The following is a 54,931-nucleotide window of genomic DNA, read 5'->3' as shown; positions in this document are numbered from 1 at the left end:
TGGAAGCGGCATTAACCTTCTTCTCACAGTTTGGCATTCACGGCACCAGCCTCGATAAGGTAGCCGAGCTGGCCGATGTCTCTAAAACTAATCTGCTCTACTATTTTCCCTCTAAAGAAGTGCTCTATGTGGCGGTGCTTAAGCAGATTCTGGATGTCTGGCTGGCACCGTTGCGCGCGCTGGCGCACGATCAGGATCCATTGGTCGCGATTCGGCGCTACATCCGGCTCAAGCTGGAAGTGTCGCGCGATCATCCTCAGGCTTCCCGGCTCTTCTGTCTGGAGATGCTGCAGGGTGCTCCGCTTCTGAAAGGGGAGCTGGCAGGCGATCTTAAGCAACTGGTGGATGACAAAGCGGCAATTATTGAACGCTGGATTGATGAAGGACGTCTGGCGGGCGTACAGCCGCAGCATCTGATCTTTATGCTGTGGGCCACCACGCAGCATTACGCCGATTTTGCCACTCAGGTTGAGGCCGTTACCGGCCAGACGCTCAGCGATCCGGCGTTTTTCGATCAGGCTGTTGATAATGTGCAGCGCATGATCATCGAAGGGATTCGCGTACGCTAATTCAGGATACATCCACGGTTCAGGTACGGAGTTAATCAATGGATTCTGTTTCGCAACTGGTGCTGGGTGCCTCAGTCAGTGTCGCAGTGATGGGACGTCGGGTGCCGGTCTGGCAGGCCGCGCTGGTGGGCGGCGTCTGCGGTACCTTACCCGATCTCGATGTCTTTCTTGATCATGGCGATGCGATACGCAACATGACCCTGCATCGCACGGAAACGCATGCGTTGCTCTGGCTCACGCTGCTCTCGCCACTGATTGCATGGCTGGTGGCGGGGCTGTTTCGCCAGCGGGTGAAGTGGGCAGCATGGTGGCCTGCCATCTGGCTGGCGCTGATCACCCATCCGCTGCTCGATTTGATGACGGTGTATGGCACCCAGCTTGGCCTGCCGATCACCGATTATCCTTACGTCATCGGCAGTATCTACATCGTCGATCCACTCTATACGCTGCCGCTGCTGGCAGGCCTGGGCGTCGCGCTCTGGCGGCGCAGTGATAAAGGGCTGCGCGGAAACCGGCTCGGGCTGATGCTGAGTACCCTTTATCTGGTCTGGAGTGTGATGATTCAGGGCGTTGCAGGCTGGCAGATCAGAGCGTCGCTGGCGGAGCAGGGTATTCCGGACAATAAAGTGCTGGTGACGCCGACGGCCTTTAATACGCTGGTATGGCGCAGCGTGATTATGACGCCGGATCGCTATGGTGAAGTTTATTGGTCGCTATTGTCGCCCTCACGGCCACTGCAGGTGGCGTGGTACCCGCGTCATCCTGAGCTGTTCGACGCCTTTCGGGGCAGCTGGTATGCAGAACGTGTTGCCTGGTTCAGCCACGGCTTTTACGCCCTGCGTGAGCAGGACGGGCAGACGACGATTGCCGACCTGCGCATGGGCGAAGGCGATAAGTATACCTTCACCTTTGGTCTGGGCACGCCTCAGCAGCCCGATCCCCGGCCGCAGCGCTTACCTTATGAACGCCCCTCTTTATCCGCCATTTTCTCTGCGCTGGGCGATCGCCTGTAAAAAAAAGCCCGGTCATCTGACCGGGCTTTGTTCATGATATTACCGATTAGCGGCTACGACGATTACGCAGCATCCAGCCTACACCCAGCAGGGCAAACCAGAGTGGCGTAACCAACAGCGCCTGGCGCGTATCTTCCTGCAGCGTCAGCAGCACCAGAACAAATGCGAAAAATGCCATGCAGACCCAGCACATGAATTTGCCCAGCGGCATCTTAAATGCCGACTCCGCATGGCGCTGCGGATGCTTTTTACGGTAGGCCAGATAGCTGCACAGAATGATGGTCCAGACGAACATAAACAGAATGGCCGAGACGGTGGTCACCAGCGTGAAGACCTTCATCACATCCGGGATCAGGTAGATCAACGCCACACCAATCAGCAGGCACAGGCAGGAGAAAAACAGGCCGGTAGTCGGCACCGCACGGGCAGAGAGTCGGCCAAAGGCGCGGCTGGCCACACCCTGCTGCGACAGGCCATAGAGCATACGGCTGGTGGAGAAGATGCCGCTGTTGGCTGAGGAGGCGGCAGAAGTCAGCACCACAAAGTTAACGATACTCGCAGCAGCAGGCAGACCAATCAGAACGAACATCTCAACAAACGGACTGCGATCGGCCATCACCTGGGTCCAGGGCGTTACCGCCATAATCACCATCAGCGCCAGCACGTAAAACATAATGACCCGCAACGGAATCGCATTAATCGCGCGCGGTAACACTTTATGCGGATTGTGGGTTTCAGCCGCTGCCGTGCCCACCAGTTCAATGCCGACAAAGGCAAACACCGCAATCTGGAAGCCGGCAAAGAAGCCGCTGAGGCCTTTCGGGAACATGCCGCCGTGATCCCAGATGTTGCTGAGTGACGCTGTGCCGCCGCCCGGTGAGGGGTAGTGAATCGATACCAGCACAATCCCGGTTACGATCAGCGCCACAATGGCGACAATTTTAATGATCGCGAACCAGAACTCCATCTCGCCAAACAGCTTGACGGTGGCAATGTTGAGCGCCAGAAAAACCACCACGCAGAGCAGGGCGCTCATCCAGATCGAGAAGCCCGGAAACCAGAGCTGGAAATAGGCGCTGATTGCCACCACGTCGGCAATGCCGGTTACCACCCAACAGAACCAGTAGGTCCAGCCGGTAAAGTAGCCGGCCCACGGGCCAAGCAGATCAGCGGCAAAATCGCTAAAGGATTTGTACTCAAGGTTGGAGAGCAGCAGCTCCCCCATGGCGCGCATCACAAAGAACAGCATAAAACCGATGATCATATAGACGAAAATGATCGAGGGGCCAGCCAGGCTGATGGTTTTACCGGAACCCATAAACAGGCCGGTACCGATAGCGCCACCAATGGCGATCAGCTGGATGTGACGATTGTGCAGATTGCGCTGGAGCTTATCGGGCGTTTCGTGGGTGCTTGCGGTTTCTTTAGATTGATCAACCATAAAATTGTCTTTCCTGTCGTGATGTTGTGTTCAGCTCTGCTGGCTGTTAGTCAAGGCGTCTGCCTGAGGGCAAGTCGGCATAAGATAGAGGAAGAGAGCCGGAATCGGGTAACGCTTTTTTACCAATTGTGATGCCTGCCGTCCCGGAAGCAGCAATAAAGCGCGATTTTGTTCAAACCTTCGTCAGTCTGGGTAATTATTCATCACGTTATGTCAGTCAGGCGGCGTAAAGGGCGATGGGCTTCTACACTTTTTGTTTGCTAATCATCAACCTGCGAGAGGGACTATGCGCACGCTTATCCTGTTTTTGCTGTTGCTTGCGCTGGGATGGGTCAGCTTACCCTGGCTTAAGCAGCATCTGCCGCCGCAGTTTAATCCCTTTACGCCACTCTCTGTTACCGATCCGCCGGGCTGGATGACGCAGATTAAGATGAAAAGGCTGGCCAGCGATCCTGACGCATGTCTGGCGGTGATGCGCCGCGCTCAACAGGCGGGCTGGGTCAGCTTCAGCGAGCGTCCGGACGTCACGGGTCACTGTCCGCTCAGTCATCCGCTGCGGGTTCAGAAATTTGGCCCGGTCAGCCTCAGCAGCAGCTTTCTGGCCAGCTGTCCTATGGCCGTCGCCAGCACCATGTATGCTCTGCGCAGTCGTGAGCAGACCGCCAGAGAGTTGCACAGTCCACTGGTACGAATTACCCATGTCGGCAGTTACGCCTGCCGTAATATTTATCATCGTGCCCAGGGGCGGCTCAGTGAACATGCCACGGCCGATGCCTGGGATGTGACAGGCTTTCAGCTGGCTGATGGCCAGCGGCTTGAGGTCAGTCGTCACTGGCAACAGCCGGAAGAAAAAGCGGCAATGCTTCATACGCTGTGGCGTGGCGGCTGTGAGGTATTCGGCAATGCGCTGGGGCCGGACTATAACGCCGCTCACGCCTCACATTTTCATCTGGGTATGCGTGGTGCAGGCTACTGCCGATAAATCATCAGACAGGATTAATACCGTGTTTGATTAAGAAATGTTCTTATGGTGCCAGTAAAACCCATCCAGTTATCATTGCTGAACCTGATCCCTTACTGAAATAGTCTGACAACAGGTAAGGATGCTCCTAAAAAAACCGATTTCAGGGCCATTTGTAAGAATAAAACGATGCCTGCGGGATAAAACCCTTGCGCAAATTCTCAGCGTCATTTGCTCAGCGCCTGCTGGCGGCATGATGAAATTATTTCATGATTGCGCTGGCAGAAATAAGGGAAAGGTATCGCATAAATAAAAAAGTGCGTGATTAAGAAAAGAACGGATTTTACCTGCAAATTTATTTTCAGATGATTTAGTTGCGTGACTATCGGTAAAGTGATTTAACTGATTAAAATAGAGTCAGTGCTGAGCATTACGCCGTAAATAGTGATCTCCGCCACGTATTGCGGCCAGGTAGCAGATTAAGTAAAGGTGACTATTACGGACGTGCTGTCCTGGGTCAGGTACCCGCAGTCAGATAAGTGGATAAACCACAGCAGGATATGAATCGACTGGCACAGAGCACGGTCGGGCAGGGGAGAGCAGAAAAGGTTTATTAAACATCACATCGTTACGCTTACAGGGCTGCCACTGAAAACCGGGACAGGCCTGTAACCTGCAAGCGCGTGGCGCGGGCAGCAAGCCGGTTAGCTGCCTCAGCAGACGCCACAGGGGCTGCGGGGACGTCTGACGAAGCCTGTCCTGATGGCTGCAATGACAGAGCCGGTCTTATTTCCTGATAAAAAATATGTCAGAAATTTGCCACTGCCGCTTCGCTTATAATGGAGTAATTAACGCCTTGTTTACTCGTTATTTACCCAACAATCAGCATCGCGATTCAATATTTTCAGCAGACTTTTCAAGTCTGAGAAAAAATTGCACTGGAGGTCAGGGATTGAAATCCTATCAGAAAAATCTTATTCTTCTGGGGTGATTGAAATTGCTGTGATCGGCCTCACCTTGTAAAGGCAGGAACACTTTTTCACTCCGCTCCAACGGTGAAAGGTTAAATGCGCTGTAGATCGGGACAGGTTCGTCCTGCACGATAAATTAGTTTTCTTCTGCAAATTTATTTTATCCGATGAATCTGAATGAATATTACCGGAAGGGCGAGTGAAATTAACGCTGAGGCAATATGAGTACTGAAAATTATTTCGCCTGGCGAGCTGAGGCGAAAGAAAAATTTCAGGCATTAACGGTTTCTTCTGAATTGAAGCCGTTATTGCAACAATTTATTGAATCATTAGGCTTCGATTATTTTGCCTTTTTGATTCAGCACCCGGTGCCTTTTACCCGACCGCGTATTCATTTACATAGCACCTATCCCAAACTATGGGTTAAACGCTATGAGAAGCAGAATTATTACGCTGTCGATCCGGTGCTCAGGTTGTGTCAGCGACCGGGCAGAGGCATGGCGTGGACGGAGGAACTGTTCGCTGACGCCGGCAATTTGTGGCGTGAGGCGAGAGAATATGGGCTGCAGAGCGGATTTTCTTGCTCTGCAATGGCACCAAATCGCGTCATTGGTATATTATCTATATCGTCGCAACAGCCCATTTCTGTCCAGCTCTGCCATGCTGAACTGGAGGTGAAACTACACCTTTTAGCGGAACTAAGTCTGGATACGCTGGAACGCTTTAGCGATGATGCAATGATGGTACTAAAAAAAGAGTTTAGTCAGCGCGAGCTGGAAATTTTGAAATGGACAGCCGAAGGAAAAACGGCGGTCGAAATTTCACTTATTTTATCCATCTCTGAACATACCGTTAACTTTCACCAAAAAAATATGCAAAAGCGTTTCAATGTTTCCAATAAAACGCAGATTGCCTGCTATGCAGCGGCAATCGGACTGATCTGAACATTAAGCAACGGCTACATTTAGCTGTTCCTTTGCACAGGTCTGTTGTCTATTCTGCGCCGGGACTTTGCCAGGCTGGCGCAAAGAAATCATTGCAAACATGGGGATGTCAGAGGCGCATGATGAAAATAGTGCAAACGCAATTAAAGGATATGCCATCCTCTTTGCTTGCCGAACTCGGCAGCTACCGATACAGCGTCTTTGCGCGCGGCGAAGGGTGGTCAATTCCGCCACGTCTGAGCACGCCAGGACAGGAATATGATCGCTACGATCGTTCAGATGTCACCTGGCTGATCGCATGGAATGCGCGGGAGGGCATCAGCGGCTGTGCGCGTCTGATGCCCTGGTTCGAACCTGAACTGAGTGAAGGCATCGTACTGCCTTTCAGCCATGAGAAAGTGTGGGAAATGTCGCGCTTCTCGGCACGGCTGGATGTGGACGCTGAGCTGCCACTGAATATTCTCTGGCACGCCGTGCAGCTGGCAGAATTGAACGGTATGGAATACATCATCAGTTCGGCAACGCCGATGCTGGAGAAGATGTTTGAAGAGCATCAGGTGGTGTATGAGCCGCTGACGCCGGGACTTATTCTGTCAGAAGATAATCTGTTTGCGATCCGTATTCCGGTGGTTCAGCCAGCGCTGGCTGAAAAGTATCGGGGAACGCGGCGCTTTAGTCCGGAAGAGGTGCTGCCTACGCTGGGCGTTTCGGTTAACTGGCAGGCGCATAGTTAATTAATTTGCCCCCGCGGCTGGGGGCAAGCAAGCTTACTGACGGTAGGCTGTTTTAATCTGCTTAATGGTATTGCTGAATACTTCGGCCTGGGGCTTGTCGCCCAGCGTCTGTACATAGCGTTCCATATTGATAATCACTTTGCCGGCATCAGCCTGGCCCATACCTTTCAGGATCAGGGTGATCATCATCTTCAGACCCGCGATTTCATCCGCTAATTTCCGGGCTTCCTGCGAAGTTGCAAAATCTTCATCGCTCATGCGTTTCTCCTTGGTGAATGACAATGTGTCGGCAATCTGTCCGAGCAGCAGTGCGTGAGTATACCACAGGGGCAGTAAGTTGCTGGAGCAGCCGGTTCGCTTCGCTATAAACAGCTGGTTTGTCCAGTACAACTAATCAATCGCTGAAAGTAATTACAGGCGTTGCCGGGCCAGATATCACAAGGGCCTGCAGCGACAAGGGACAGCCAGTGCTGGTGTTAATCCCATGAAATAGGAAGAGTTTAAGGATTATTCAGTACGCCTGTCGGTGGTAAGAAATCTCTGTTATTGCTGGCTGCACGGGGCTGGAAATCGTTATGCAAAGCGTCGACTGTTTTGGTTTGTTGATGTGCTTTTGAGGTAAAAACGGGTATGATTATCGCCTGTATTCATTAATTGCTTCCTCTTTTTTTAGCCTCTGGAGTTTCCCCGTTGATCAGTGTGCTTCTTGTTGATGACCATGAACTTGTCCGTGCCGGAATCCGTCGCATCCTGGAGGATGTCAAAGGTCTGGCCGTGGTCGGAGAGGTCAACTGTGGCGAGGATGCCGCTAAGTGGTGTCGTGCCAATCAGGTTGATGTGATCCTCATGGACATGAACATGCCGGGCATCGGTGGACTGGAGGCGACGCGCAAAATCGTGCGTTACAATCCCGATATCAAAATCATCATGCTGACCATTCACACGGAAAATCCGCTGCCTGCGAAAGTGATGCAGGCGGGGGCTGCAGGCTACCTCAGTAAAGGGGCTGCGCCGCAGGAGGTGATCAATGCGATTCGCTCGGTCAATGCCGGACAGCGCTACATCGCTTCAGATATCGCCCAGCAGATGGCGCTGAGCCAGATTGAGCCACAAAAAGCGGAATCCCCCTTCAGCTGTTTGTCGGAAAGGGAATTGCAGATTATGCTGATGATCACCCGTGGACAAAAGGTGACGGAAATTTCCGAGCAGTTAAATCTCAGTCCTAAAACCGTTAACAGTTACCGCTACCGGATGTTCAGCAAGCTGAATATCAGTGGCGACGTAGAGTTAACGCATCTGGCCATTCGACATGGCCTCTATAATGCGGAGCCGTTAATCAGTAGTGAATGACGTTTTTGATCCCAAAGCCTTTCTGAGTACGGTAACCAGCAAGCCCGGTGTTTACCGCATGTATGACGCCTCAGGCACCGTCATCTATGTAGGCAAAGCCAAAGACCTGAAGAAGCGTCTGACCAGCTACTTCCGCACTCAGGTCGGCAGCCGCAAAACCGAAGCGCTGGTTAGCAATATCCAGCACATCGATGTCACCGTGACCCACACCGAAACCGAAGCGCTGCTGCTTGAGCATAACTACATCAAGCTCTACCAGCCGCGCTACAACGTGCTGCTGCGCGACGATAAATCTTACCCCTACATCTTTCTTAGCAGCGATACCCATCCGCGACTGGCGATGCACCGTGGTGCAAAGCATGCCAAAGGCGAATACTTTGGCCCGTTCCCCAACGGCTATGCGGTGCGTGAAACGCTGGGATTGCTGCAAAAAGTCTTCCCTATCCGCCAGTGCGAAAACAGCGTCTACCGCAATCGCTCCCGGCCCTGTCTGCAATATCAGATTGGCCGCTGTCTGGGTCCCTGTGTCGCGGGGCTGGTCAGTGAGGAGGAGTATGCACAGCAGACCGATTACGTACGTCTGTTCCTGGCGGGAAAAGACGATCAGGTTCTCAACCAGCTGGTCAAACGGATGGAAGAGGCGAGCACGGGCCTGCGCTTTGAAGAGGCGGCACGCCTGCGCGACCAGATTCAGGCTGTGCGACGGATCACCGAAAAGCAGTTTGTCTCGAATCAGGGTGATGACCTTGATGTGATGGGTGTGGCTTATGAAGCGGGCATGGCCTGTCTCCACGTGCTGTTTATCCGTCAGGGCAAAGTGTTGGGCAGCCGCAGCTACTTCCCGAAAGTGCCCGTCGATACCGATCTGGCTGAGGTCGTTCAGACCTTTGTCGGGCAGTTCTACCTGCAGGGCAGCGAGGCACGCACGCTGCCTGGCGATATTCTGCTGGACTTTACCTTGCCAGAGCGTGAACTGCTGGCTGAGTCGCTCAGTGAGCTGGCCGGACGTCGGGTGAGTATTCAGAGCAAGCCGCGCGGGGATCGCGCCCGTTATCTCAAACTGGCGCGCACCAACGCCGCGACGGCGTTAACCACCCGGCTGTCACAGCACTCCACAATTCATCAGCGGCTGATGGCGCTGGCGGAGTTTCTTGAGCTGGACAAAATTAAACGCATGGAGTGTTTCGATATCAGTCATACCATGGGTGAGCAGACCATCGCCTCCTGCGTAGTGTTCGACCAGAATGGTCCGCTGCGTGCCGATTATCGTCGCTACAACATCAGCGGTATTACGCCGGGGGATGACTACGCCGCCATGAATCAGGTGCTACGCCGCCGCTATGGTAAAGCGATTGAAGAAGATAAGATCCCGGATGTGATTCTGATCGATGGCGGTAAGGGCCAGCTGTCTCAGGCGAAGCAGGTCTTCGCGGAACTGGATGTGCCCTGGGACAAAAGCCGGCCGATTTTACTCGGTGTAGCGAAAGGCAGCGATCGTAAAGCCGGACTGGAGACGCTGTTCTTTGAAGCGGAAGGTGAGGGCGTTTCACTGCCACCCGATGCGCCGGCGCTGCATGTGATCCAGCATATTCGTGATGACGCTCACAATCATGCCATTTCAGGACACCGTAAAAAACGGGCCAAAGTAAAGAACACCAGCGCACTGGAAAGCATCGAAGGGGTGGGGCCGAAACGGCGTCAGCAACTGCTTAAGTACATGGGGGGCCTGCAACCGCTGATGAACGCGTCGGTGGAGGAGATCGCCAATGTACCCGGTATCTCACATGCTCTGGCAGAAAAAATATACTACTCGTTGAAACACTAGCATTGAAACGGGGGGGCAATGTAGGAACATAGGCTAAATTCTACCTATATCCAGACAGTTACCGGCATATGCAATTAAACATCCCGACGTGTCTCACCCTGTTTCGAGTCGTGCTCATCCCGTTCTTTGTGCTGGCTTTCTATCTGCCGTTCACCTGGGCGCCGCTGGCGACTGCACTGATCTTTGTTTTTGCTGCCATCACCGACTGGTTTGATGGCTTTCTGGCGCGCCGCTGGAAGCAGACAACACGCTTTGGTGCGTTTCTCGATCCGGTAGCGGATAAAGTGATGGTGGCCATTGCGCTGGTGCTGGTGGCGGAATATTTCCACGCCTGGTGGATTACGCTGCCCGCCGCCACCATGATTGCACGCGAGATCATTATCTCTGCGTTGCGTGAATGGATGGCGGAGATTGGTAAACGCAGCAGCGTGTCGGTTTCCTGGATTGGTAAAGTGAAAACCACTGCCCAGATGTTCTCACTGTTTGCCTTGCTGTGGCGTCCTGATGCCACCGTCGTGGCGATTGGTGTGGTGGCGTTATACATTGCTGCCGTGCTGACTTTCTGGTCTATGTTCCAGTATTTAAGCGCCGCGCGCGGCGATCTGCTCGAACCGTGATCGATACGATTTAAAAAGCAGCAAACGGACGCGCTGTGAGGATAATTTTATTGACTCATTGCGTCATCTAAGTAGAATGCATCGCATCGAACGGCAGCCAGGCTGCCAGAAGATAAATAAAATCAGCAGGTTCGACGAAATTGCTGAATTGCGGGAATAGCTCAGTTGGTAGAGCACGACCTTGCCAAGGTCGGGGTCGCGAGTTCGAGTCTCGTTTCCCGCTCCAGATTCGCAGGTCAGGTTAACCTGACGGCACATCAGTTTAAGGCGCGTTGGCAGAGTGGCTATGCAGCGGATTGCAAATCCGTGTACCTCGGTTCGACTCCGGGACGCGCCTCCAGTTACACCCTGCCCGGGTGGTGAAATCGGTAGACACAAGGGATTTAAAATCCCTCGGCTGTAAGGCTGTGCGGGTTCAAGTCCCGCCCCGGGCACCATATTTCTGCCGAAGAAAATCTAATAAAATAAAAGCAATATGCAGTAATGTCGTAACCGCCCAAGGGCGGTTTTTTTGTGCCTGCCATCTGGCGGATACAGCGACTGCAACCTCCGTTTAGCGGTATAAGCCGGCATCAGCCCCGGGAGCTGAACACCAGCTCATCATCAGTATCACTCACCAGCACCATCCGTTGCGCCTCGCCGCTGGAAGAGACAAAGGTCACTTCATGTCCGATGCTGATATCATCAAAGGCGTCGGTCGGCTGTGACTGCTTCCGGATCTCCAGAACCATCCGCGAGGGGTAGGGTTTATCATTGACCTTATCAATATGATAATTGGCGGTAAAATTCAGTTCGGGTTGATCAACCACGTAAAATTGTCCTGAAGGCATAGTCTTGACCTCTGCATAATGTTGCCATAAGTCCCGGTCGGAACAGGCTGCCTGAAACTTAAGGTTAGCTGAATAATCAATGCCCACAGGCGGCGGCACCTCTTTTTTGATTTCGTACGACAGTTGCAAAAATACCTGCCGCTTGCGCTTGCCTGGTCAGAGAGTCGTACTACGCTTCCTGTTCACACAGCGCGGCTTTTCCAGGCACGCCATTCGGGCATGGTATAAAGGTATTACTGCAACTCTTAACGGGTTGACGATGCGGGTTCAACTCCTGCTGCCCGGTCCATCTTCTGCATCTAGGTAAACGCCAGCCTTATCCCTTTAGGGGTTCTGACGATCCGTCCCAATTACATCCGATTTCACTCATTTTTGCGGCCTGTGTCGAACTCTGTAACCTGTTGAAACGGTGTGGTTTACAGTATTGTGGTGGCTATTATTTGCCGCCGCAGAGAATTAACGCCAATGATTACACCTTTCACACCTGACTTAACTGAACCGGCGGTAGCCCCGGTTATCGGTGTTGTCGCCAGCCAGTTGCTCAATCCCTATCAACAAAAAATGCTGGACGAAGTGATGCGCCAGCTTAACGCGCGCGGTGTTATCACGGTGCTACTGAGTGCTGAAACCGAAGACACGCTGACCGCACTCATCCGGCAGGCTACACCGCTCGGGCTGCGTGGTTTGCTGTTACTCCCCGGTAACCGCGTTACTGATGCCTGCCATTTGCCAGTGCTTCAGATTGACGCTGAGCCTGAGCTGCAGGCGGATGCACTGCGGGCGGGTGAGGTGATAGCGGAATTATTGCTTAAACAGGGGCATCAGCGGTTTGGCTTTATGCAGGGTCAGCCAGGCGCACTGGCGCAAAAACAGGGCTATCGCGCCACTCTGCTGGCGGCGGGCATGGCGCTGAACGCCGAACTGACTGTAGGTAGTGATGATCGTGACTGCGCTTACCAGGCGATGATGTCTTACCTGAAAAAGACACGTGCTGCTGAGCGTATCCAGGCACTCTTCTGTGAAAGCGATCTGATGGCCTTTGGTGCAATGCAGGCGATTCGGGATTTTGGTCAGGGTATCCATCTGGCAGTGGCTGGTTTTGGCGATAGTGAAGAAGCCCGCAGCTCAACCTGGCATCTTACCAGCTGGTCACCTGACATCCGGCAGATCGCTGGCCGCGCGCTGGATCGCTGGCTGGGACAGCAGGCAGGCAACAGCAGTGCTGAAGAGCAGGAGCAATTACAGCGGCGTCACTCTCACGCAGGCAAAGTGCTGCCGGGTGAGATGTCAGCCTGCGGCTGCGCCTTCCGGCATTAACCAGCCCGCAACGCAGGCTGGCAGAATATTGTCAGGCCTGCGGTTGTCCTGCCGGACCGCTGCCGCCAGGTGCGCCCACCGGCTGCTGCCCGCCAGGTGGCGGCGGTGGCGGGGCATCTCTGCCCGGTGGCGGCGGTGCACAGGCCGTAAGCGTGGCGAGGATAGCCAGTGTGGATAACAGATAAGCAGTACGTTTCATCGTAATTCCCCGATCAGGTAAGCGGAACGTTGAGTATAGAGAATCGCAACAAAATCGCCCGGAGAGGGCTAAATCATCAACACGCATGGCAAATTGTCGACGATTATTTGAGACGCCTCGCAACTCGTGCATGCTGGCAATGCGTTTCAGACCGGACCGCGCTAAGGTAGCGCTTCATTTAAGAGGAGTCGTTATGAATGGCATGATGAAGTTCGTCCGCGGGTGGCTGGTGTTCTCTGTACTGTGGGGCGTATTCATGTGGTTTATGTCATGGCATCAGCAGGGCAAAGAGCCTGGTCTGGCGATTCTTACAAGTCTCTACGCCGGTTTAATCTACCAGGCGCTGATTACCATGGTTGGCCGCTACCGCGCGCGGCGGCAACAGGCTGAGTGAGTTCTGCTGCCGGAGAGGCAGCAGAATGGCGTTTTTAGCCGAAATTACCAGTCAGGCGCTGATGGAAGTCCGTGCTGCGTGGATCCAGCCCCTCAATGGTTACCTCTGCGCCATAACGCTGATAGCGATACTCAATGCCATCCAGCGCCGCGACGCTGGACGCATCCCAGATTTGCGCGTGCGTTAAATCGATAGTGACCTTTTTAGGGTCATGGGCATAATCGAAATGCTCGAACAGATCGTTGCTGCTGGCGAAAAACAGCGGGCCGCGCACCACATAGCGCACCGACTCGCCATCTTCGCTCAGCTGACGCTCCGCATGAATAACGTGCGCAATACGGCGGGCAAACAGCAGCATAGCCAGAATTACCCCAGCCAGAACGCCCAGAGCCAGATTACCTGTCCAGACAGTCACCGCTACCGTCAGCACCATAATCAGCGTCTCTGACCACGGCATACGTTTCAGGGTAGCGGGTTGCAGGCTATGCCAGTTAACGGTTTTCACGGCCACCACCATCATGATCCCGGCCAGTACCACCATCGGGATTTGCGCCATAATCCTGCTCAGTCCGGTCACCAGTAACAGCAGCACCAGACCGGCGGCTACGGTGGAAACCCGGCTACGCGCCCGGCCCAGTTCAACATTGACGATGGTCTGACCTATCATCGCGCACCCGGCGATACCGCCATAAAAGCCCGCCAGAATATTCGCCACACCCAGGCCCCAGGATTCACGACGCTTACTGGAGGGGGTATCGGTCAGGTCATCGACCAGTTTGGCGGTCAGCAGTGACTCCATCAGCCCGACAAAGGCGATGCTCAGGGCCGTGGGCCAGATAATCTGCAGGGTCTGCAGGTTAAGTGGCACCAGCAGGCTGTTAAAACCGGGCAGACCGGGACTCATCGGCCCTTCATCGCCCACGTTCGGCATGCGATAGCCCATTAACAGCGCGACGGCAGTCACTACCACAATGGCAACCAGCGGTGAAGGAACACTTTTTATCAGACGCGGCAACAACAGCACGATAGCCAGTGTGACGGCAAAGAAGATCCACACCAGTGATGACTGCCCCCAGACGTGCGGCACCTGAGCAAAGAAAATCAGCACGCCGAGCGCATTCACAAATCCCAGCATCACCGAGCGGGGAATATAACGCATCATGCGCGCCAGACCAGCCACACCAAACAGAATCTGAATGACGCCGCCCATCACCACCGCGGGCAGAATATATTCAACGCCGTGCAGATGGACCATCGGCCCGATAACCAGCGCCACTGAACCCGCAGCCGCTGTTACCATCGCCGGGCGTCCGCCCAGTATCGACAGGGTCAGGCAGAGCACCACCGAGGCGACGAGGCTGACTTTAGGGTCTACACCGGCAATAACGGAAAAGGAGATCACTTCAGGGATCAGCGCCAGCGCGGTAATCACCCCGGCCAGGCATTCGCGGGTCAGCAGTGCAGGCGAACGCAGAACGCGCCCTACACTGATATCGCCCGCCACAACGTCGGTTGCGGCAATATCATTGGTTTGAGTCATAAAGGATTGCAGGCTCTTTAGTTATTTTGCTCCCGCGCGAGGGGCGGGAAGATCAGGATAAACAGTGAGGGGCAGATAGTACCGGGCGACTGGCGAAGATACCAGAAAAAGGCGGATGACTCCCTCCGTGGAGTCGATGCTACAGTGAAAAATCGTCCGGGGTTTTATGGACCACCAGTTCAAGCAGCTGTCGATAGATATCCAGTAATTCCCTGTCGCTTTCCAGCTCCAGCCGATGAATAAGCTTTGAGATAATCGCTTTATTGTTCACTGGCATGCCTGACTGCAAAATTTCAGCAACCAGGATACCCAGCATCTCCATCTCGCTGGCGGGTTTATTGGCGGCAGGATTAAAATAATCAGCGATTTCCTGATTGGTCCGGGGAAGAATATATTGCATGTGTAAGCCCTTCAGAACAGCCCGATTCCGGTTCGGATGTCAGGACAAAAGCGATCAAAAAAACCACCGCATGGACAGATGCGATGGTACCAGTGTCACAAATTGAACAGAAAAAATAACCTCTGAAGGTGGAAATCCACTGACACCTTCAGAGGCGACGCAAGTGCATCATTCGTTACAGAGTCGCATGACAACTCGTGGCAGTAAACTTATACAATGAAGCCCAATCTGTACAAACGAATTCTTTAACAAAGTGTGCTATTTGACACTTATCAGCAGCTTATAAGGACTATTCCGAAACGAAAGCTGTACAAATAACCTGTACAAACGGCGGGGCTGAGGGGCGGGATGGGCAAAAACGGGAAGCCATGGCCAGCTTCCCGCAAAAAGATTAGCTGAATAGCGCCAGTTTTGCCGTCAGCTTTCGCAGGGCTTTTTTATCGCCGACGATGGCGACGCCCAGCAGGCGCCACTGCTGACGCGGTTGCTGTCGCAGGACGGCGCTCAGCGCCTGATAATCGGTGGTGGTCTGGCCCTCTTCCGGAAACAACACCAGATCGTATTCAGCCTGTTCGCACTGTTCCCGCAATGCACTGAGCTGTTCTTCAGTCGCGGCCAGCACCGGAATCCCGGTGGTGATCAAACCTGGGGAAGGGCGCCTTTCAGCATCCTCCAGGGTGTCGCCAACCAGCGCCGGATGTCGCTGTCCCAGGGTTAATGCCATCACGGCGGCAGCATTGGTGGCTTTGCCTGGCGGCAGAGCGGCATTGAGTATCATCACACAGCGTGGGTCTTGCATTGCGCTTCTCCTGACTAAAAAAACGCATTGTGGCAAGTGGCTTAACCCAGGTCTGGAAGATTTGTGCAGGCGTGCTGATAACGGGAAGGGGTAAGCTGGCAGGCGCGTTTGAACCAGCGGCCCAGGTGACTCTGATCGGCGAAACCCAGCGCGGCTGCCACATCGGCGACGGGCTGACCCTGCGCCAGCTGACGACGCGCCTGGCTCAGCCGCCACTGCACCAGCCAGGCGTGGGGCGGCAAACCCCAGTGAGCCTGGAACAGGCGCGATAACCGGAAGCGATCCACCTGCAGGTGCTGCGCCATCTGCTCCAGGCCGGGATTATCCGCATGATGGGCAATCAGCCAGTCACGCGCCTGCAGCGCCAGCCGGGCATCTTTATCCGGTGTCTGAGCGGGCAGTGACCACTGCCGGTGCGGAGTAAGCTGACCAAACATCCGGTCCAGCGCCGCCTCTTTGATGATGGCGGGATGGTTGTGCCACAGCGCATCAAACGCATGCCAGACGGCATAAGCCAGTGGACGCTCATCGCGCAGCGTGGCGGCAAAACGTAGCTCACGCAGTGAGGGTTTATCAGCCAGCATCGGAGCCAGGTGCTGCGCAATCTGCTGCGGCGAAAGATAGAGCATCCGGTAGGTAAAACCGCTGTCGTTGATGGCATCACCGTCATGCAGCTCCTCCGGCTCCAGCATAAAGACCGTGCCTGGTCGGCTCTGATGCTGTTTGCGCCGCGAATGAAACTGCTGTACACCTTGCTCGGTCACGCCAATCAGATAACTGTCGTGCCAGTGAGGATCATAGGCGTGTCCGGTAAAATGGGCGCGTAGCGCCTCGATACCGCTGACGGCGTCACGGCGCAGATCGACCCAGTTTGCTGATGCCTGTTTCATGTTATCCGGCTCCCGGTTGCGGCCTCTGGACATTCTGCCGCGATCCACTAATTTTTAACAGACCGGACGCTTTTCATTGGCGTTTCGCTTTGCGTATAATAACGCCACCACTCAATTAGAACTCTTACTATTAGGCTGCTAACATTTGTCTCAGCACACGCGTACCTTTACCCACTTATTGCATCTGACCGCACATGCCTGGCGCCTGGCGGTGGATCGTCACCTTAAAGATAGCGGCTTAAGCATGAGCAGCTGGATGGCCATCGGGCTGATTGCCAGTGAGCCGCAACGCATGACCCAGACCGAGCTGGCACAGCTGCTGGGGCTGGAAGATGCCAGTATGGTGCCGCTGGTGGATCGGCTGGTGAAACAGTCACTGCTGATGCGGGTACAGCCGCCAGAAGATCGACGTAAGCGTCATCTGGTGCTGACTGAAAAGGGTAACGAAGCGTTCGCCAAAGTGAAAACCGAGGCTGACGCACTCCGTACTGAAATGCTGGCCGATATTGACCCTCAGGATCTGGCCGTGACCGAGCGCGTATTGCAACAACTCCTGAGCCGCATGGGAAGTATGTAGCAGTGGCAAAGCGAAATCCCTACGCTGCACGCGAGTGGTTGCCGCACGAAAAACCGATGCTGCCGGGATCGCCCTCGACGCCGCTGCATCCGATGCCAAAACGCCTGGCATTTGGCCTGATCGGTTTACTTATCTCGCTGACTGGTGCGCTGAGTAACGCGCTGGTCACGGCGAATCTGGTCAACCTGCAGGGTACCTTTGGTGCCTGGTCGAATGAAATTGCCTGGCTGCCTGCGGTCTACGTGATGGGCAACATCTCTATTAACCTGCTGCTGGTGAAATTCCGCCAGCAGTTTGGCCTGCGTGTCTTTACCGAGGCGTTTCTGGTGCTGTATGTACTGGTGGCGTTTTTCCATCTCTTCGCCAACGATCTCAGTTCGGCGATCATTGTGCGCACCGCTCACGGTATGGTAGCTGCGGCGCTCAGCTCTCTGGGCATCTACTATCAGGTACAGGCCTGGCCTGCGAAACATCGTCTGAAAGCGCTGGTGATTGGCCTGACGGTATCGCAACTGGCTATCCCGCTGGCCCGCTTATTCTCTTCGGAATTGCTGCAGCTCAACGAGTGGCGCGGTCTCTATCTGTTTGAACTCGGTCTGGCACTGATTGCGCTGGGCGGGGTACTGCTGGTGAAATTGCCACCGGGCGATCGCATCAAAACCTTTGAAAAGATGGATTTCGTCACCTTTATCCTGCTGGCACCCGGTATGGCGCTGCTGTGCGGCGTACTGACGCTGGGCCGTATTGAGTGGTGGTTTACCACGCCGTGGCTTGGTATCTGTACCGCGATCGCCCTGACGCTGATTGTCGCTGCGATCGTCATTGAGCATAACCGGCGCAACCCGCTGATCAATACCCGCTGGCTCAGCAGCGGCATGATGGTGCGGCTGGGCATTGTGATGATCATGATCCGTATCGTACTGGCGGAACAGAACACCGGCGCAATCGGCTTTCTGCAGCAGATTGGCTTGCAGAACGATCAGATGCGCGGTCTGGCGCTGGCGATCATGGCCGGGGTTATTGCGGGCATCGCCGCCAGTGCGCTGACCATCAAGCCCAATCATCTTAACTGGCCGATTGTCACCTCGCTGGTGGTGATGATTATCGCCTCGCTGATGGATGCGCAATCCAGTCCGCTGACCCGCGCCAGCAATATGTATTTCAGTCAGTTTCTGCTGGGCTTCAGCAGCGCCTTTTTCATGGCACCCGCGATGCTGATGGGCATTGGCAGCGTGGTGACTCAGCCGAAAAATCTGGTGAGCTTTGTGGTGCTGTTTGGCATGAGTCAGAACCTCGGCGGGCTGATCGGCTCGGCTATTCTTGGCACGTTTCAGGTCTGGCGGGAAAAATATCACTCCAGCCTGCTGGGCGATCAGCTCTCACTGCTCGATCCCAACGTCACCGAACGGCTCAGCCAGTATAATGCGCTGTTTAATTCGCTGGTGGGTGACAACGTTCTGCGCGGCGCGCAGAGCACCAGCCAGTTACAGGTAATCGCCACGCTGCAGGCCAACGTGCTCGCCTATAACGACACCTACCTGTTAACTGCCGCGCTGGCACTGGTCACCCTGATGTGGGTGATCTGGCGTTTGACCCGTCGTCGTTATCTTGACTGGCGTCAGGCGCAATTTAACCTGCGTGAGCAGCAACAGCTGGCCGCATTACAGGAATCAACGGAGAAACAATGAGTCAGCAGGATGAGCTTCAGGCGGCGGAACGCGAACGCGCGAACCGCCGTCGTATTCTTTCTATCGCCGCAGGCAGCGGCATTGTGGTGATTGGCGTACTGGTTATTCTTTATGCCTGGCAACTCTGGCCCTTCACCAGCGCAATACAAAGCACCGAGAATGCCTATGTGCGCGGTCAGGTGACCTTTATCAGCCCGCAGGTTAATGGCTATCTCACCTCAGTCGAGGTGATCGATCTGCAGCCGGTGAAAAAAGGGCAGTTGCTGATGACGATTGACGACCGTATCTATCGCCAGCGGGTGCATCAGGCGCAGGCGCAGCTGGCGATGAAGCAGGCTGCGCTGAACAATAACCTGCAGCAGCGGCGTAGCGCAGAAGCGACCATCCAGAGCAATAAAGCGGCACTGGAAAATGCCAAAGCACAGGCGCTGAAAAGCGGCTTCGATCTGAAGCGTGTCGAAAATCTCACGGCGGATGGATCCCTGTCGGTGCGCGAGCGCGATGCCGCCCGGGCCGCAGACGCCCAGGCGCAGGCGCAGGTACGTCAGGCTGCGGCGCAGATCGCCGTCGCCCAGCAGAATCTGCAAACCGTCATCGTTAACCGTGACGCGCTGAAAGGCGATGTCGACAGCGCCCGCGCCGCGCTGGAACTGGCGGAGATCGATCTGGCTAATACCCGGATTACCGCGCCCGATGATGGCCAGCTCGGCCAGCTGGCGGTCCGCACCGGCGCCTATGTCACGGCAGGTACGCGCCTGACCTCGGTGGTGACCAATCACAAATGGATTATCGCGAATCTTAAAGAGACCCAGCTGGCAAATATTCGTCCTGGCCTGCCGGTGACGATTCGGGTCGATGCGCTGGATGGCAAACGCTTTACGGGGCAGGTTGAATTTATCTCTCCGGCCGCAGGATCAGAGTTCAGCGCGATTTCGCCCGACAACGCCACCGGTAACTTCGTTAAAATTGCGCAGCGCATTCCGGTTCGCATCCGCATCAATGACAAGGATATGCATCAGTTACGCCCGGGTATGTCGGTCGAAGTAAACATCGATACCGCCGCACAACCCGCTGATGAGGGCGCGCCATGATACGGCGCGGCTTAATGGTAAGCGCACTGGCACTCCTTCTGACCGGCTGCACCACGCAGGTTGAAAAGGCACCGGCCTCTCTGCCGATCCCCGATGCCTGGCGCAATAGTGTCGGGCCATCTGCTGCGCCGGAGGCGGAGTGGTGGCGTGCTTTTCATGATGAAAATCTCAACCGGCTGGTGACGCAGGCGCTGCGCAATAATCCCGATATCCTCACGGCGCGATCCCGGGTTGACCAGTATCGCGCCCAGCTGCGCGCCACGCAGGGCGATAACTTTCCGACCCTGAGCGCTGGTGTGGCCGCGACCCGGGAGCGTACGCTCTCGTCAGTGACGGGCCAGCCTTATGAAACCGATATTTTTCAGGGCTTATTACAGGCGAACTACGAGGTCGATCTCTGGGGAGCACGCAGCAGCAGCATCACCGCATCGCAGGCGAGTTTAGCGGCGCAGCAGGCCGCCGCGTCTGCCGCCGAGCTGACCATCGCCAGTTCGGTGGCGTCAGGTTATCTCAACCTGTGCGCGCTGGATGAGCAGTTGCGGGTCACGGAGGCGACGCTGGCGACCCGCAATAATTCGCTGAAGCTGGCACAGCGTCAGTTTGAAACCGGCTACACCTCCAGGCTGGAGTGGATGCAGGCCGCCTCGGAATATCAGTCGGCCAAAGCGCAGATGCCCCAGTTGCAGCACCAGATCACTCAGCAGGAGAATGCGCTGAGCCTTCTGGTCGGTATGAACCCGCGCAGCATCGCCCGTCGTCAGCAGTTTGACCAGATTTCACCGCAGCGGATGCCGTCGCTGCTGCCATCAGAGCTACTCAATCGCCGTCCGGATATTGTGCAGGCTCAGCGTCAGTTACTGGCCGCAGATGCCAGCCTGGCATCGTCGCGCGCTAAGCTGCTGCCCGGGCTTAACCTCACCGCGACCGGCACCCTGCAGAGTTCGGTGCTGCACCAGCTCGCGGATGATCCGTTCCGGCTCTGGAGCGTGGGCGGCAGCATCCTGGCACCGCTGCTGAACCGTGAAGCGCTGACGGCGCAGGTGGATGTCTCAATGGCGACGCGAAATCAGGCACTTTATGGCTATGAAAAAGTGGTGCGCAACGCCTTCTCGGAAGTTAACGATGCAATAGACGCTATCAGGCAGCGTGAGGCACAACTTCAGGAGCTGCAAAAGCAGGAAGCCTATGTAACGGAGGCGCTGCGCATTGCCCGCAATCGCTATCAGAACGGCTACGCCTCCTATCTGGATGAACTCGATGCGCAGAGAACCCTGTTTTCAACGCAGCTAAATCGGGTGACTGTCAAAAATAACCTGCTGCTGGCACAGATCGATCTCTACCGCGCGCTGGGCGGTGGCTGGACACCCGTCTCCACACAGTAATCCTCAGACCGATCCAGCCGCAGCAAGAGTTTCTGCGGCCGGGATCGGCCTCTGCGCTGTCGCGGCGACTGCGTATATTCCCCGCTTTAATCCCCCAAATAACCCCCTAAAACCTATGCATACTTCTGCTTACCTGTCTTTACATTCGATGGTATCATGCGCGGGTTTTAAGCCAGCCAGACGGAAAAGCGCACTGAAAGCTTAGCCTGCGCGAGGCGGATTAATCATTTAACTTACTGATATAAAAATAAAAGAAGGGATTCATCATGAATAAAAAAACTATTTTCACGCTGGCCGTGGTCGCTGCGTTATTAACCGGCTGTGCGCGCACTGCGCCGATTCATAACGTGAATCAAACGCTCACTCAGCGTTATAGCGACAACCAGATGAAACTGGCGATCATCGAAGCGGGTATTGGCCGGAAATGGGTGATGACTCCCGTTTCGCCTGGCGTGATCAATGGTCGTCTGGCCCAGCGTGATTTCGTGGCGACTATTCGCATCACGTATACCAGCCAGAACTACCGCATCGATTATGTCAGCAGTGAGAACCTGAAAGCGGAGCAGGGCGAGATCCACAATAACTACAACCGCTGGATTGCCAATCTCGATCAGGATATTCAGTTACGACTCTCTGCTCTTGCCGCTCAGTAATGCGTACGCTGTCGCAATGATGTGTCGACAGATGATCAAAGCATAAAGATCTCCGGCAGCCGGCCGACAAATCAGATGAGCTGCTATTGCTGAACCACTGAGTAACCCTCTACCGTGAAGGCCTGATGCGGAATCGGCAGAGGGTTTCCCGGACGCACTTTTTTTGCAGAGGGCCGGGATGACGTCCCGATGAACGCCGACGCCACACATATGACAAAAAGAGTGTTGAGATGAGACTCGCTTACTCACTGGTCGACTGGCAGGCTCTGGCTCCGGGATTACACGGGGGCGAGGGCTGGCAGCACTGGGCGCAACAGGGCATCGTCATAGACCCTAAAGAGGCGATGGCAAAGCCGCAATTTTTACCGATGATGACAGCACGTCGTCTGAGCGGCGGCAGTCGTGCGGCGGTAGAGTGTGGGCTGGCGCTGCTTGCGCGTCAGCAGGTTGACGCTATCGTGTTCACCAGTCGTCACGGTGAACTGGAACGTAATCTGCGTATCCTCACTACGCTGGCCGATCAGCAGTCTATGTCACCCACGGATTTTGCCATGTCGGTTCATAATTCGGCGGTCGGCAGCCTGACCATTGCAGCCAAAGCACCACTGGTCTCCACCTCAATCGCCGCCGGAGTCGACTCGTTTCAGCAGGGATTGATCGAAGTCAGCGCGCTGCATCAGGCGGGTTATCAGCAGGTACTGCTGGTCGATTTCGACGGCATCGTGCCTGACTACTATCTGCCGTGGCTGCCGGAACAGCGTGTGAACTTTCCCTATGCGGTGGCGCTGCTGCTGCGCCCGGGCGACCAGCTGCACTGCACTGGCCGTCCTGGCAGAGAGGAGAGGGCAGACACAGGGTTACCGCAGAGCCTGCGCTTTCTGCAAGAGTGGCTGGCGAAATCGCCCACCTTCAGCCTGCCGGGCGAACGCCTGACATGGCACTGGGAGAGACATCATGGCTGATTGTTCACAACCGGCGCACTACACCGGCAGCCGCATGAACTATTGCTGGCGGCTGGTGATGACGGCGGTGAGTTTTACGCTGTTTGGCCTCGGCGGACTGCTGCTGTCGCTGATTGGCTTCAACCTGCTGCTGCTGGTACAGCGCGATTCGCTGCGCCGCCGCCTGCTGGCCCGACGCGCTATCGCCTTTAGCTTCCGCTGCTTTCTGCGATTCTGCCGGATGACCGGGGTCTATGACTACCGGATTGAAGGCGCAGAGCTGTTGCAACAGGATCGCGGATGCCTGATTGTCGCTAATCATCCATCACTGATCGACTACGTGATGATCGCTTCAGTACTGCCAGAGATGGATTGTCTGGTTAAGGCCGATCTGCAAAAAAATCCCTTTATGCGTGGGGTGATCCGCGCCGCGGACTATCTGATCAACAGTGAAGCGGAGACGCTGTTGCCGGACAGTCAGCAGCGACTGGCACGCGGCGACAATATCCTGATCTTTCCGGAAGGCACCCGTACCCGCTACGGTCATCCACTGACTCTGCAGCGCGGGGCAGCCAATATCGCGGTGCGCGCCGGATGCGATCTGCGCGTGGTTCACATCACCTGTAGCCAGCGTATGCTCGATAAACAGAGCCGCTGGTATCAGATTCCGCCGGTTAAACCGCTGTTTACCGTGCGTGTACAAACGCGAATCGACAGTCAGTCGTTTTGTGAAAGCAATCCCGATGCGCAGCCGCTGGCCGCGCGTCGCCTGACCCGCCATTTACAGCAGGCGCTGGTCCCCCAGAACAGGTAAGACGAAAACCGGTATGGATTCATTAATTAACGATATCAAACAGATGATTATCGACACGCTCAACCTTGAAGATCTCAGTCCCGATGATATAGAGACCGACGCTGCACTGTTTGGCGACGGGCTGGGGCTGGACTCGATTGATGCACTGGAGCTTGGCCTGGCAGTGAAAAATCGCTACGGCGTGGCGCTGTCCGCTGAGAGTGAAACCCTGCGCGCCCACTTTTTCTCTGTTGCGACGCTGGCTGCGTTCGTCAACCAACAGCGCGGCTGAAAGCGGAGACAACCTTATGATGAACAAAGAACAGATCTATCAGGAAGTAGCTTCGCTGCTGACCAGCCTGTTTGAAATTGCGCCTGAGGATATCCATCCCGAGGCACGTCTGTATGAAGATCTCGAACTCGACAGCATTGATGCCGTCGATATGGTGGTTCATCTGCAAAAACGTACCGGCCGTAAAATTAAACCGGAAACTTTCCGCGCAGTGCGCACCGTGCAGGATGTGGTGGATGCCGTGGAACAACTGATGCGCGAAGACGCCTGATCCCGCCGTGCCTGCTGCTACGCTTCGCCTGCTGAATCTGCTTACGCTGCTGGCCTGGCCACTGCTGGTCTGGCTGGCGCTGACCCAGCCGCGCTGGCAGGGGCTTTTCTGGCTGCTGGCGCTGCTGTTTGGCCTGCGCTGGCTGCAGCTGCGTCGTCAGCAAAACGCCATGGGCGCGGTCATGGGCTGGCTGGCGCTGCTCGGCGCACTGCTCTGTGTCAGCAGCCAGCTATTACGCACTCAGCATCTGCTGCTGTGGTATCCGGTGGCGGTCAATCTGGCGATGCTGCTGGTGTTTGGCGCCTCACTCTGGAGTGCGATGCCGCTGGTGGAACGCCTCGCCCGGCTGCGTGAGCCCGTGCTTCCCCCTGCGGCAGTGCGCTATACCCGCCGCGTCACCCAAATCTGGTGCCTGTTTTTTATCGGCAACGGCAGCATGGCGCTCTTTACCTGTCTGCTGGGCGATCTGCGACTCTGGACGCTGTGGAATGGCGGCATAAGTTATCTGTTAATTGCAGCGCTGATGAGTGCTGAATGGCTGGTACGTCAGCGCGTGAGGCGAAAAGCATGAGGGTGGCCGACTGGCTGACGGGAGACGATCGCGAGGTCGCCTGGCGCGGCGATCAACGCTTGATGCTCAGCACGATGCATTGTCAGGTCATGGCGCTCAGCCAGCGATTAGTAGCACAACCGGGCAGCCACTGGGCGCTCTGTTTTGATGACAGTTACCGTTTTTGTGTGGCGCTGCTGGCATGCTGGTATGCCGGTAAAACGCCGGTGATGCCGGGCCACTGCCGCGCCGCGCTGCTGGATGAGAGGCAGGATCGGCTGGATGGCGTGCTGTGCGACATGCCGCTGGCGGTCAGCCTGCCACTGCTGGCGTGGGACGACGCAGAAACGCAGGGGCCGCTGCCACCGCTGCCGGAGAGTGCAGAGCTGGTGCTCTTCACCTCGGGATCCACCGGCGCGCCGCGTCAGGTGGTAAAGTCGCTGGCGGTGATGGAGCAGGAGAGCCGCTGGCTCAGCAGCCTGTGGGGCGAACCGTTGCGGGGGTGCCGGGTCATCGCCTCGGTCAGCCATCAGCATCTCTACGGTCTATCGTTTCGACTTTTCCTGCCGATGACGCTCAGGCTGCCGTTTGCCGCCCAGCCGCTGTTTTACGGTGAACAGCTGGCCCGGCTTCCGCGCGACGTTCGCTATGCCTTTATCAGCAGCCCGGCCTTTTTATCGCGGCTGGACAGCGCGCTGAAAGCGCCCGCCTGTGAACTGATTGTCTCTGCCGGTGGCGCACTGCGCGAATCTGATGCGGAGCAGGTCTGGCAGCGCTTTGGCTGTCAGGTCAGTGAAATCTACGGCAGCACCGAAACCGGCATTCTGGCCTGGCGTCAGCGTGATCGGGCGGAGGCGCCGTGGCGCTGCTTCCCGCAGGTCAGGCTGGAGCAGGTGATGCCCGATCGCTGGCAGGTCTGGTCGCCGCTGATTGCCGGTGACAGCGGGCTGCAGCTCGACGATCGACTGACTATGCAGCCGGATGGCGGATTTCAGCTTGCAGGACGCCACGATCGCATCGTAAAAATCGGTGACAAGCGCATCTCATTAAGCGAGATAGAGCGCCGTCTGACCGACCTGCCGGAAATCGAGGATGCCGTAGCGCTGGTGGTCACGCGTCATGAGCGTCAGGCGATTGGCGTCGTGCTGTCGCTTAACAGCGCACTGGATGAGGCGGCTCTGCATCAGCGCAGGCAGCAGTGGAAACGCCAGCTGCAGCGCTGGCTGGAACCGCTGGCGATGCCGCGCTACTGGCGGATTGTGGCCACTATTCCGGTGACCACCCAAAGCAAACGCGCCTGGCCGCAAATAGAGGAACTTTTTCATGTTGCCGATTGAACGCAGCCGGGATCTGCGGGCTGACAGCGTCACGCTGACCCTGCAGATAGATGCCGGACTCTTCTGGTTTCAGGGCCACTTTCCGCATCTGCCCATTCTGCCCGGTGTGGCTCAGCTCGACTGGGTGATGCACTATGGGGTGTCACTGCTTGCGCCCGGCAAACAGTTTGTTGCCGTTGATAACATTAAATTTCAGCAGCCGGTATTACCCGACTCGCTATTGCAACTGCGTCTTGACTGGGACGCTGAAAAATCCCGCCTGAGTTTCCGTTACAGCCTGCTGAAGGACGACGGCGAGCAGACCGCCAGCAGCGGGAAGATCGCGCTGTGTTAAGCGCCCCGTTTTCACCCTGCGTGGTGATCCCCTGCTACAACCACGGCGCGATGATGGCGTCAGTACTGGCACGGCTGGCACCCTTTAATCTGCCGGTAATCGTGGTGGATGATGGTAGTGATGCGGCCACTCAGCTTCAGCTGGCGACGCTGCACGCCCCGCAGCTCAGCCTGCTGCGACTCGACAGCAATCAGGGTAAAGGCGCGGCGGTGATCCACGGTCTGCGGGCCGCGGCGGCACGCGGCTTCACCCATGCGGTGCAGCTCGACGCGGACGGCCAGCATCAGGCGGAAGATCTGCCGCTGATGCTGGCGGAAGCGGAGCGTTATCCCGACGCGCTGATCTCCGGTCAGCCGCTCTATGACGACTCGATCCCCAAATCACGCCTTTACGGTCGCTACATCAGCCACTTCTGGGTCTGGATTGAAACGTTGTCGCTGTCGATCCGCGACAGCATGTGCGGCTTCCGCGTCTATCCCCTGGCCGCGACGCTGGCGCTGTGCGCTCGCCGGGCCATCGGTCAGCGCATGGATTTTGACACCGAGATCATGGTGCGACTCTACTGGCAGGGAACCCGCAGTCGCTTTATCCCGACCCGCGTCACCTATCCGGCCAGCGGGCTGTCACACTTCGATGCGCTCTACGACAACCTGCGCATCTCCTGGATGCATACCCGGCTGTTTTTCGGCATGCTGCCGCGCATTCCTCGTCTGCTGGCGCTGCGCAAACCGCCGACGCACTGGTCTGTGGAAACGGAGCGGCGCGGACAGTGGGGATTACGTTTTATGCTGGCGGTCTATCGCTACGGCGGGCGCCTCCCCTTTACGCTGCTACTCTGGCCGGTAGTGGCGGTCTACTGGCTGAGCGGACAGCGCGCGCGACGCGCTTCCCGGCAGTGGCTGGCGCAGGTCACTACCGCCGCGCAGCAGCAGCAGATTGCGTTACCGCCACGGCTTAACAGCTACCGCCATTTCCTGCGGTTTGCCGGGGCAATGCTGGATAAAGTGGCCAGCTGGCGCGGCGATCTGCGCTGGGGACGTGATATCGATTTTGCGCCAGGCGCAGAAGCGGTGATCCGCACACCCACGCCGCAGGGCAAGCTGATTCTCGCTTCCCATCTTGGCGACATTGAAGCCTGTCGCGCGATGGCGCAGCAGGTCAGCGGGCTGGTGATTAATGCGCTGGTGTTTACCGACAACGCCCGGCGTTTTCTGGCGGTGCTGGAAACCATTGCTCCACAGGCGGGGGTGAATCTGATGCCAGTGAGCGATATCGGGCCGGAGACCGCTATCCTGCTGCAACAGAAGCTGGATGCGGGCGAATGGGTGGCGATTGTCGGGGATCGCACTGCGGTCAATCCGCAGCGCGGCGGCGAGCGGCGGGTGATCTGGAGCGACTTTCTGGGCCGCGCCGCGCCCTTTCCACAGGGGCCGTTTGTACTGGCGGCTGCGTTGCGCTGTCCGGTGCTGCTGATGTTCGCCCTGCAGCAACAGGGTAAACTGCGTATTCACTGTGAGCCCTTCGCCGATCCGCTGCTGCTGCCGCGTGCACAACGTCAGCAGGCACTGCAACAGGCGGTCGATCGTTACGCTGCGCGGCTGGCCCATTACGCACTGCTGGCACCGCTCGACTGGTTTAACTTTTTCGATTTCTGGACGCTGCCTGATCAACAGGCGCACCACAAGGAGTCTGACCATGACTGAACATCATGCTGAAGTCGTGCTGACCGTCTCATTCCACGACTGCGATCCCATGGGCGTGGTCTGGCACGGCAACTATTTCCGCTTTTTCGAAGTGGCGCGTGAAGCCCTGCTGCGCAGCATTAACTATAGCTATGCCGAGATGGCCGCCAGCGGCTACGTCTGGCCGGTGGTCGATACCCGGGTCAAATACCGCCAGCCACTGCGCTGCGAAGAGACAATTCGCGTCAGCGCCCGGATCACAGAATATGAGAATCGTCTGCGCATCGACTATGAAGTGCGAAATGCTGCCGGCCAGATCACCACCAAAGCGCATACTCTGCAGGTGGCGGTGGAGCAGGAGAGTCAGGCGTTGTGCTTTGTTTCACCCGATATTTTACTGGAACGTTTAGGAGTGAAAGGATGCTGAAAATTGTGCTTACCAGCCTGCTGCTGTGGGCCAGTGCCGCCAGCGCGGTCACGCTGGATCAGCTGCAGCAGCGTTTTGCCAGCCAGCCGGTGATTCGGGCAGACTTTATCCAGACGCGCACCATTTCCGGCATGCGTCAGCCGCTGGTCTCGCACGGGCAGATGCTGATCGCTCGCGAGCAGGGCTTATGGTGGCATCAGCAGACACCCTTTGTGATGACGCTGCTGCTGGATGATAAACGCATGGTGCAGAGCCTCAGCGGCCAGAAGCCTCAGGTGATCACCGCCGACAGTAACCCGCAGATGTTCCAGTTCAACCATCTCTTGCGGGCGCTGTTCCAGGCCGACCAGAAAGTGCTGAACGAGAACTTCAGCGTGGCCTTCAGCGATCGCGGCAACGGAGCCTGGACGCTGGAGCTGACGCCCAAAGCGGCGCCGCTCAACAAAATCTTCAACCGTATCTCGCTGGCGGGCAGCGCTTACCTGGACAGCATCAACCTGGATGATAAGCAGGGCGATAAAACGCAAATAGAGCTCAGCAACACCCGAATTGAACCGCCGCAGTTAAGCGACGAGGAGCAGGCGCGTTTTGCCGGGCCGTAACGATCGGCTGCTGGCCCTCCTGTGGCTGGCCCTCTGTCTGCTGCTGGCGGCAGCGCTCTCTTTTTTGCTGCCGCGCAGTCAGCTCAACAGCAGTGTGCTGGCGCTGCTGCCGCAGCAGAATCTGGGGGCGGCACCGCCTGCGCTGCAGCAGGGCTTTATGCAGCGACTGGATCGCCAGCTGGTGTGGCTGGTTTCACCCGGAGAGCAGGACGATCCCCAGGTCGCCGCCTGGTGGCTGGCCCAGCTGCGCGCGCTGCCTGACCTGAAACAGGTGCAGGGTGATCTCGACGGGCAGCAGCAGCAGCAGTGGGGACGCTTTGCCTGGCAACACCGTAACGGCCTGATCGATGAAGTGACGCGCGACCGCTTGCAGAACGGCGGCGAGGCGCAGGCTGACTGGCTGCTGGCGCAGCTCTTTTCGGCTTTCTCTGGCGTCAGCAGTAAAGAGTTGCAGGGCGATCCTCTGATGCTGGTGCGGGGTTCGCAGCTGGCGCTGGCACAAAACGCCGGGCGCATGACGCTGCATGATGGCTGGCTGACAGTAAAAGATGCACAGGGTCAGCAGTGGTATTTTCTGCATGGCGAACTGGCGAACAACGCCTTCAGTATGCAGCAAAGTCATGCGCTGGTTACCCGGCTCAGCGCGCTGGAGCAACAGCTTAAAAGCCACTGGCCGCAGGCGAAACTGCTGACGCGTGGCACGGTGCTGTTCAGCGACAACGCCAGCCAGCGTGCGCAGCATGACGTAAAAACGCTGGGCAGTGTGACGCTGGGGGGCGTCATCCTGCTGGTGCTGCTGGTCTTCCGTTCACTGCGCCCGCTGTTGCTGACGGTCACATCCGTGGTCATCGGCGCGATGGCGGGCACGGTGATGACGCTGCTTTGCTTCGGTGAACTGCATCTGATGACGCTGGTGATGAGCCTGAGTATTGTCGGCATCTCGGCCGATTACACGCTCTATTATCTCACCGAGCGCATGGTTCATGGCGATCAGCAGACGCCGTGGCAGAGCCTGCGAAAAGTCCGCGGCACGCTGCTGCTGGCGCTCGGGACCACCGCCATCGCCTGGCTGCTGATGCTGCTGGCACCCTTTCCGGGGCTGCGGCAGCTGGCGGTGTTTGCCGCCAGCGGCTTAACGGCTTCCTGTCTGACGGTGATTCTGATCTATCCGTGGCTGGTACGCGGATTACCGGTGCGTCCGGTACCGCTGATGGTGCCGCTGGCGCGCTGGCTTGCCGCCTGGCGTCGCCAGCGCGGGCTGCGCGTCGGATTACCGGTGGCGATGGCGATCTTTGCGCTGGCCGGTATCGCCCAGTTAAAGGTGGATGATGATATCGCCCATCTGCAAAGTGCGCCTGCGCATTTGCTGGAGCATGATCGCCAGCTGGCAACCCTGACCGGACAGCGCGCCGATCAGACCTGGTTTGTGGTCTGGGGCGATGACGCGCAGCAGACGCTGCAGCGGCTGGAAAAACTGGCACCGGATCTGCAGCAGGCGCAGCAGCAGGGCTGGCTGCAGCACTATCGTCTGCTGCCGCTGACGTCGCTGGCGCAGCAACAGCGGGATCTTCAGCTGTTGAAACAGGCAGCACCGGATATTACGGCCCGCCTGCAGCAGGCGGGTATCACGCTGCCGGCACCGGATCTGACCCCGATGCCGGTAACACCAGAGGCGTGGCTGGCGAGTCCGCTGAGTGAAGGCTGGCGACTGCTGTGGCTGACGCTGCCAGACGGGCGCAGCGGTGTTTTGATCCCCACCAGCGGCGTAAAAAACAGCGCTGCACTCGCGGAGCTGACCAAACAGCATCCGGGCGTCAGCTGGATTGACCGTAAATCAGGTTACGATTCGCTGTTCAGTTTCTGGCGCACCCTGCTGAGCGGGTTACTGGCGCTGGCGCTGCTGCTGATCACCCTGAGTTTTGTCCTGCGACTGGGGTTAAAGGCGGGCTTACGCAGCGCGCTGCCATCAGTGCTGTCGCTGGCGATGGCGCTGGCAACGCTGGGCTGGATCGGCGCGTCGCTGAACCTGTTTGCGCTGCTGGCACTGATTCTGGTGCTGGGCATTGGCATTAACTACACGCTCTTTTTCAGCAACCCGCAGGGTACGCCGCTGACCTCGTTGCTGGCGGTGTCGCTGGCGATGATTACCACCTTACTGACGCTGGGGATGCTGGTATTCAGCAGCACCAGCGCGATTGCCAGTTTTGGCACAGTGTTATGCAGCGGCATCTTCAGCGCTTTCCTGCTGTCGCCGCTGGCGATGCGACCCACCCGATCAAGGAGTAAACGATGATCCGCGCCGCTCTTATTCTGCTGACGGCTCTGCTGCTCAGCGCCTGTGCCGGACCTGCACCTGACAGCAGCCGTCCCACCGCCTGGCTGAAACCGGGCGTGAAGGTGACGCTGCCACCGCCGGGCATCCGTCCCGCCTTTCAGCAGCAGCAGTTGCTGACCGGACAGGTGAAAGGCCAGAGTCAGTCACTGCTGGTGCTGCTCAGCGCCGATGAACAGCAAATTGATCTGGCCGGCCTCTCCTCAGTGGGTATTCGCCTGTTCAGCCTGCGCTACGATGCCAGCGGTATTCACACTCAGCAGCTGATGCCGCTGCCGCAGATGCCGCCTGCCAGTCAGGTGCTGGCGGATATTATGCTCAGCTACTGGCCACGGGATCTGTGGCAAAAACAGCTGCCGCCAGGCTGGACGCTGCAGGATCAGGGGTTAAAGCGACGGCTGATCGATGCCGATAACCAGCTGGTCACCGAAATCGATTATCTGCAACGCGGTAATCAGCGCCAGCCCATCAGCATTCAGCAGCATGCGTTTGGCTATCAGATCCGCATTCAACATCTGGATGCCTTATGATTTACATCTCTGCCATCGGCATGCTGAATGCCCTGGGGAATAATACTCAGCAGATTGCGGCCAGCCTTACCAGGGGTGAGGCACCCGGCATGCAGCTGCGTCATGGCTGGCTGAGCGGTGACCGCGCCTGCTGGCTTGGCAGAGTTGAAGGTGATTTGCCATCGATTCCTGCTGCTCTGAGCGCGCACAATACCCGTAATAACCAGCTGCTGCTGGCCGCGCTGGCGCAAATCCGTCCGGCGCTCGACGCGGCGATTGCGCACTATGGTGCCAGCAGAGTGGCAATTGTGCTGGGAACCAGCACCTCGGGCGTGGATGAGGGCGATCAGCAGATTGGCGGCAGTCAGTCCGGTTATCACTATCAGATGCAGGAGCTGGGCGATCCCTCCCGTTTCCTGGCTCACTTTCTGCGCCTGGATGGCCCGGCCTATACCATTTCAACCGCCTGCTCCTCCAGCGCCCGCGCCATTATCAGTGGTGAGCGTCTGATCGCGGCGGGGCTGGCGGATGTGGCGCTGGTGGGCGGTGCGGACTCGCTGAGCCGGATGCCGATCAACGGATTCGACAGCCTGGAGTCGCTCTCTGAACGTCGCTGCACCCCTTTCAGCCGCGATCGCGACGGCATCTCCATTGGCGAAGGGGCCGCACTGATGCTGCTGACGCGGGAACCGCAGCCGCTGGCGCTACTGGGAGCTGGCGAATCGTCTGACGCCTGGCACATGTCCGCTCCCCATCCGCAGGGCGAGGGCGCTGAACGGGCGATGCGTATGGCGCTGCAACAGGCGAACCTGTTGCCAGAGCAGGTGGGTTATATCAATCTGCACGGCACTGCAACGCCGCTTAACGACCAGATGGAAGCTGCCGTGATTCAGCGTCTGTTTGGCAATGCGGTGCCGTGCAGCTCGACCAAACATCTGACCGGCCATACGCTCGGCGCAGCAGGAGTATGTGAAGCCGCTCTCAGTGCGCTGATCCTGCAAAACAATCTGCCGCTGCCCGCACAGGATTTCAGTGCGGCGGCGCAGGATGAGACGCTGCCGGATTGCGGATTGTTATTACAGCCGCAGGCGCTGCAACGGCCTGTCATCGCCTCTAACTCCTTCGCCTTTGGCGGCAACAACACCTGTCTGATTCTGGGACGCCAACATGGTTATTAATTCTCCCGCGGCACGCTGGCTGCCGCACGCTGCGCCGATGCTGCTGCTTGATCAGCTGATCGCCGTGGATGATGAGCAGGTCCACTGTCAGGTGTCGACCTGCGCCGGTGGCGTACTGACACCGTTTCTGACGCCTCAGGGTGAACTGCCCGCCTGGTTTGGCGTGGAAATGATGGCGCAAACCGTGGGCGTCTGGTCGGGCTGGCATGCAAAGCAGGGCGGCGCAACCCTTATCCCGCCCGGCATGCTGCTGGGCGGACGCGGCTGGCGGGCAGAGCGATCCCTCTTTCCCGCCAGTGTTACGCTGGATATCAGAATGACGCTGCTGATGCGCGATGACCGCATGGGCAGCTTTGAGGGCGACATTCATTACGGCACCCAGCGGCTTGCCAGCGGTCGCCTGAATACGTATCAACCCAATGAAGCAGAATTACAGCAATTGATGTCACAAGGAAATCAGCCATGACAGATTCGGTATTAGTGACGGGCGCCAGTAAAGGGATTGGCCGCGCGATTGCGTTGCGTCTCGCCCAGGATGGCTATCAGGTTATCGTCCATTTCAACCGTGACCGCGCAGGCGCTGAGCAGTGCCTGCAGCAGATCGAAACCGCAGGCGGCAGCGGCCGTGTGCTGGGATTTGATGTGGCCGATCGGGCGGCAACCCGCGCTGCCCTGGAGGCGGATATTGAGCAACATGGCGCCTATTATGGTGTGGTGAGCAACGCCGGTATCACCCGCGATGCGGCGTTTCCCGCCCTGACGGATCAGGAGTGGGACAGCGTCATCCACACCAATCTCGACAGTTTTTACAATGTGATCCAGCCCTGCGTGATGCCGATGATCGGTCTGCGGCGCGGCGGCCGCATTATCACCCTCTCGTCGGTGTCGGGGATAATGGGCAATCGTGGTCAGGTGAACTACAGCGCGGCGAAAGCGGGCATTATTGGTGCCACTAAGGCGCTGGCGATTGAGCTGGCGAAACGCAAAATCACCGTTAACTGCATTGCGCCAGGCCTGATTGATACCGGAATGGAGGGGCTGGAACCTCAGGTGATTGAGGAAGCGATGAAGATCGTGCCGATGAAGCGCATGGGCGCGGCTGAAGAGGTCGCCGGACTGGCGAGCTATCTGATGTCCGATATCGCAGGCTACGTGACGCGTCAGGTCATTTCTATAAACGGAGGCATGCTGTGATCCAGCGGGTAGTCGTAACCGGCATGGGCGGCGTAACCGCCTTTGGTGAGTCCTGGGCTGAGGTTTCGGCACGGATCCGTGCGGGCCGCAATGCGGTGCGCTTTATGCCGGAGTGGCAGATCTACGACGGGCTGCATACGCTGCTCGGCGCACCGGTGGATGACTTTGTGCTGCCTGCGCACTACACCCGCAAGCGTATCCGCGCCATGGGCCGCGTTTCGCTGCTGGCAACGCGCGCGACCGAGCTGGCGCTGACCCAGGCGGGCCTGATTGACCATCCGGTGCTGACCAGCGGAGAAACGGGTATCGCCTACGGTTCTTCCACCGGCAGCACCGGGCCGGTCAGCGAGTTCGCTACCATGCTGACCGAAAAGCACACCAATAATATCACCGGCACCACCTATGTGCAGATGATGCCACACACCACGGCCGTCAATGCCGGGCTCTTTTTCGGCCTGCGCGGCCGGGTGATCCCGACCTCCAGCGCCTGTACCTCTGGCAGCCAGGCGATTGGCTATGCCTGGGAAGCGATTCGTCACGGGTATCAGACGGTGATGGTGGCTGGCGGCGCAGAAGAGCTCTGTCCGTCGGAAGCCGCGGTGTTTGACACCCTGTTTGCCACCAGCCAGCGTAATGACGCGCCGCACACCACACCTGCACCTTTTGATCAGCAGCGCGATGGTCTGGTAATTGGAGAAGGGGCGGGCACGCTGATCCTTGAGTCGCTGGAACATGCCCTGGCACGCGGTGCAACGATCTACGCCGAGCTCACCGGTTTCCATACCAACTGCGACGCCGCCCATATTACTCAGCCGCAGCGGGAAACCATGCAGATCTGCATCGAGCGGGCGTTGCAAAGCGCTGGTATCACGGCCGCAGACGTTGGTTATGTAAATGCGCACGGCACCGCCACTGAACGGGGTGATATGGCCGAAAGTCTGGCGACGGCGGCGGTGTTTGGCGAAACGACACCGATCTCCTCGCTGAAGTCCTATTTTGGCCATACGCTGGGTGCCTGTGGGGCGCTCGAAGCCTGGATGAGTATTGAGATGATGCGGGAAGGGTGGTTTGCGCCAACCCTGAACCTGACGCAACCGGCAGCAGATGGCGGCCAGCTGGATTACATCATGGGTGAGCCGCGTGAGCTTGAAACCGACTATATCCAGAGCAACAACTTTGCCTTTGGTGGCATTAATACTTCACTGATTTTCAAACGCTGGCGCGGCGTCTGATCTCAGGCCCGTGCCGCGCTGGCACGGGCCAGTTTATTTTTCGGACGAAAGAACCGGACGATAATCAGCCTTTCATCTACACTGTCACTCACCGCATCACAACCCGGCGGCCCATGTTTTTCACAGGATAGTTATGTCTTTACCCTTGCCACCCGACGATCACGATGAGCCAATTCGCCAGTCACTTGACGATGCGCACTTTGCGATAGTGGTGCTTGCGGTGACCTCGGTAACGCTTATAATCTTTGTCCTGATGATTACGCTCTGGATGAGCTGACACGCACAGGGATTCAACGGATTGAATAAGGAGAAGGCGATGGACTCCGGAGATGACAAATTAATCGCAATTATCGGTTTGCTGGCGGCCTGCCTGATCGGGGTGACCTTCCTGTTTACCATGGTCTGGCTGACCGACGTACGTCATCCTGCCGATCCCTCTCTCGACGTTCGCTCCTGTTACCCTAAAAAGCCACCTTCTCAGCACGTCTGATTTCGTGTCGCAAACTTAATCTGCTGACTGCGCAATACCAGCGCCAGCGGCTCATGCAGATTACGGTTGCCATTGGGATCGGCTAATCCCAGCAGCGGGCCAGGCGAACGCCGGTCATCGGCCCAGGCCGGATACTCCACCACCGGATAGAGCGAAATCCCCTCCACTGCAATGCCCTGATCCAGCGCCACCGCCACGTTTTCACTGATCTCCTGCAGCCAGGGGGCGCGCGCTTCACCCTCAGCGCCGGTTTCAGCAATCAGCATCGGACGCTGGTAGCGCTGCCAGCACTGCGCCAGCAGGATATGCAGCGGCACACGCTCCGGATCCTCCAGCGACATCGGCTGGTCGGGAAAAAACCAGTGGTTATCGGGATAGTAGTTCAGGCCGAGGATATCCAGGCAATCTTCACTGCCGCCCAGCTCCTTATCGACGCGACCGGCCAGCATGTCCCAGGCTTCGAACTGCGCCTGATGCTGCGCATCGGCATAGGGTTTGCTGTCCGGATTATCGGGATGATGAGCGATCTGCACCAGCGGGTCAGTCAGTACAAAACGCGCCTCCGGATAGACCTCGCGAATGGCATGTATCGCCGCCAGCGAGGCGCGGACCAGCTGGCGCTTAAGCTCTTTACCGCGCTGCGCAGCATGAGGATTAAACCAGGCCACATCCGCCCCGGCCCATGACCAGAATGAGATTTGATTAACCGGTGTAAAGAAGGGGCGTTCGATGCCCTGATCGCGCATCAGTTGTGCCATCGCGCGAGCGAAACGACTAAAATGGTCAACAAATTCGGCTTTCCAGATATTAAGATGATCGGGATAACCGAAATGAGCCAGCTCCCAGATGATCTCCATCTGCTGACGTCGCGCGGCTTCGACCATCGGCAGAAAGCTCTGCCAGTCATACTGGCCAGGGATCTTTTCAATCAGATGCCAGCGCGCACCGTCGCGGGCGGTGAGCAGATGCTGCTCAGCCAGTGCGGCATAATCTTTTTCCAGCAGCATATCGTGTCCGCTGCTGATCACCATATCCAGCCGTTTCCCGGGCGTACGGCAGGCAGTGGAACAGGGGAAACTGCCCTGGAAAAAGCTGCGAAACAGGCCGGGATGATAGCGCTGGCGGGCATCTGTAAGGGATTGATGAGACATATTCCTCTCCTGCCGGGATAATGCCGGTCACAGATCGTCCGGTTAAGTCTAGACTAAAAAACGCCCGTGACCCCTCACTAAGTCGGAACAGAGGAATAGCATCAGAGGTCGGACCGGGGAATAATAAAAATAACTGCATTTTACAGGGAAATGTCATGACCGAAGCGTTCGAGCTCTCCCAGCCATTGGAACGGTCCAGCTGGCTTGAAACACAGCTGGAGCCAGAGTGTCTGCGCCATCCGGGGCTGAGTGGCGTCCATCAGCTGAGCGACGGGCTGGATGCTTTTGCTGCCCGCTATCTGCTGATGCAAAAAGCGGAGCGTTCACTCGATATCCAGTATTACATCTGGCAAAACGATCTCTCTGGCCGGTTGCTGTTCAGCGCCGTGCTGGAAGCTGCCCGACGCGGGGTAAAAGTGCGGCTGCTGCTGGATGACAACAATACGCCGGGCCTGGACGAGACGCTGGCCCAGCTCAACCGCCATCCCAACATTGAGGTGCGGCTGTTTAATCCGTTCTCGTTTCGCACCCTGCGCGCGCTGGGTTATCTCACTGACTTTGCCCGTCTGAACCGCCGCATGCACAACAAAAGCTTTACGGTGGATGGCGTCACGACCGTGGTCGGTGGGCGCAATATCGGCGACGAATATTTCGGCACCGGCAATGAACCGCTGTTTGCCGATCTCGACGTCATGGCAATAGGCCCGGTGGTTAAAGAAGTCGCAGAGGATTTTGAGCGCTACTGGCGCAGCAAGCCGGTTTCTCCACTGCAGCAGGTGCTGGATGAAGAGGAGCCGGAAGAGGACAGTGTGAGTCTGCCAGCAGAGTGGCGTCACAGTGAACCGGTGCAGCGCTATCTTCAGCGGCTGGAAAATTCTTCGCTGCTGCAGGAGCTGGAAGAGGGCTCGCTGGCTCTGACATGGGCAAAAGCGCGCCTGCTGAGCGATGATCCGCGTAAAGGGCTGGGCAAAGCGCGTGCCAGAAGCCTGCTGCCGCAGCGAATGCTGGAGGTGATAGGCACGCCACAAAAGCAGTTCGACATCATCTCGGCCTATTTTGTACCCACCCGCGCAGGGGTCGCTCAGCTGCTTTCGCTGAAGCGCAAAGGGGTAAAAATTGCCATTCTGACCAATTCGCTGGCGGCTAACGATGTGTCGATTGTCCATGCCGGCTACGCTAAGTGGCGCAAAAAACTGCTGCGTCATGGTATTGCGCTCTATGAGCTGAAACCGCAGGCGGGCGTGCCTGATGCCCCGCACGACCGGGGATTAACCGGTAACTCCGGCTCCAGCCTGCATGCCAAAACCTTCTCAGTGGATCAACAGACGCTGTTTATCGGCTCGTTTAACTTCGATCCCCGTTCAGCGGTGCTGAATACGGAAATGGGACTGGTGATTGAGAGCGCGGCGCTCGCCGCAGAGACGCATCAGCGTTTCAGCCAGTCAATGCGCGATCGGGCATGGACGCTGCGGCTGGATAAGTGGGGCAGGGTAAACTGGCTGGAGTATCCGGATGAGCCGCAGCAGATTGTGCATAAACACGAGCCGGGCTGCTCCTGGTGGCAGCGCCTGCAGGTACGTCTGGTGTGGCGACTGCCGATTGAGTGGCTGTTGTAAGCTGGACCTTGCCTGGGTACAGGCGCTGGCTCATGAAGCATACGCCCTCCGCAAAGATGCAAAACCCGCCATCCCTGGCGGGCTCAGCGCGGGCGATTACGCACCTCATCCCTGAGGTGCGCCCGTTGCCGGGCCAACGCGTTGCGTTGTTCAAAAACGCTCCCGGCGTTTTTGTCCCTGGCCCGCTATGCTTTGCTACTGGCGTATGCTCCCATCGCTTTAAACTCTTAAGCTGTCTGTGAGACACATCATTTATAGCCTGACCTCACTTATGGCCCGAGGTCACTGATCGCCTGTCATTGTGCTTGTTTACGCTCAAATTTCCCCGAGAAAAGGAACCGCAGCAGCGGGATGCGCAGGTGAATCTCATACAGCAGAAACGCGATGCCAAACACCATTAGCAGGCCGACGAAGAAGCCCAGCGTGTTGTTTTCAATGCGCGGCGTCACGTAAATGCCATACAGCAGCGTCAGCGGATGGTGCACCAGATAGATAAACAGTGACGCATTGACCAGATACATAATGCGCGGCGAATGTGAATTCAGCAGCTTATGACCAAAGCAGAAGCAGACGTTGAGCATGCAAATGCCCATCAGCGTCGAGATAATCGCATCCAGTTCATACAACCAGCCCTCACCGCTGCTCAGTCGCTGGTTGGCGCAATAGGCCGCAAACATCAGCAGCGCACCGACCCACATCACCAGATTGAAGCGGACAAACAGCTGCTTCAGCGGGGGATGTTTCCACGCCAGCGCTCCCAGCATAAAGAACGGCAGATAGAAGAGTGTCTGCATCACAATGATGCTAAACAAACCATCCATTAGCCACGCAGGCTGGAAAATAAACACCAGACGACGGAACACGCACCAGAGCAGCGCCCATGCCAGTACGCCCGCCGTCAGCGATCCCCAGCCAACCCGCGAATAATCAATGGTGCGATGCTGATCGCGCAGCCAGCGGAAGGTCACCATCCCCAGCGTGGTCAGCATCACCAGCACCACCAGGAACCACAGGTGTGAAATCAGCTCCCACATCAGGTTATTAAATTTCTGATAGGGGGTGAAGTGGGGCCAGTCAGCCAGCTTAGCCGTCCACTCTTTCAGCATAAAAAATTGCGGCAGCGTCAGCAGCGGAATGGCGGTCAGCAGTGGGATACCTACCCGTTCCAGACGCACCTTCAGGAAGCGACGTGGCTGATAGCGCAGATACAGCATGTAGGAGAAATAGCCCGAAATGACGAAAAACACCTGCATACGAAACGCATGAATAAAATCATTCAGCAGCGTCAGCCATAACGACGCTTCATGACTGTTTACTGCCCATTTCTGCGCAGAGTAAATGAGGGAAACGTGAAACGGCACCCCCAGTAACATCAGATAGGCGCGGATGGAGTCGAGGAAGTATTCACGTTCAGGTTTTACAGTACTCATAAAGTTCCAGTTCGTTAGTACGTTTGACCGGTTTCACCCTGAAACCGGATTATGCTCTGTGAAAATTCTACCTGGGATAAACCAGGTATACTATCAGTGGAATCCGTAGTGTCTAATTGTCCTAAAAGTAGCGTAATGCCAGACGAAATGCGGGAACAATGTTGCGCATAAGCTGTCGGAAAACCGAATAATCCTTTAAGATAAACGGGTTTGATTTAAGCACACGAAAGGGGGGATGTGCCGACTAAAGAAAAAAATAAAGCCGGACTGATGAAGGTACGCTGGATTGGTACTGCAGTTCTGCTGGCGTTGTACGCCAATAACAGTTGGGCGTTTAACATCGATGATGTTGCCAAACAAGCCAAAGCGTTGGCAGGGAAAAGCTTCGAAGCGCCTAAAAGCAATTTACCCTCTCAATTTCGTGAAATGAAATTTGCTGATTATCAGCAGATCCAGTTTAACCACGATAAAGCGTATTGGGGCAAACTGCGCACGCCGTTCAAGCTGGAGTTTTATCATCAGGGTATGTATTTCGATACCCCGGTGCAGATCAACGAAGTGACCGCCAGCGCGGTGCGCGAGATTAAATACAACCCCGATTATTTTAATTTCGGTAATGTAAAACATGACGCGGATGCGGTAAAAAACCTCGGTTTTGCCGGTTTCAAAGTACTTTACCCACTCAACAACAAGGGTAAAAACGATGAGATCGCCAGCTTCCTGGGCGCGAGCTATTTCCGTGTCATCGGTGCCGGTCAGGTTTATGGCCTGTCGGCGCGTGGACTTGCCATCGATACGGCGCTGCCGTCCGGTGAAGAGTTCCCGCGCTTTAAAGAGTTCTGGATTCAGCGTCCTAAACCACAGGACAAACAGCTGGTGATCTACGCACTGCTCGATTCGCCGCGTGCGGCGGGTGCGTATCGCTTTGTGCTGCATCCGGGTGACGCTTCAACGGTTGATGTGCAGTCAAAAGTTTACCTGCGTGATAACGTCGGCAAACTGGGTGTTGCACCGCTGACCAGTATGTTCCTGTTTGGTCAGAACCAGCCATCAACGGTGAACAACTTCCGTCCGGCACTGCACGACTCTGACGGTCTCTCTATCCACAATGGCAACGGGGAGTGGATTTGGCGTCCGCTGAACAACCCGCGTCATCTGGCAGTGAGCACCTTCACCATCGAGAATCCGAAAGGGTTTGGTCTGCTGCAGCGTGGGCGTGACTTTAACAACTATCAGGATCTTGATGACCGCTATGATCTTCGTCCAAGCGGCTGGGTTGAGCCAATAGGCGACTGGGGTAAAGGCCGGGTTGAACTGGTTGAAATCCCGACGGCAGATGAAACCAACGACAACATCGTTGCGTTCTGGACGCCGGAGACACTGCCAGAGCCTGGCAAAGAGATGAACTTCAAATATCGTCTGCACTTCTCGCGCGACGAAAACCAGCTGCACTCCGATGATACGGCCTGGGTCAAAAATACCCTGCGTTCAGCGGGTGACGTCAAGCAGTCTAATCTGGTGCGTCAGCCGGATGGCACCGTGGCTTTCACCATCGACTTCGTGGGTAAAGACATGAGCAAGATGGCGGAAAACAGTCAGGTGGCACCGCAGGTCAGCGTGGGTAAAAATGCTGATGTGGTTGAACAGAGCGTACGTTATAACCCGGTCACCAAAGGCTGGCGTCTGGTGTTGCGTCTGCGTGTGAAAGATGCCAAACAGTCCACCGAAATGCGTGCGGCCCTGGTTAGCGGCGACAAGACATTGACGGAAACCTGGAGCTATCAGTTACCTGCCAATGAATAAATCGACTTTTACACCTCAACGTTATGTGGAATCTCTGCCGCTGGATGCGGCAGGGAAGGCCCGCCTGAGCGTCTCATTGCAGAATGCCGGCGAGTTCCACTTCATCCATGATGTGCTGGGCAGGGATGTCGCAGCCAGTGACCGTCCCGACGATGCGCCGTTAAAATCGGTCTCATCGCGGGTTGAAATGGCCTGGCCCGATTCGCTGGCCGAAGGTCAGCAGTTGGGTAAAGATTACCTCGACCGCACCACGCTGAAGGCGATGCCGAAGGTCAAACGCTCACTGATGTTCCCGGAAGCCTGGCGCACCAACCCGGTCGCCCGAGCCTGGGACTCACTGCGTGGACACAAATCGGTGCCGCGTTATGCCAATGCGGAAGAGCGACGTGCCGAGGAAAAGTGGCGTCATGTCGGTTCGATCCGACGCTACATTCTGCTGATCCTGACCATTTTCCAGACCGTGGTCGCCACCTGGTACATGAAGAGTATTCTGCCGTATCAGGGCTGGACGCTTCTGGATCCGATGGAGATGATCAATCAGAACTGGCAGCAGTCAGTGATGCAGATCCTGCCTTATTTGTTGCAGACCGGCATCCTGTTCCTGTTCGCCATACTCTTCTGCTGGGTCTCTGCCGGTTTCTGGACGGCCCTGATGGGCTTCCTGCAGCTGCTGATTGGACGTGATAAATACAGTATCTCTTACTCAACGGTCGGAGATGAACCGCTTAACCCGGAACATCGTACCGCGCTGATTATGCCGATCTGTAACGAAGACGTTGAGCGTGTTTACGCCGGTCTGCGTGCGACCTGGGAGTCGGTGGTTCGTACCGGTAACGCTGAACACTTCGACGTCTACATCCTCAGCGACAGTTACGATGCGGATATCGCAATTGCCGAACAGAAAGCCTGGATGGAACTGGTGCGGGATGTTGGCGGGGCAGGCAAGATTTTCTATCGCCGTCGTCGTCGTCGTGTGAAGCGTAAAAGTGGAAACATCGATGACTTCTGTCGTCGCTGGGGCAGCAACTACAGCTACATGGTCGTGCTGGATGCCGATAGCGTCATGAGCGGAGAGTGTCTCACCGGTCTGGTACGCATGATGGATGCCAACCCGAATGCCGGGATCATCCAGTCGTCGCCGAAAGCATCGGGTATGGATACGCTTTATGCGCGCTGTCAGCAGTTTGCGACCCGCGTCTATGGTCCGTTGTTTACCGCCGGTCTGCATTTCTGGCAGCTGGGCGAGTCTCACTACTGGGGTCACAACGCCATTATCCGCGTGAAACCCTTTATTGAGCACTGTGCCCTGGCACCGTTACCGGGAGAGGGCTCCTTTGCGGGTTCAATCATGTCGCATGACTTCGTAGAAGCTGCGCTGATGCGTCGTGCAGGTTGGGGCGTCTGGATTGCCTATGACCTGCCGGGATCCTATGAAGAACTGCCACCGAACCTGCTGGATGAGCTGAAACGTGACCGCCGCTGGTGTCACGGCAACCTGATGAACTTCCGCCTGTTCCTGGTGAAAGGGATGCACCCGGTTCACCGTGCGGTGTTCCTGACGGGTGTGATGTCCTACCTCTCGGCTCCGCTGTGGTTTATGTTCCTGGCGCTTTCCACTGCCCTGCAGGTAGTGCATACGCTAATGGAACCGACCTACTTCCTGCAACCGCGGCAGCTCTTCCCGGTCTGGCCGCAGTGGCGTCCTGAACTGGCGATAGCGCTGTTCTCGACCACCATGGTGCTGCTGTTCCTGCCGAAAATGCTGAGTGTGGTGTTGATCTGGTTTAAAGGATCGAAGGCCTACGGCGGACCTCTGCGGCTGCTGGCTTCACTGGTGCTGGAAACGCTGTTCTCGGTGCTGCTGGCTCCGGTGCGTATGCTGTTCCATACGGTATTTGTGGTCAGCGCCTTCCTCGGCTGGGAAGTCGTGTGGAACTCACCGCAGCGTGATGACGATGCAACACCGTGGAGCGAGGCGTTTAAACGTCACGGTTCGCAGATGGCATTAGGTCTGGTGTGGGCGATTGGTATGGGACTGCTGGATCTTAACTTCCTGTGGTGGCTGGCACCGATTGTCTTCTCACTGATTCTGTCGCCGTTTGTCTCGGTCATGTCGAGCCGCGCAACGCTGGGCATTAAGAGCAAGAAAGCGAAGCTGTTCCTTATCCCGGAAGAGTACTCGCCGCCGCAGGAGCTGGTGGATACCGATCGCTATGTGGTGCTGAACCGTCAGCGTGCGCTGGAAAATGGCTTTATGCATGCCTTATTCCATCCTGCCTTCAACGCGCTGGCAACGGCACTGGCCACATCGCGCCACAAGCAGAGTCAGTTACTGGACTATGCGCGTGACCGTCGGGTTGATCAGGCGCTGAGCGATGCGCCGGATAAACTGGGCCGCGAACAGCGTCTGCAGCTGATCAGCGATCCAGTGGTACTGGCCCGTGTTCATACCCGACTGTGGGAAGATGCGGACAAGTATCATCAGTGGGTTGAGAGTTATCAGAAACTCACGCTCAACCCCAACGCGCTGGCAACCAACGCGTAATCTGAAAAAGCGGCAGCGATGCCGCTTTTTTTATCGGATTAAAACAGCGATTCGCTGATAAATTTATTGCTGGCAGTCACCGCGAGCAGCGTGTGACGATCTCAATGGCTGTTTCTTCATGGCGGATATGAGTGTTGAAAGGGTGCTTAAAGGCGGGTGTTATCGTCGCGGCTGTGCTCTGCTTAAGCGGTTGCGGCAGTATTATCAGTCGTACCATTCCCGGGCAGGGGCACGGTAATCAGTACTATCCCGGCGTACAGTGGGATGTTCGCGACAGCGGATGGCGGGTCCTGACGATCCTCGACCTGCCGCTGTCGCTGGTGGTTGATACCCTGTTGTTACCGGTGGATGCCAGCCACGGTCCTTACGAGTAACTGCGATCGGAATCGCTGTTATCATCTTCCCACTCTTGCGCGGCGGCTTCGCCCTCTTCGGTGTCCAGCGGCGGCTCCAGCTGGAACTCGCCGTCATCCCACTCGTGCAGGGTATTTTCTGCTAACCACTCCTGACGCAGTTCCACTTCGTCAAAATCTGCATCAAAAATAGCCTGTGCCGCTTCACCGCTGCGGTAAGGCAGACATTCGCCTGATTCACCTTCTTCTGCCATGAATTCAGCCTGCCACATGATATCGCCATCCTGCATCACATACTTTTGCAGACCAAACTGGCTGATTGATGCATCCCCCTCCTCAAGCTCTGGGTGGTTAGCGAGGAACTCTTCACGTGCAGCATCGATGGCTTCCTCTAAGGTACTGTACATGCTCATCGCTCTTCTCCTTCACGGGTCTTTGACTATGGATTTATTTGATTTCAGTGAAGGATAGACGAAATCTGAAGGAGGGAAAGGTCAGGCTGGTGCAACTGGCGGGAAATAAGCCATTTCCCGCCGGTCAGGGTCACATCATCTTTTGCGGAAAATGCAAAACCGGTTGAACGGACTCATGAATCACGGGTGCTGAGTAGCGGATACAACATTTTATACATGGCTTAACTTTCTTAAAATTAATCCTTGCGATGGAGAGGGCCTGACTCAAGTTATATAACGTGCCGATAAATATGACCTCTTCTTTATCAGGCATACGCTTGCACCCTTTACGATGAAGAAAGTGATAATTTTCCTGATCGGTACCAATTGTAACGTAATAGTAGAGACCTTTGTTCATATTAACTGTCCCATTAGAGGTTTGCTGTGATGTCTTTTTATAATTCTGGCCAGAGCCGTTAAAGGCCTGACTGTTACAAACGAAACTACCGATAAGCTTTAATTTCTTCAAATGCCATAACGGTCTATCGGGATGTTAAAAAGATGTAAAGTGGAATATAAGCCAAATCCGCAAGGCAATAGCTTGTATTGTAAGTTAATTTTTACCGATTCATAAGCAGTGAGACACCGTTAAGACCGGCTAAATAGGATTAGGCCTGGCGTGCAGAATAATCAGCGCCATCACGCATTTAATAGCACTCGCTGCAATATTAATTAATAAAAAGCGAAACAGGCTGAATGCCGCCTGCCGTCCTGTTAATTGATAAGCGGTTTTAACTTTAAACAGAGAGAAATTATATTATGAATACGGGCGTTTATTAATTACTGGACCTGCAGTTTCGCTTACAGGATGAGTCAGGCATGAGTGATTTATTTAGCGGGGGAGTAAAATGCGCTAAATGCCTGACAGACATTTAGCGCGAAATGATTAGTAGCGTGAGGGTTCGCCCTCGGGGCGCGTTTTAAAGCGGCGGTGCAACCACATGTACTGTTCCGGTGCCAGCAGCACACCCTCTTCAACAACCTGATTCATTCTGGTTGCGGTTGCGACATCACTTTCCAGCGTAAATTCGCCGCTGATGTCAGGCAGTATCATCAGCTCATAGCCGCGCCCCCCAGGCAGACGACGCGGTACGAAAGGGATGACAGCCGGTTTACCGGTGCGGATCAGCAGATGGGTGCCCACCGTTGTGGCCGCTTTTTCCACGCCAAAGAAGGGCACAAAGACGCTGCTGCGCGGGCCATAATCGTGGTCGGGCGCATACCAGATAATGTCACCCTGTTTCAGTGCGCGGATCATTCCTTTGAGATCTTTACGGTCGAGCATGCTTTTATTCGACCGCATCCGACCTTTGACCTGAAGCCAGTCGATCAGTTTGTTGTCATTAGGGCGATAGACGCCAATGCCAGGGTTATGGATACCAAACATGCGTGCACCAATCTCCAGCGTCAGAAAGTGCATGCCGATAAGCAACACGCCGCGTTGGCTATCGCGCGCCTGCTGAATATGCTCCAGCCCCGAAGGCGTATGCCATTTATTGATGCGCCAGTCAGGCCAGAACCACGCCATACCGGTCTCGATTAATCCCATGCCGACCGATTCGAAATTGTGTTTAACCATCGCTTCGCGTTCATTTACCGGCATATCCGGAAAACTTAATTCCAGATTACGCCGGGAAATACTGACGCGGTGTTTCATAAAACGCATCCCAATGCGGCCAATATTACAGCCGAGAACATAAAGCAGGGGATAAGGAAGTAGCACCAAAAGATAAAGAGAAGCGACACCCAGCCAGGTCAGCCAATAGCGCGGGTGAAGCAGTTCTCGTGAAAACTGAGGCAACTGAGTCATGTGAAGGTTAATTTTCCTGCGTCGCGCACCGTGCGGTGCTGATATCTCGTTGATTTACACTATTGTGCCAGTTTTTGACGTGCGCTTAAATATCACTATCGGAACGTGCCATCAATGAACAAAGGTTAATAGTCCAATGTTGCTGGAAAAAACGGCAACAGGCGATCAATCTGGTCACTGGCCTTTGCATCCCGGTGAAATCAGGTATCATGTGCGCGCTAAATTTCTTCTATTGATAACAGGACGAACACCATGCCAGTGTTACATAACCTCGTTTCCAATAAAGAGCTGAAGGCGCGCATGCTGGCTGAAACCGAGCCGCGCACCACTGTCTCTTTTTATAAATATTTCCAGATTGCCGATCCCAAAGCATTCCGTGACGCGCTCTATCTTGGCCTGACGGCTCTTAAGGTCTTTGGTCGCGTCTACGTGGCCCACGAAGGCATCAATGCGCAGATCAGCGTGCCAGCCAGCCAGTATGAAAAGATGAAAGAATGGCTATATGGCTTTGATCCGGCGCTGAACAACCTGCGGATGAATATTGCGCTGGATGATGATGGTAAATCGTTCTGGGTGCTGCGTCTGAAAGTACGCGACCGCATTGTCGCGGACGGTATTGAAGACGACAGTTTTGATGCCAGCGATGTGGGTCAGTATCTTAAAGCGGCGGACGTTAACGCCATGCTGGACGATCCTGACGCCCTGTTCGTGGATATGCGTAACCACTACGAATATGAAGTGGGTCGCTTCGACAACGCGCTGGAAGTGCCTGCTGACACCTTCCGCGATCAGCTGCCGATGGCGGTTGAGATGCTGCAGGATCAGAAAGACAAAAAGATCGTGATGTACTGCACCGGCGGGATCCGCTGTGAAAAGGCCAGCGCCTGGATGCGCCACAACGGCTTTGAGGATGTCTATCACATTGAGGGCGGTATCATAGAGTATGCCCGACGCGCCCGTGAGCAGGGATTACCGGTACGCTTCAAAGGCAAAAACTTTGTTTTTGATGAGCGAATGGGTGAGCGGATCTCTGACGATGTGTTGTCTAACTGTCATCAGTGCGGCGAACCCTGTGATACCCACGTTAATTGCGTCAATGACGGTTGTCATCTGCTGTTTATTCAGTGCAAAAGCTGCGCGGAGAAGTTTGAGAACTGCTGTAGCCCGATCTGCCAGGAAGAGGCGAAGCTCTCACCGGAAGAGCAGCGTGCGCGTCGGGCAGGACGTGAAAATGGCAACAAAATCTTTAACAAGTCGCGTGGCCTGTTAAACATGACCATTCCCTCGCCGCTGAAGAAATAAGCGTGGCCGCCTGAAGTCAGCTTCAGGCGGCTTGCTCTTTTACTGGCGTACACCCTCAACCGAGATCATCAACTGAACCTTCTGCGAAGCTGGCCCCAGATCTTTGGTGATGTTGAAATCTTTCAGTGCAATTTCCCCTTCGGCCTCAAAGCCAGCGCGGTAGCCGCCCCACGGATCTTTACCTTCTCCCAGCATTTTTGCCTCGAGCGTTACCGGTTTGGTCACGCCATTCAGCGTAAGGTCGCCAGTAATCTTCAGCTCATCACCCTCTTTTTTTACCGCTGTGGATTTGAACGTGGCCTGCGGGTTTTTGCTGGTATTCAGGAAGTCCGCACTGCGCAGGTGCTTGTCACGTTCAGCATGGTTAGTATCGATACTGCTGGTGTTAATAGTGACGTCGACTTTATCTGCGGCAGGATTCTTCTCATCAAAGGTGAAGCGGCCATCAAAATCCTTAAAGGTGCCGTAGAGCCAGCTGTAACCCAGATGCTGGATACGGAACTGAATAAAGGCGTGCTGGCCCTCTTTATCGATTTTGTAGTCAGCGGCAGAGGCGGTGAGTGAGCCGAGCAGCATAGTGGCACCGGTCATCGCCAGCAGGGTCTTTTTAAACATATTATTTATCCTTTTCAGAGGGAGAGGTGAAACGCAAACCCGACATCCGTTTTAAGGTGATATCGCGATCGATAAAGTGATGTTTGACCGCAGCCAGACCATGCAGCAGTGACAGGACCACAACCGTCCAGGCCAGCCAGAGGTGAATGTCGCCCGCAAGATCAGCCTGTTCGCCAGCACCGCTGAACAGCGCGGGCAGGGCGAACCAGCTGAATACTGAGATGGGTTTGCCATCGGCGGTGGAGATCAGATAGCCGCTGATCAGAATCGCCAGCAGCAGGGTATACAGTAACAGGTGGGCCACCACCGAACTGATGCGTACCAGCGGGGAATAACTGCTAAGCGGTTTTGGCGGCGGTGAAATAACGCGCCACAGCAGGCGAACGATCAGCGTCAGCAACAGGATCACGCCGATGCTTTTATGGATCTCAGGCGCGTCGTGATACCAGCTGTCGTAATAGCCGAGGCCGACCATCCATAATCCCAGCGCGAACATGGCATAAATCGCCAGCGCCATCGACCAGTGCAACAGCACGGCAACCAGGCCAAACTGATGAGATGAATTACGTAATAACATAATGGGGTTTTCATGAAGTAATAATCTGAAATAAGCATCCACATTATGAAATATAAAAGCAATCATCCTTACGCTTCTATAACTTTAATTTTATATTGTGAAAAGGTTGAATAAACCGGGCGTGAAATGCGCAATATTACTGAATGATTTATTTCTGACGCGCTGGTCGTCAACTAAAAAGGGCCGGAATTAACCATAAGGGCGAAATATAATCTGGCCTTATGTCAGTAATAGTCAGTTTTTGTCAAAGCCTGTCAATCGGGCGGCATCAACCTGATACCACCCTTTATCAGAGTCAGAAACGTGAGAGGCGGAAGGGGGTCAGATCAAAAGAGAACGGTTTTTGCTGGGCAAATTCTGCAGCCAGTTCGCCCAATACGCTGGCAAATTTAAACCCGTGTCCACTGAGCCCGGTAATTAACAAGCGGTCTGGTTCACCCGGCAGGGTATCAATAATAAAGTCTTCATCCGGGCTAAAATCGTAGCTGCAGGCTTCGCCATGCAGACAGACACCGACGCCAGGTAAAAACTGACGGAGGAATCCAAAAGCTTCACTGCCATCGGCCGCCACCGCGCCAAAAGGTTTACGATCCTCCGGCTGCTGCATCAGCTGACCGCCATCATGACGACCTACTTTCAGGGCGTTGTTATCCGCCGGGAAGCCATAAAACTGGCTGCCATCGCCCATTTCCACCGTAAAACCGGGAAATTTATTATTCTCACTGTAGCGGCCATCTGCCTGATACCAGGCGAACACCTTGCGGGTGGGCGCAACCGGCAGGTCAGGCACTAATTTGCCAACCCAGGTGCCCGCACTGATCAACATTTTGCGGCCCCGGTAGACGCCATCCAGGGTAGTGACCTGCTGCAGATCGCCATCGCGACCCAGCTCTGAAACCGGGCAGTTAAACAGCTGCGCGCAGCCCGCCTGCTCCGCCAGCTGGATCCAGCTGCGTACCGCCTGTTCACATTTCAGATAGCCAGACTGCGGCTCAAATACGCCCAGATAGCCCTCAGGCACATTGATTTGTGGCCAGCGCCTGTGCACGTCGTCAGGCTGCATCACCTCGATATTGAGCTGCCAGCGGGTCGCGCTGTCGATAACGTTCTGAATAAACGGCGACTGATTCGGGGCGAGGTTAAGTACGCCGCTGCGATGCATGATGCGCTCACCGGCACGCTGTTCCAGCTCATCCCACAGCGTTTGCGCCCGCAGGACCAGGGGTACATAGCGTTCACCTTCACCATAAGCGTGACGAATCAGCCGGCTCTCGCCATGATGTGTGCCCTGATTATGGGGAGGATGGGCGCTGTCGATCATTAACACCGATAAACCCGCCTGGGTGGCATAGTAGCCTGCCGCCGCGCCCACAGAACCGCTGCCAACGACGATAAGATCATAAATCATGGTAACTACGCTCTAAGAGACAGATAATCAAAAGCATACCAGAAACAGAAACGAAAAAGGCACCCCTGAGGGCGCCTCTTTGATGCGGCAGAAATTAATGCTTATTGAGGAGTCGTTCTATCTGCTCGGCTGACTCTATCTTGGCGATGCCTGCTTCGAGGATCGAGATAAATTGCCTTGCCACATCCGTTGTCAGCCAGTAAGTCGGGCCAACATCCGCTTCTTCTTCTTTTTGATCCTGCGACGACAACGAGTGCAGGCGGATCATCATGGCGTCATAGCTGTCAACGGTACTGATATCCCAGCCCACCAGTGGGTGAGTCTGTATAACGTCTTTTCTTCTGTCCATTATAACCTCCTTATTACTCGTTAAACGAAGTGCATGATGAGGTTCAATGCGGCTTTTTTATTCCAATAGCGAAACAATTATAACAGTAAACGAGGGTATCACTGTTTAAAAAATGCCGTGAGTCAGCTTCTCACAGAATATTTGCGTTTGAAAGACGGGGGTAAAAAAATAAAATGCCTGACGGGCAGGCATTTTTATCAGCAGTCAAAAGACAGGCAAAAAGCGGGCTATGCCGCGTGAGCGGGAACTCAGAGAGCCGGCGTTTCTGGCACTACGCCGCCGCCGCGTTTTTGCAGTGTTTCTGCCAGACGGGCAAAGTGCTGCTGAAGCTGCTCATCATGGTTTTGATTTTGGGCTTCCAGCGACAGATTATGTACCAGTAGCTGACTGGCACGATCGTCAAGACAGAAAATCAGACTGGAAAAGGCATTTTCCAGCACCGTTAAACGACGCTTCTGATCACCAATCAGTGCTAACAACTCACCAAAGGTCATCGCCTCTTCCGGTTTATCAGTAGTCATGGTGTCGCACCTCCTGTTATGCGTGACGAGCGCAAGGATAGGGCATTGATCATTAAGAGTCTAGATGCAGGACGGGGTAAGTGCGAGAGGGGAGAAAAGATAAAAAAACCGGGTGGCGACACCCGGAAAAAAAGCACAGTGGCGGTTAATCAGTATTGAACCAGTCGTCAGCGCTTTCCCACGTCTGCTGCAGGATTTCGCTGATCTGGTCGCGCGTCTCTTTTCCACCGCCCAGCACGCTGAGATTATTGGCACTGGCATAACGTACCTTGACGTGATTGGTCGAGTCAGGGAACTGTTCATCAATGCGGCGCGATAATTCATCGCTTAACGCTTCTATCGCGCCAGCAGGAAGAGGTCGGGTATTTGATACGGTAATTTCAACGCGCATAACAGCCTCCGTTTAAGGTACTGTATATATTTACAGTATCAGCAGGCCGGAGGCAAGTAAAATTATGCGATGCGCCAGTTCAGCGTTTCACCCGCCAGGAACGGCACCAGTGAGTGGCTGCCGAGTGCGATGGACTCTGGCACCTGCCAGGGCTCACGCACCAGGGTGATCGTCCCTTCATTCAGCGGCAGGCCGTAAAAACGCGGGCCATTCTCCGAACAGAACGCTTCAAAATGTTCCAGCGCGTTCAGCTCTTCAAAAACGGTGGCGTAAGCGGGTAACGACGCTGGCGCATTAAATACCCCCGCGCAGCCGCAACTGGCCTCTTTAAGATGACGCAGATGCGGTGCTGTGTCGGTGCCGAGGAAGACGCGCGGATGACCACTCGCCACTAATTTGCGCAAAGCCTCCTGGTGCACGTTGCGCTTAAGAATCGGCAGGCAATAGAGGTGCGGACGAATTCCGCCCACCAGCATGTGATTACGGTTAAACATCAAATGCTGCGGGGTAATGGTTGCACCCAGCGTCTCATCGGCGGCGGCAACATATTCTGCGGCGTCCTGAGTGGTAATGTGCTCCATCACTACTTTCAGTGCCGGAAACTGGCTGCGCAGCGGCACCATAACCGTTTCGATAAACCGGGCTTCGCGGTCAAAAATATCGACATGGGCATCGGTGACTTCGCCGTGGATCAGCAGTGGCATACCGAGCTTCTGCATCCGCTCCAGCACTCGGGTAATGGAGGCGATATCGGTAACGCCATGGCTGGAGTTCGTCGTAGCGTGCGCCGGATAGAGCTTAGCCGCGGTAAACAGACCGGAGGTGAAACCGCGCTCAAGCTCATCAGGATCAAGCGAGTCGGTCAGATAGCAGGTCATCAGCGGCGTAAAGGCGTGATCGGCGGGCAGCGCCGCCAGGATGCGATCGCGGTACGCTTCACCTGCTGCCACGCTGGTCACCGGCGGTACCAGGTTAGGCATCACAATGGCACGACCATTCACCGCGCTGGTATAGGGGAGGACCGTGTTGAGCATCTCATCGTCGCGCAGATGAATATGCCAGTCGTCAGGGCGACGCAGGGTAAGTTGCTGAGGTTGTGCTGTCATCAGTGAAGCTCCGGCAGAAGGGAAACAAAAGGCGTGTTTTGGCCGGGGTCTAAGCATAAGGATTCAGGCAACCGTTTGCACCTGCTTTTTATGCTGTCAAAGAAAATCCGCTGCCCAACAGGGTAATGCTGATCAGTTAAGATTAGATTTGTAAAGGCTGTCACGGTCAAACGTGGCAGCTTTTTTTCCGGGCGAGCAAGCCGCAGTGCGGGCCTGAGCACCGCTGCTGCTGCCGGGCCGTCCTCGCGCCGCTCACGCGGTTCCTTCGGCTTTGACGTCGTGCCGACGAACCGTTCGGGGATCGGCCCTCCCTGGCCGGCCCCGAACTGTCCACGCTTCCCGGCGTGGACTTCTGGCCCGCCGTCACGCCTCTGCGCTGCGGATAGCCCTTTCAGCAGCAGAGGCGCTCAGGCCTCCTCTCTCGTGCCCTTTTTAACAATACACTCTGAAGTTTCAGAGCAGGCAGGGGCCGGGCAGGGGCAGGCAATCCGCAGCGCTGAACAGAATGAGTCTGCCAGGAGAGCCCGCAGGACGCGGGCGAAAGGCGGGGCGGCACAGGATGTGCCATCCCCGGCGGTCCGTCAGGCAGGCGAATGAAGTGAAGGAACCGCGCAGCGTCGCGAGGACCGCCAGCCCCTGCCCGGCACCAGACTGCGTTGTCACCTGTCGCTTAACTGACTGGCATTACTGCGTAAAGGGAATAACCAGTTCGCCAGGTTTTACTTCCAGTCCTTTGGCAAATTTCTTCGCCAGCGACTCGCCTTTGCTGCGGTCAGCGCTGAGCACGTAAGCCGGCTTTTGATCAAAGTAGTTTTTCAGCGACTGATTCAGATAAGGCGTCAGCGTTTTCATAATGGAGGCCATTTTTTCCGGCGCAACCTGCGCATCAACAATTTCCAGATCGCGCAGATAGATTGCACCCTGCTGCTGGTCATAGACCGGCTGAGCACGCATCTTCAGTTGCATATCGGCCTGCTGCGGACCAAACAGTGACGTCACATTGATTTTAGCATTGCCAGAGAGCGTCACTTTACCTGGCTCTTCACGGCCAATCTGACTGGTCAGGTTGTTCAGGACGATGTGCGCATTAACCAGCCCGGAAACGCCAATATCTTTCTCATAGTTGTTGTGCTTCTGCAGCGCCTGGTTTACT

The 54,931-nt window shown here is 56.0% G+C and carries 59 protein-coding genes and 4 tRNA genes (2 of these 63 only partly in view); 42 read left to right on the top strand and 21 right to left on the bottom strand.

Annotated elements, in window-relative coordinates; all coding sequences use genetic code 11:
• Together rutR and ACR8BN_RS12250 are read left to right on the top strand one after the other, a co-directional pair.
• On the top strand, positions 1–569 hold the 3' portion of the coding sequence (gene rutR, locus ACR8BN_RS12255) for an HTH-type transcriptional regulator RutR (protein ID WP_003849991.1). The gene continues 67 nt to the left of window position 1, outside the view; 569 of the gene's 636 nt are visible here — the last part of the coding sequence; the start codon falls outside the window, past its left edge; it ends in the stop codon at positions 567–569.
• Positions 570–607: 38 nt separating this feature from the next.
• Complete coding sequence (locus ACR8BN_RS12250; protein WP_434746971.1) at positions 608–1,582, top strand: metal-dependent hydrolase; 975 nt, start codon at positions 608–610, stop codon at positions 1,580–1,582.
• A gap of 46 nt (positions 1,583–1,628) precedes the next feature.
• Here the strand turns inward: ACR8BN_RS12250 and cycA are convergent, their stop codons facing one another.
• A complete protein-coding gene (gene cycA, locus ACR8BN_RS12245) occupies positions 1,629–3,023 on the bottom strand; it encodes a D-serine/D-alanine/glycine transporter (RefSeq protein WP_307746782.1) in 1,395 nt (464 codons plus the stop codon).
• A 286-nt stretch (positions 3,024–3,309) separates the two neighbouring features.
• On the opposite strand from cycA, the gene ACR8BN_RS12240 reads away from it, so the two are divergent.
• The 3 genes from ACR8BN_RS12240 to ACR8BN_RS12230 all read left to right on the top strand — a co-directional run bounded on the left by ACR8BN_RS12240 (position 3,310) and on the right by ACR8BN_RS12230 (position 6,633).
• The gene (locus tag ACR8BN_RS12240) at positions 3,310–4,005 is read left to right on the top strand and encodes an extensin-like domain-containing protein (protein WP_323168924.1); all 696 of its coding nucleotides are present in this window, start codon (positions 3,310–3,312) and stop codon (positions 4,003–4,005) included.
• 1,171 nt (positions 4,006–5,176) lie between these two features.
• Positions 5,177–5,899, top strand: a complete 723-nt coding sequence (gene sdiA / locus ACR8BN_RS12235; RefSeq protein ID WP_010246613.1) for a transcriptional regulator SdiA — start codon at positions 5,177–5,179, stop codon at positions 5,897–5,899.
• 122 nt (positions 5,900–6,021) lie between these two features.
• Complete coding sequence (locus ACR8BN_RS12230; protein ID WP_029518973.1) at positions 6,022–6,633, top strand: acyl-homoserine-lactone synthase; 612 nt, start codon at positions 6,022–6,024, stop codon at positions 6,631–6,633.
• Between the two features lie 33 nt (positions 6,634–6,666).
• On the opposite strand, the gene ACR8BN_RS12225 is transcribed toward ACR8BN_RS12230, so the two are convergent.
• On the bottom strand, positions 6,667–6,891 hold the full coding sequence (locus ACR8BN_RS12225) for a DUF2594 family protein (protein WP_003849983.1): 225 nt from the start codon (positions 6,889–6,891) through the stop codon (positions 6,667–6,669).
• Between the two features lie 432 nt (positions 6,892–7,323).
• Here ACR8BN_RS12225 and uvrY point away from each other — a divergent pair, with 432 nt between their 5' ends.
• From uvrY to ACR8BN_RS12195, 6 genes are all read left to right on the top strand, one after another.
• On the top strand, positions 7,324–7,983 hold the full coding sequence (gene uvrY, locus ACR8BN_RS12220; protein ID WP_010246608.1) for a UvrY/SirA/GacA family response regulator transcription factor: 660 nt from the start codon (positions 7,324–7,326) through the stop codon (positions 7,981–7,983).
• On the top strand, positions 7,976–9,808 hold the full coding sequence (uvrC, locus tag ACR8BN_RS12215) for an excinuclease ABC subunit UvrC (protein ID WP_031593540.1): 1,833 nt from the start codon (positions 7,976–7,978) through the stop codon (positions 9,806–9,808). Before uvrY ends, uvrC begins: the two co-directional genes overlap by 8 nt.
• Positions 9,809–9,876: 68 nt before the next feature.
• Positions 9,877–10,425: a CDP-diacylglycerol--glycerol-3-phosphate 3-phosphatidyltransferase gene (gene pgsA / locus ACR8BN_RS12210; RefSeq protein ID WP_010246604.1), complete on the top strand. Its 549-nt coding sequence runs from the start codon at positions 9,877–9,879 to the stop codon at positions 10,423–10,425.
• 150 nt (positions 10,426–10,575) lie between these two features.
• A tRNA-Gly gene (locus tag ACR8BN_RS12205) sits at positions 10,576–10,651 on the top strand.
• Positions 10,652–10,691: 40 nt separating this feature from the next.
• Positions 10,692–10,765: transfer RNA gene (locus tag ACR8BN_RS12200), tRNA-Cys, on the top strand.
• A gap of 10 nt (positions 10,766–10,775) precedes the next feature.
• A tRNA-Leu gene (locus ACR8BN_RS12195) sits at positions 10,776–10,862 on the top strand.
• A gap of 135 nt (positions 10,863–10,997) precedes the next feature.
• On the opposite strand, the gene ACR8BN_RS12190 is transcribed toward ACR8BN_RS12195, so the two are convergent.
• Entirely contained in the window at positions 10,998–11,234 is a 237-nt protein-coding gene (locus ACR8BN_RS12190; protein ID WP_227024292.1) for a hypothetical protein, read from the bottom strand.
• A gap of 234 nt (positions 11,235–11,468) precedes the next feature.
• On the opposite strand from ACR8BN_RS12190, the gene ACR8BN_RS12185 reads away from it, so the two are divergent.
• Both ACR8BN_RS12185 and ACR8BN_RS12180 read left to right on the top strand, forming a co-directional pair.
• A tRNA-OTHER gene (locus tag ACR8BN_RS12185) sits at positions 11,469–11,544 on the top strand.
• A gap of 176 nt (positions 11,545–11,720) precedes the next feature.
• The gene (locus ACR8BN_RS12180) at positions 11,721–12,572 is read left to right on the top strand and encodes a substrate-binding domain-containing protein (protein WP_425024931.1); all 852 of its coding nucleotides are present in this window, start codon (positions 11,721–11,723) and stop codon (positions 12,570–12,572) included.
• Between the two features lie 31 nt (positions 12,573–12,603).
• On the opposite strand, the gene ACR8BN_RS12175 is transcribed toward ACR8BN_RS12180, so the two are convergent.
• Entirely contained in the window at positions 12,604–12,771 is a 168-nt protein-coding gene (locus tag ACR8BN_RS12175; protein ID WP_010246480.1) for a hypothetical protein, read from the bottom strand.
• Positions 12,772–12,964: 193 nt separating this feature from the next.
• Between ACR8BN_RS12175 and ACR8BN_RS12170 the strand changes: the two genes are divergently transcribed.
• Positions 12,965–13,165 carry a DUF6404 family protein gene (locus tag ACR8BN_RS12170; RefSeq protein WP_010669807.1) on the top strand — a complete coding sequence of 67 codons (201 nt, stop codon included), beginning with the start codon at positions 12,965–12,967 and terminating at the stop codon, positions 13,163–13,165.
• Between the two features lie 34 nt (positions 13,166–13,199).
• Here ACR8BN_RS12170 and ACR8BN_RS12165 read toward each other — a convergent pair whose 3' ends face one another.
• From ACR8BN_RS12165 to ACR8BN_RS12150, 4 genes are all read right to left on the bottom strand, one after another.
• Positions 13,200–14,705: a SulP family inorganic anion transporter gene (locus ACR8BN_RS12165; RefSeq protein ID WP_022625901.1), complete on the bottom strand. Its 1,506-nt coding sequence runs from the start codon at positions 14,703–14,705 to the stop codon at positions 13,200–13,202.
• A 139-nt stretch (positions 14,706–14,844) separates the two neighbouring features.
• The gene (locus ACR8BN_RS12160) at positions 14,845–15,105 is read right to left on the bottom strand and encodes a biofilm/acid-resistance regulator YmgB/AriR (RefSeq protein WP_010246474.1); all 261 of its coding nucleotides are present in this window, start codon (positions 15,103–15,105) and stop codon (positions 14,845–14,847) included.
• Positions 15,106–15,496: 391 nt separating this feature from the next.
• Positions 15,497–15,904, bottom strand: a complete 408-nt coding sequence (locus ACR8BN_RS12155; RefSeq protein ID WP_039387486.1) for a DUF2000 domain-containing protein — start codon at positions 15,902–15,904, stop codon at positions 15,497–15,499.
• 41 nt (positions 15,905–15,945) lie between these two features.
• Complete coding sequence (locus ACR8BN_RS12150) at positions 15,946–16,794, bottom strand: AraC family transcriptional regulator (protein ID WP_031594524.1); 849 nt, start codon at positions 16,792–16,794, stop codon at positions 15,946–15,948.
• A gap of 145 nt (positions 16,795–16,939) precedes the next feature.
• Between ACR8BN_RS12150 and ACR8BN_RS12145 the strand changes: the two genes are divergently transcribed.
• The 23 genes from ACR8BN_RS12145 (at position 16,940) to ACR8BN_RS12035 (ending at position 36,349) form a co-directional block, all read left to right on the top strand.
• Complete coding sequence (locus ACR8BN_RS12145) at positions 16,940–17,371, top strand: MarR family winged helix-turn-helix transcriptional regulator (protein ID WP_031594525.1); 432 nt, start codon at positions 16,940–16,942, stop codon at positions 17,369–17,371.
• A 2-nt stretch (positions 17,372–17,373) separates the two neighbouring features.
• Positions 17,374–19,059 (top strand): MFS transporter, encoded by a 1,686-nt coding sequence (locus ACR8BN_RS12140; protein ID WP_031594526.1) that lies wholly within the window; start codon positions 17,374–17,376, stop codon positions 19,057–19,059.
• The gene (locus tag ACR8BN_RS12135; protein WP_311977084.1) at positions 19,056–20,150 is read left to right on the top strand and encodes an HlyD family secretion protein; all 1,095 of its coding nucleotides are present in this window, start codon (positions 19,056–19,058) and stop codon (positions 20,148–20,150) included. The genes ACR8BN_RS12140 and ACR8BN_RS12135 overlap by 4 nt, the downstream gene beginning before the upstream one ends.
• Positions 20,147–21,532, top strand: a complete 1,386-nt coding sequence (locus tag ACR8BN_RS12130) for an efflux transporter outer membrane subunit (RefSeq protein WP_186289724.1) — start codon at positions 20,147–20,149, stop codon at positions 21,530–21,532. Before ACR8BN_RS12135 ends, ACR8BN_RS12130 begins: the two co-directional genes overlap by 4 nt.
• Before the next feature lie 266 nt (positions 21,533–21,798).
• Entirely contained in the window at positions 21,799–22,185 is a 387-nt protein-coding gene (locus ACR8BN_RS12125; RefSeq protein WP_033771404.1) for a lipoprotein, read from the top strand.
• 230 nt (positions 22,186–22,415) lie between these two features.
• Positions 22,416–23,147 carry a beta-ketoacyl synthase chain length factor gene (locus tag ACR8BN_RS12120; RefSeq protein WP_425023929.1) on the top strand — a complete coding sequence of 244 codons (732 nt, stop codon included), beginning with the start codon at positions 22,416–22,418 and terminating at the stop codon, positions 23,145–23,147.
• A complete protein-coding gene (locus ACR8BN_RS12115) occupies positions 23,140–23,940 on the top strand; it encodes a lysophospholipid acyltransferase family protein (protein ID WP_062757363.1) in 801 nt (266 codons plus the stop codon). The genes ACR8BN_RS12120 and ACR8BN_RS12115 overlap by 8 nt, the downstream gene beginning before the upstream one ends.
• A 13-nt stretch (positions 23,941–23,953) precedes the next feature.
• Positions 23,954–24,211, top strand: coding sequence for a phosphopantetheine-binding protein (locus ACR8BN_RS12110; protein WP_010669816.1), 258 nt, complete (start codon positions 23,954–23,956; stop codon positions 24,209–24,211).
• A 16-nt stretch (positions 24,212–24,227) separates the two neighbouring features.
• Positions 24,228–24,482, top strand: a complete 255-nt coding sequence (locus ACR8BN_RS12105; RefSeq protein ID WP_010246453.1) for an acyl carrier protein — start codon at positions 24,228–24,230, stop codon at positions 24,480–24,482.
• Between the two features lie 7 nt (positions 24,483–24,489).
• Positions 24,490–25,053 carry a hypothetical protein gene (locus tag ACR8BN_RS12100; RefSeq protein WP_208443822.1) on the top strand — a complete coding sequence of 188 codons (564 nt, stop codon included), beginning with the start codon at positions 24,490–24,492 and terminating at the stop codon, positions 25,051–25,053.
• Positions 25,050–26,369, top strand: a complete 1,320-nt coding sequence (locus ACR8BN_RS12095; protein WP_434747588.1) for an AMP-binding protein — start codon at positions 25,050–25,052, stop codon at positions 26,367–26,369. Before ACR8BN_RS12100 ends, ACR8BN_RS12095 begins: the two co-directional genes overlap by 4 nt.
• The gene (locus tag ACR8BN_RS12090; protein WP_191938243.1) at positions 26,356–26,703 is read left to right on the top strand and encodes a 3-hydroxyacyl-ACP dehydratase FabZ family protein; all 348 of its coding nucleotides are present in this window, start codon (positions 26,356–26,358) and stop codon (positions 26,701–26,703) included. Before ACR8BN_RS12095 ends, ACR8BN_RS12090 begins: the two co-directional genes overlap by 14 nt.
• Positions 26,697–28,406: a glycosyltransferase family 2 protein gene (locus ACR8BN_RS12085; RefSeq protein WP_434746970.1), complete on the top strand. Its 1,710-nt coding sequence runs from the start codon at positions 26,697–26,699 to the stop codon at positions 28,404–28,406. The genes ACR8BN_RS12090 and ACR8BN_RS12085 overlap by 7 nt, the downstream gene beginning before the upstream one ends.
• Entirely contained in the window at positions 28,399–28,812 is a 414-nt protein-coding gene (locus tag ACR8BN_RS12080; protein ID WP_031594668.1) for an acyl-CoA thioesterase, read from the top strand. The genes ACR8BN_RS12085 and ACR8BN_RS12080 overlap by 8 nt, the downstream gene beginning before the upstream one ends.
• Entirely contained in the window at positions 28,806–29,414 is a 609-nt protein-coding gene (locus tag ACR8BN_RS12075) for a LolA family protein (protein WP_010246442.1), read from the top strand. Before ACR8BN_RS12080 ends, ACR8BN_RS12075 begins: the two co-directional genes overlap by 7 nt.
• Positions 29,401–31,707, top strand: a complete 2,307-nt coding sequence (locus tag ACR8BN_RS12070; RefSeq protein ID WP_434746969.1) for an MMPL family transporter — start codon at positions 29,401–29,403, stop codon at positions 31,705–31,707. Before ACR8BN_RS12075 ends, ACR8BN_RS12070 begins: the two co-directional genes overlap by 14 nt.
• The gene (locus ACR8BN_RS12065; protein ID WP_039387464.1) at positions 31,704–32,276 is read left to right on the top strand and encodes a DUF3261 domain-containing protein; all 573 of its coding nucleotides are present in this window, start codon (positions 31,704–31,706) and stop codon (positions 32,274–32,276) included. The genes ACR8BN_RS12070 and ACR8BN_RS12065 overlap by 4 nt, the downstream gene beginning before the upstream one ends.
• A complete protein-coding gene (locus ACR8BN_RS12060) occupies positions 32,273–33,433 on the top strand; it encodes a beta-ketoacyl-[acyl-carrier-protein] synthase family protein (RefSeq protein ID WP_193585362.1) in 1,161 nt (386 codons plus the stop codon). The genes ACR8BN_RS12065 and ACR8BN_RS12060 overlap by 4 nt, the downstream gene beginning before the upstream one ends.
• A complete protein-coding gene (locus ACR8BN_RS12055; protein WP_010246435.1) occupies positions 33,423–33,899 on the top strand; it encodes an ApeP family dehydratase in 477 nt (158 codons plus the stop codon). The genes ACR8BN_RS12060 and ACR8BN_RS12055 overlap by 11 nt, the downstream gene beginning before the upstream one ends.
• On the top strand, positions 33,896–34,627 hold the full coding sequence (locus tag ACR8BN_RS12050) for a 3-ketoacyl-ACP reductase FabG2 (RefSeq protein WP_010246433.1): 732 nt from the start codon (positions 33,896–33,898) through the stop codon (positions 34,625–34,627). Before ACR8BN_RS12055 ends, ACR8BN_RS12050 begins: the two co-directional genes overlap by 4 nt.
• Positions 34,624–35,859, top strand: coding sequence for a beta-ketoacyl-ACP synthase (locus tag ACR8BN_RS12045; RefSeq protein WP_181882715.1), 1,236 nt, complete (start codon positions 34,624–34,626; stop codon positions 35,857–35,859). Before ACR8BN_RS12050 ends, ACR8BN_RS12045 begins: the two co-directional genes overlap by 4 nt.
• 133 nt (positions 35,860–35,992) lie before the next feature.
• Positions 35,993–36,136 carry a hypothetical protein gene (locus tag ACR8BN_RS12040; RefSeq protein ID WP_010246429.1) on the top strand — a complete coding sequence of 48 codons (144 nt, stop codon included), beginning with the start codon at positions 35,993–35,995 and terminating at the stop codon, positions 36,134–36,136.
• Between the two features lie 39 nt (positions 36,137–36,175).
• Positions 36,176–36,349 carry a hypothetical protein gene (locus tag ACR8BN_RS12035; RefSeq protein ID WP_010246427.1) on the top strand — a complete coding sequence of 58 codons (174 nt, stop codon included), beginning with the start codon at positions 36,176–36,178 and terminating at the stop codon, positions 36,347–36,349.
• Here ACR8BN_RS12035 and ACR8BN_RS12030 read toward each other — a convergent pair.
• The gene (locus ACR8BN_RS12030; RefSeq protein WP_115387672.1) at positions 36,337–37,500 is read right to left on the bottom strand and encodes a beta-glucosidase; all 1,164 of its coding nucleotides are present in this window, start codon (positions 37,498–37,500) and stop codon (positions 36,337–36,339) included. The two genes, ACR8BN_RS12035 and ACR8BN_RS12030, sit on opposite strands and share 13 nt — an antisense overlap.
• A 155-nt stretch (positions 37,501–37,655) precedes the next feature.
• Here ACR8BN_RS12030 and ACR8BN_RS12025 point away from each other — a divergent pair, with 155 nt between their 5' ends.
• Complete coding sequence (locus ACR8BN_RS12025) at positions 37,656–39,116, top strand: phospholipase D family protein (protein WP_039387457.1); 1,461 nt, start codon at positions 37,656–37,658, stop codon at positions 39,114–39,116.
• Positions 39,117–39,412: 296 nt separating this feature from the next.
• On the opposite strand, the gene mdoC is transcribed toward ACR8BN_RS12025, so the two are convergent.
• A complete protein-coding gene (gene mdoC, locus ACR8BN_RS12020; protein WP_143789198.1) occupies positions 39,413–40,546 on the bottom strand; it encodes a glucans biosynthesis protein MdoC in 1,134 nt (377 codons plus the stop codon).
• A 267-nt stretch (positions 40,547–40,813) separates the two neighbouring features.
• Here mdoC and ACR8BN_RS12015 point away from each other — a divergent pair, with 267 nt between their 5' ends.
• The 3 genes from ACR8BN_RS12015 to ACR8BN_RS12005 all read left to right on the top strand — a co-directional run bounded on the left by ACR8BN_RS12015 (position 40,814) and on the right by ACR8BN_RS12005 (position 45,268).
• The gene (locus ACR8BN_RS12015) at positions 40,814–42,349 is read left to right on the top strand and encodes a glucan biosynthesis protein G (RefSeq protein WP_170933489.1); all 1,536 of its coding nucleotides are present in this window, start codon (positions 40,814–40,816) and stop codon (positions 42,347–42,349) included.
• Positions 42,342–44,894 carry a glucans biosynthesis glucosyltransferase MdoH gene (gene mdoH, locus ACR8BN_RS12010; protein WP_115758933.1) on the top strand — a complete coding sequence of 851 codons (2,553 nt, stop codon included), beginning with the start codon at positions 42,342–42,344 and terminating at the stop codon, positions 44,892–44,894. The genes ACR8BN_RS12015 and mdoH overlap by 8 nt, the downstream gene beginning before the upstream one ends.
• A gap of 134 nt (positions 44,895–45,028) precedes the next feature.
• Positions 45,029–45,268: a YceK/YidQ family lipoprotein gene (locus ACR8BN_RS12005; protein ID WP_010669829.1), complete on the top strand. Its 240-nt coding sequence runs from the start codon at positions 45,029–45,031 to the stop codon at positions 45,266–45,268.
• Here the strand turns inward: ACR8BN_RS12005 and ACR8BN_RS12000 are convergent.
• The 3 genes from ACR8BN_RS12000 to ACR8BN_RS11990 all read right to left on the bottom strand — a co-directional run bounded on the left by ACR8BN_RS12000 (position 45,259) and on the right by ACR8BN_RS11990 (position 47,509).
• The gene (locus tag ACR8BN_RS12000) at positions 45,259–45,660 is read right to left on the bottom strand and encodes a MysB family protein (protein WP_064704827.1); all 402 of its coding nucleotides are present in this window, start codon (positions 45,658–45,660) and stop codon (positions 45,259–45,261) included. The genes ACR8BN_RS12005 and ACR8BN_RS12000 overlap by 10 nt on opposite strands.
• A gap of 130 nt (positions 45,661–45,790) precedes the next feature.
• Complete coding sequence (locus ACR8BN_RS11995) at positions 45,791–46,057, bottom strand: hypothetical protein (protein WP_052270943.1); 267 nt, start codon at positions 46,055–46,057, stop codon at positions 45,791–45,793.
• Positions 46,058–46,585: 528 nt separating this feature from the next.
• Positions 46,586–47,509, bottom strand: coding sequence for a Kdo(2)-lipid IV(A) acyltransferase (locus ACR8BN_RS11990; protein ID WP_010246409.1), 924 nt, complete (start codon positions 47,507–47,509; stop codon positions 46,586–46,588).
• Positions 47,510–47,761: 252 nt separating this feature from the next.
• On the opposite strand from ACR8BN_RS11990, the gene ACR8BN_RS11985 reads away from it, so the two are divergent.
• Complete coding sequence (locus tag ACR8BN_RS11985) at positions 47,762–48,811, top strand: rhodanese-related sulfurtransferase (RefSeq protein ID WP_010246407.1); 1,050 nt, start codon at positions 47,762–47,764, stop codon at positions 48,809–48,811.
• A 39-nt stretch (positions 48,812–48,850) separates the two neighbouring features.
• Here ACR8BN_RS11985 and ACR8BN_RS11980 read toward each other — a convergent pair whose 3' ends face one another.
• The 8 genes from ACR8BN_RS11980 to ACR8BN_RS11945 form a co-directional block, all read right to left on the bottom strand.
• Complete coding sequence (locus ACR8BN_RS11980; RefSeq protein ID WP_039392386.1) at positions 48,851–49,426, bottom strand: YceI family protein; 576 nt, start codon at positions 49,424–49,426, stop codon at positions 48,851–48,853.
• 1 nt (position 49,427) lies between these two features.
• Positions 49,428–50,003, bottom strand: coding sequence for a cytochrome b (locus ACR8BN_RS11975; RefSeq protein ID WP_434746968.1), 576 nt, complete (start codon positions 50,001–50,003; stop codon positions 49,428–49,430).
• 295 nt (positions 50,004–50,298) lie between these two features.
• Entirely contained in the window at positions 50,299–51,411 is a 1,113-nt protein-coding gene (gene solA / locus ACR8BN_RS11970; RefSeq protein ID WP_031593655.1) for an N-methyl-L-tryptophan oxidase, read from the bottom strand.
• A gap of 94 nt (positions 51,412–51,505) precedes the next feature.
• The gene (gene bssS / locus ACR8BN_RS11965) at positions 51,506–51,760 is read right to left on the bottom strand and encodes a biofilm formation regulator BssS (protein WP_003849911.1); all 255 of its coding nucleotides are present in this window, start codon (positions 51,758–51,760) and stop codon (positions 51,506–51,508) included.
• 248 nt (positions 51,761–52,008) lie between these two features.
• Positions 52,009–52,281, bottom strand: coding sequence for a hypothetical protein (locus ACR8BN_RS11960; protein ID WP_010246397.1), 273 nt, complete (start codon positions 52,279–52,281; stop codon positions 52,009–52,011).
• A 145-nt stretch (positions 52,282–52,426) separates the two neighbouring features.
• Positions 52,427–52,672: a DNA damage-inducible protein I gene (dinI, locus tag ACR8BN_RS11955; RefSeq protein ID WP_010246395.1), complete on the bottom strand. Its 246-nt coding sequence runs from the start codon at positions 52,670–52,672 to the stop codon at positions 52,427–52,429.
• 62 nt (positions 52,673–52,734) lie between these two features.
• Positions 52,735–53,778 carry a dihydroorotase gene (pyrC, locus tag ACR8BN_RS11950; protein ID WP_083068376.1) on the bottom strand — a complete coding sequence of 348 codons (1,044 nt, stop codon included), beginning with the start codon at positions 53,776–53,778 and terminating at the stop codon, positions 52,735–52,737.
• 684 nt (positions 53,779–54,462) lie between these two features.
• Positions 54,463–54,931 carry the 3' portion of a lipoprotein gene (locus ACR8BN_RS11945; RefSeq protein WP_434747587.1) on the bottom strand. It continues 98 nt past the right edge of the window, so 469 of the gene's 567 nt are visible here — the last part of the coding sequence; the start codon falls outside the window, past its right edge — the gene reads right to left on this strand; its stop codon occupies positions 54,463–54,465.

Origin of the sequence: Pantoea sp. Lu_F5_004, assembly GCF_051136245.1 — a bacterium.
Classification (GTDB): domain Bacteria; phylum Pseudomonadota; class Gammaproteobacteria; order Enterobacterales; family Enterobacteriaceae; genus Pantoea; species Pantoea agglomerans.
This window is presented reverse-complemented; position numbering and strand designations above follow the sequence as displayed.

Coding starts and splice junctions, on each gene's coding strand:
- ACR8BN_RS12250 (WP_434746971.1), top strand. CDS start 608: ATGGATTCTGTTTCGCAACTGGTGCTGGGTGCCTCAGTCAGTGTCGCA.
- cycA (WP_307746782.1), bottom strand. CDS start 3,023: ATGGTTGATCAATCTAAAGAAACCGCAAGCACCCACGAAACGCCCGAT.
- ACR8BN_RS12240 (WP_323168924.1), top strand. CDS start 3,310: ATGCGCACGCTTATCCTGTTTTTGCTGTTGCTTGCGCTGGGATGGGTC.
- sdiA (WP_010246613.1), top strand. CDS start 5,177: ATGAGTACTGAAAATTATTTCGCCTGGCGAGCTGAGGCGAAAGAAAAA.
- ACR8BN_RS12230 (WP_029518973.1), top strand. CDS start 6,022: ATGAAAATAGTGCAAACGCAATTAAAGGATATGCCATCCTCTTTGCTT.
- ACR8BN_RS12225 (WP_003849983.1), bottom strand. CDS start 6,891: ATGAGCGATGAAGATTTTGCAACTTCGCAGGAAGCCCGGAAATTAGCG.
- pgsA (WP_010246604.1), top strand. CDS start 9,877: ATGCAATTAAACATCCCGACGTGTCTCACCCTGTTTCGAGTCGTGCTC.
- ACR8BN_RS12180 (WP_425024931.1), top strand. CDS start 11,721: ATGATTACACCTTTCACACCTGACTTAACTGAACCGGCGGTAGCCCCG.
- ACR8BN_RS12175 (WP_010246480.1), bottom strand. CDS start 12,771: ATGAAACGTACTGCTTATCTGTTATCCACACTGGCTATCCTCGCCACG.
- ACR8BN_RS12170 (WP_010669807.1), top strand. CDS start 12,965: ATGAATGGCATGATGAAGTTCGTCCGCGGGTGGCTGGTGTTCTCTGTA.
- ACR8BN_RS12165 (WP_022625901.1), bottom strand. CDS start 14,705: ATGACTCAAACCAATGATATTGCCGCAACCGACGTTGTGGCGGGCGAT.
- ACR8BN_RS12160 (WP_010246474.1), bottom strand. CDS start 15,105: ATGCAATATATTCTTCCCCGGACCAATCAGGAAATCGCTGATTATTTT.
- ACR8BN_RS12155 (WP_039387486.1), bottom strand. CDS start 15,904: ATGCAAGACCCACGCTGTGTGATGATACTCAATGCCGCTCTGCCGCCA.
- ACR8BN_RS12150 (WP_031594524.1), bottom strand. CDS start 16,794: ATGAAACAGGCATCAGCAAACTGGGTCGATCTGCGCCGTGACGCCGTC.
- ACR8BN_RS12135 (WP_311977084.1), top strand. CDS start 19,056: ATGAGTCAGCAGGATGAGCTTCAGGCGGCGGAACGCGAACGCGCGAAC.
- ACR8BN_RS12130 (WP_186289724.1), top strand. CDS start 20,147: ATGATACGGCGCGGCTTAATGGTAAGCGCACTGGCACTCCTTCTGACC.
- ACR8BN_RS12125 (WP_033771404.1), top strand. CDS start 21,799: ATGAATAAAAAAACTATTTTCACGCTGGCCGTGGTCGCTGCGTTATTA.
- ACR8BN_RS12120 (WP_425023929.1), top strand. CDS start 22,416: ATGAGACTCGCTTACTCACTGGTCGACTGGCAGGCTCTGGCTCCGGGA.
- ACR8BN_RS12115 (WP_062757363.1), top strand. CDS start 23,140: ATGGCTGATTGTTCACAACCGGCGCACTACACCGGCAGCCGCATGAAC.
- ACR8BN_RS12110 (WP_010669816.1), top strand. CDS start 23,954: ATGGATTCATTAATTAACGATATCAAACAGATGATTATCGACACGCTC.
- ACR8BN_RS12105 (WP_010246453.1), top strand. CDS start 24,228: ATGATGAACAAAGAACAGATCTATCAGGAAGTAGCTTCGCTGCTGACC.
- ACR8BN_RS12095 (WP_434747588.1), top strand. CDS start 25,050: ATGAGGGTGGCCGACTGGCTGACGGGAGACGATCGCGAGGTCGCCTGG.
- ACR8BN_RS12090 (WP_191938243.1), top strand. CDS start 26,356: ATGTTGCCGATTGAACGCAGCCGGGATCTGCGGGCTGACAGCGTCACG.
- ACR8BN_RS12080 (WP_031594668.1), top strand. CDS start 28,399: ATGACTGAACATCATGCTGAAGTCGTGCTGACCGTCTCATTCCACGAC.
- ACR8BN_RS12075 (WP_010246442.1), top strand. CDS start 28,806: ATGCTGAAAATTGTGCTTACCAGCCTGCTGCTGTGGGCCAGTGCCGCC.
- ACR8BN_RS12065 (WP_039387464.1), top strand. CDS start 31,704: ATGATCCGCGCCGCTCTTATTCTGCTGACGGCTCTGCTGCTCAGCGCC.
- ACR8BN_RS12060 (WP_193585362.1), top strand. CDS start 32,273: ATGATTTACATCTCTGCCATCGGCATGCTGAATGCCCTGGGGAATAAT.
- ACR8BN_RS12055 (WP_010246435.1), top strand. CDS start 33,423: ATGGTTATTAATTCTCCCGCGGCACGCTGGCTGCCGCACGCTGCGCCG.
- ACR8BN_RS12050 (WP_010246433.1), top strand. CDS start 33,896: ATGACAGATTCGGTATTAGTGACGGGCGCCAGTAAAGGGATTGGCCGC.
- ACR8BN_RS12040 (WP_010246429.1), top strand. CDS start 35,993: ATGTCTTTACCCTTGCCACCCGACGATCACGATGAGCCAATTCGCCAG.
- ACR8BN_RS12035 (WP_010246427.1), top strand. CDS start 36,176: ATGGACTCCGGAGATGACAAATTAATCGCAATTATCGGTTTGCTGGCG.
- ACR8BN_RS12030 (WP_115387672.1), bottom strand. CDS start 37,500: ATGTCTCATCAATCCCTTACAGATGCCCGCCAGCGCTATCATCCCGGC.
- ACR8BN_RS12025 (WP_039387457.1), top strand. CDS start 37,656: ATGACCGAAGCGTTCGAGCTCTCCCAGCCATTGGAACGGTCCAGCTGG.
- mdoC (WP_143789198.1), bottom strand. CDS start 40,546: ATGAGTACTGTAAAACCTGAACGTGAATACTTCCTCGACTCCATCCGC.
- mdoH (WP_115758933.1), top strand. CDS start 42,342: ATGAATAAATCGACTTTTACACCTCAACGTTATGTGGAATCTCTGCCG.
- ACR8BN_RS12000 (WP_064704827.1), bottom strand. CDS start 45,660: ATGAGCATGTACAGTACCTTAGAGGAAGCCATCGATGCTGCACGTGAA.
- ACR8BN_RS11995 (WP_052270943.1), bottom strand. CDS start 46,057: ATGAACAAAGGTCTCTACTATTACGTTACAATTGGTACCGATCAGGAA.
- ACR8BN_RS11990 (WP_010246409.1), bottom strand. CDS start 47,509: ATGACTCAGTTGCCTCAGTTTTCACGAGAACTGCTTCACCCGCGCTAT.
- ACR8BN_RS11985 (WP_010246407.1), top strand. CDS start 47,762: ATGCCAGTGTTACATAACCTCGTTTCCAATAAAGAGCTGAAGGCGCGC.
- ACR8BN_RS11980 (WP_039392386.1), bottom strand. CDS start 49,426: ATGTTTAAAAAGACCCTGCTGGCGATGACCGGTGCCACTATGCTGCTC.
- ACR8BN_RS11975 (WP_434746968.1), bottom strand. CDS start 50,003: ATGTTATTACGTAATTCATCTCATCAGTTTGGCCTGGTTGCCGTGCTG.
- solA (WP_031593655.1), bottom strand. CDS start 51,411: ATGATTTATGATCTTATCGTCGTTGGCAGCGGTTCTGTGGGCGCGGCG.
- bssS (WP_003849911.1), bottom strand. CDS start 51,760: ATGGACAGAAGAAAAGACGTTATACAGACTCACCCACTGGTGGGCTGG.
- ACR8BN_RS11960 (WP_010246397.1), bottom strand. CDS start 52,281: ATGACTACTGATAAACCGGAAGAGGCGATGACCTTTGGTGAGTTGTTA.
- dinI (WP_010246395.1), bottom strand. CDS start 52,672: ATGCGCGTTGAAATTACCGTATCAAATACCCGACCTCTTCCTGCTGGC.
- pyrC (WP_083068376.1), bottom strand. CDS start 53,778: ATGACAGCACAACCTCAGCAACTTACCCTGCGTCGCCCTGACGACTGG.